The organism is Actinoplanes sichuanensis (genome assembly GCF_033097365.1).
Taxonomy (GTDB): domain Bacteria; phylum Actinomycetota; class Actinomycetes; order Mycobacteriales; family Micromonosporaceae; genus Actinoplanes; species Actinoplanes sichuanensis.
In genome coordinates this window covers 8,089,558-8,145,748 of record NZ_AP028461.1, presented here as the reverse complement: position 1 = coordinate 8,145,748, position 56,191 = coordinate 8,089,558, and the positions used below count along the sequence as shown (strand labels likewise).

At 69.9% G+C, this 56,191-nt stretch carries 55 protein-coding genes and 2 tRNA genes (2 of these 57 running past the window's edge); 38 read left to right on the top strand and 19 right to left on the bottom strand.

Going from position 1 to position 56,191, the window contains the following annotated elements; translation table 11 throughout:
- The 5 genes from Q0Z83_RS37315 to Q0Z83_RS37295 form a co-directional block, all read right to left on the bottom strand.
- Positions 1-350: the beginning of a family 43 glycosylhydrolase gene (locus Q0Z83_RS37315; RefSeq protein WP_317788012.1), read on the bottom strand. Its footprint begins 1,270 nt before the window's first position; only the first 350 of its 1,620 coding nucleotides appear in the window; its start codon is at positions 348-350; its stop codon lies beyond the left edge, outside the window.
- A gap of 200 nt (positions 351-550) precedes the next feature.
- Positions 551-922 (bottom strand): hypothetical protein, encoded by a 372-nt coding sequence (locus tag Q0Z83_RS37310; protein WP_109591698.1) that lies wholly within the window; start codon positions 920-922, stop codon positions 551-553.
- Positions 923-955: 33 nt separating this feature from the next.
- On the bottom strand, positions 956-1,444 hold the full coding sequence (locus Q0Z83_RS37305) for a roadblock/LC7 domain-containing protein (RefSeq protein ID WP_317788011.1): 489 nt from the start codon (positions 1,442-1,444) through the stop codon (positions 956-958).
- Between the two features lie 40 nt (positions 1,445-1,484).
- The gene (locus Q0Z83_RS37300) at positions 1,485-2,489 is read right to left on the bottom strand and encodes a DUF4388 domain-containing protein (RefSeq protein ID WP_317788010.1); all 1,005 of its coding nucleotides are present in this window, start codon (positions 2,487-2,489) and stop codon (positions 1,485-1,487) included.
- 29 nt (positions 2,490-2,518) lie between these two features.
- The gene (locus Q0Z83_RS37295; RefSeq protein ID WP_317788009.1) at positions 2,519-2,869 is read right to left on the bottom strand and encodes a roadblock/LC7 domain-containing protein; all 351 of its coding nucleotides are present in this window, start codon (positions 2,867-2,869) and stop codon (positions 2,519-2,521) included.
- 218 nt (positions 2,870-3,087) lie between these two features.
- Between Q0Z83_RS37295 and Q0Z83_RS37290 the strand changes: the two genes are divergently transcribed.
- A complete protein-coding gene (locus Q0Z83_RS37290) occupies positions 3,088-3,435 on the top strand; it encodes a VOC family protein (protein WP_317788007.1) in 348 nt (115 codons plus the stop codon).
- Here Q0Z83_RS37290 and Q0Z83_RS37285 read toward each other — a convergent pair.
- Positions 3,432-4,997, bottom strand: a complete 1,566-nt coding sequence (locus Q0Z83_RS37285; protein WP_317788005.1) for a methyl-accepting chemotaxis protein — start codon at positions 4,995-4,997, stop codon at positions 3,432-3,434. The two genes, Q0Z83_RS37290 and Q0Z83_RS37285, sit on opposite strands and share 4 nt — an antisense overlap.
- A 45-nt stretch (positions 4,998-5,042) precedes the next feature.
- Here Q0Z83_RS37285 and Q0Z83_RS37280 point away from each other — a divergent pair, with 45 nt between their 5' ends.
- The 8 genes from Q0Z83_RS37280 (at position 5,043) to Q0Z83_RS37245 (ending at position 14,440) form a co-directional block, all read left to right on the top strand.
- Complete coding sequence (locus tag Q0Z83_RS37280) at positions 5,043-6,272, top strand: deoxyguanosinetriphosphate triphosphohydrolase (protein WP_317788004.1); 1,230 nt, start codon at positions 5,043-5,045, stop codon at positions 6,270-6,272.
- Between the two features lie 18 nt (positions 6,273-6,290).
- Entirely contained in the window at positions 6,291-8,156 is a 1,866-nt protein-coding gene (gene dnaG, locus Q0Z83_RS37275; RefSeq protein ID WP_317788003.1) for a DNA primase, read from the top strand.
- The gene (locus tag Q0Z83_RS37270; protein ID WP_317788002.1) at positions 8,153-8,683 is read left to right on the top strand and encodes a hypothetical protein; all 531 of its coding nucleotides are present in this window, start codon (positions 8,153-8,155) and stop codon (positions 8,681-8,683) included. Before dnaG ends, Q0Z83_RS37270 begins: the two co-directional genes overlap by 4 nt.
- Positions 8,684-8,715: 32 nt before the next feature.
- Positions 8,716-9,639, top strand: coding sequence for an ABC transporter ATP-binding protein (locus Q0Z83_RS37265; RefSeq protein WP_317788001.1), 924 nt, complete (start codon positions 8,716-8,718; stop codon positions 9,637-9,639).
- A complete protein-coding gene (locus Q0Z83_RS37260) occupies positions 9,639-10,397 on the top strand; it encodes an ABC transporter permease (protein ID WP_317788000.1) in 759 nt (252 codons plus the stop codon). Before Q0Z83_RS37265 ends, Q0Z83_RS37260 begins: the two co-directional genes overlap by 1 nt.
- 1 nt (position 10,398) lies before the next feature.
- Complete coding sequence (locus tag Q0Z83_RS37255) at positions 10,399-11,211, top strand: ABC transporter permease (RefSeq protein ID WP_317787999.1); 813 nt, start codon at positions 10,399-10,401, stop codon at positions 11,209-11,211.
- A gap of 371 nt (positions 11,212-11,582) precedes the next feature.
- Complete coding sequence (locus tag Q0Z83_RS37250; protein WP_317787998.1) at positions 11,583-12,704, top strand: YihY/virulence factor BrkB family protein; 1,122 nt, start codon at positions 11,583-11,585, stop codon at positions 12,702-12,704.
- A gap of 836 nt (positions 12,705-13,540) precedes the next feature.
- Positions 13,541-14,440 (top strand): apurinic/apyrimidinic endonuclease family protein, encoded by a 900-nt coding sequence (locus Q0Z83_RS37245; RefSeq protein WP_317787997.1) that lies wholly within the window; start codon positions 13,541-13,543, stop codon positions 14,438-14,440.
- Between the two features lie 317 nt (positions 14,441-14,757).
- Here Q0Z83_RS37245 and Q0Z83_RS37240 read toward each other — a convergent pair whose 3' ends face one another.
- Positions 14,758-15,090, bottom strand: a complete 333-nt coding sequence (locus Q0Z83_RS37240; protein ID WP_317787996.1) for a hypothetical protein — start codon at positions 15,088-15,090, stop codon at positions 14,758-14,760.
- Positions 15,091-15,296: 206 nt separating this feature from the next.
- Here Q0Z83_RS37240 and Q0Z83_RS37235 point away from each other — a divergent pair.
- A tRNA-Asn gene (locus tag Q0Z83_RS37235) sits at positions 15,297-15,372 on the top strand.
- 201 nt (positions 15,373-15,573) lie between these two features.
- On the opposite strand, the gene Q0Z83_RS37230 is transcribed toward Q0Z83_RS37235, so the two are convergent.
- Positions 15,574-16,542: a helix-turn-helix transcriptional regulator gene (locus Q0Z83_RS37230; RefSeq protein ID WP_317787995.1), complete on the bottom strand. Its 969-nt coding sequence runs from the start codon at positions 16,540-16,542 to the stop codon at positions 15,574-15,576.
- Between the two features lie 295 nt (positions 16,543-16,837).
- Here Q0Z83_RS37230 and Q0Z83_RS37225 point away from each other — a divergent pair, with 295 nt between their 5' ends.
- From Q0Z83_RS37225 to Q0Z83_RS37160, 14 genes are all read left to right on the top strand, one after another.
- On the top strand, positions 16,838-17,005 hold the full coding sequence (locus Q0Z83_RS37225) for a hypothetical protein (protein WP_317787994.1): 168 nt from the start codon (positions 16,838-16,840) through the stop codon (positions 17,003-17,005).
- 6 nt (positions 17,006-17,011) lie between these two features.
- On the top strand, positions 17,012-17,305 hold the full coding sequence (locus Q0Z83_RS37220) for a hypothetical protein (protein WP_317787993.1): 294 nt from the start codon (positions 17,012-17,014) through the stop codon (positions 17,303-17,305).
- 69 nt (positions 17,306-17,374) lie between these two features.
- Positions 17,375-18,880 carry an FG-GAP repeat domain-containing protein gene (locus tag Q0Z83_RS37215; protein WP_317787991.1) on the top strand — a complete coding sequence of 502 codons (1,506 nt, stop codon included), beginning with the start codon at positions 17,375-17,377 and terminating at the stop codon, positions 18,878-18,880.
- Positions 18,881-18,973: 93 nt separating this feature from the next.
- The gene (locus tag Q0Z83_RS37210; protein WP_317787989.1) at positions 18,974-20,458 is read left to right on the top strand and encodes an FG-GAP repeat domain-containing protein; all 1,485 of its coding nucleotides are present in this window, start codon (positions 18,974-18,976) and stop codon (positions 20,456-20,458) included.
- A gap of 201 nt (positions 20,459-20,659) precedes the next feature.
- Positions 20,660-21,925, top strand: coding sequence for an NAD(P)/FAD-dependent oxidoreductase (locus Q0Z83_RS37205; protein ID WP_317787988.1), 1,266 nt, complete (start codon positions 20,660-20,662; stop codon positions 21,923-21,925).
- Positions 21,926-21,947: 22 nt separating this feature from the next.
- Positions 21,948-22,118 carry a hypothetical protein gene (locus Q0Z83_RS37200; protein ID WP_317787987.1) on the top strand — a complete coding sequence of 57 codons (171 nt, stop codon included), beginning with the start codon at positions 21,948-21,950 and terminating at the stop codon, positions 22,116-22,118.
- Positions 22,119-22,168: 50 nt separating this feature from the next.
- Positions 22,169-22,242: transfer RNA gene (locus Q0Z83_RS37195), tRNA-Ile, on the top strand.
- Between the two features lie 135 nt (positions 22,243-22,377).
- Positions 22,378-22,725 carry a type II toxin-antitoxin system RelE/ParE family toxin gene (locus Q0Z83_RS37190; RefSeq protein WP_317787986.1) on the top strand — a complete coding sequence of 116 codons (348 nt, stop codon included), beginning with the start codon at positions 22,378-22,380 and terminating at the stop codon, positions 22,723-22,725.
- On the top strand, positions 22,722-23,036 hold the full coding sequence (locus tag Q0Z83_RS37185) for a transcriptional regulator (protein ID WP_317787984.1): 315 nt from the start codon (positions 22,722-22,724) through the stop codon (positions 23,034-23,036). The genes Q0Z83_RS37190 and Q0Z83_RS37185 overlap by 4 nt, the downstream gene beginning before the upstream one ends.
- 236 nt (positions 23,037-23,272) lie before the next feature.
- Positions 23,273-23,587: a calcium-binding protein gene (locus tag Q0Z83_RS37180; RefSeq protein ID WP_317787983.1), complete on the top strand. Its 315-nt coding sequence runs from the start codon at positions 23,273-23,275 to the stop codon at positions 23,585-23,587.
- Complete coding sequence (locus tag Q0Z83_RS37175) at positions 23,584-24,723, top strand: hypothetical protein (protein ID WP_317787982.1); 1,140 nt, start codon at positions 23,584-23,586, stop codon at positions 24,721-24,723. Before Q0Z83_RS37180 ends, Q0Z83_RS37175 begins: the two co-directional genes overlap by 4 nt.
- A 62-nt stretch (positions 24,724-24,785) precedes the next feature.
- Positions 24,786-25,052 carry a hypothetical protein gene (locus Q0Z83_RS37170; protein ID WP_317787980.1) on the top strand — a complete coding sequence of 89 codons (267 nt, stop codon included), beginning with the start codon at positions 24,786-24,788 and terminating at the stop codon, positions 25,050-25,052.
- Positions 25,053-25,269: 217 nt separating this feature from the next.
- Positions 25,270-25,719, top strand: a complete 450-nt coding sequence (locus Q0Z83_RS37165; protein WP_317787978.1) for a hypothetical protein — start codon at positions 25,270-25,272, stop codon at positions 25,717-25,719.
- Entirely contained in the window at positions 25,667-26,254 is a 588-nt protein-coding gene (locus Q0Z83_RS37160; protein ID WP_317787976.1) for a hypothetical protein, read from the top strand. Before Q0Z83_RS37165 ends, Q0Z83_RS37160 begins: the two co-directional genes overlap by 53 nt.
- A 22-nt stretch (positions 26,255-26,276) precedes the next feature.
- Here the strand turns inward: Q0Z83_RS37160 and Q0Z83_RS37155 are convergent, their stop codons facing one another.
- Both Q0Z83_RS37155 and Q0Z83_RS37150 read right to left on the bottom strand, forming a co-directional pair.
- Positions 26,277-26,537, bottom strand: coding sequence for a Txe/YoeB family addiction module toxin (locus Q0Z83_RS37155; RefSeq protein ID WP_317787975.1), 261 nt, complete (start codon positions 26,535-26,537; stop codon positions 26,277-26,279).
- Positions 26,534-26,791, bottom strand: a complete 258-nt coding sequence (locus tag Q0Z83_RS37150) for a type II toxin-antitoxin system Phd/YefM family antitoxin (RefSeq protein WP_285556111.1) — start codon at positions 26,789-26,791, stop codon at positions 26,534-26,536. Before Q0Z83_RS37150 ends, Q0Z83_RS37155 begins: the two co-directional genes overlap by 4 nt.
- 345 nt (positions 26,792-27,136) lie before the next feature.
- Here Q0Z83_RS37150 and Q0Z83_RS37145 point away from each other — a divergent pair, with 345 nt between their 5' ends.
- From Q0Z83_RS37145 to Q0Z83_RS37125, 5 genes are all read left to right on the top strand, one after another.
- Positions 27,137-27,658, top strand: a complete 522-nt coding sequence (locus Q0Z83_RS37145) for a hypothetical protein (RefSeq protein ID WP_317797223.1) — start codon at positions 27,137-27,139, stop codon at positions 27,656-27,658.
- 2 nt (positions 27,659-27,660) lie between these two features.
- On the top strand, positions 27,661-28,230 hold the full coding sequence (locus Q0Z83_RS37140; protein ID WP_317787973.1) for an ImmA/IrrE family metallo-endopeptidase: 570 nt from the start codon (positions 27,661-27,663) through the stop codon (positions 28,228-28,230).
- A gap of 9 nt (positions 28,231-28,239) precedes the next feature.
- Positions 28,240-29,433 (top strand): MAB_1171c family putative transporter, encoded by a 1,194-nt coding sequence (locus Q0Z83_RS37135; RefSeq protein ID WP_317787971.1) that lies wholly within the window; start codon positions 28,240-28,242, stop codon positions 29,431-29,433.
- 19 nt (positions 29,434-29,452) lie between these two features.
- A complete protein-coding gene (locus Q0Z83_RS37130; RefSeq protein ID WP_317787970.1) occupies positions 29,453-30,367 on the top strand; it encodes an oxygenase MpaB family protein in 915 nt (304 codons plus the stop codon).
- A 75-nt stretch (positions 30,368-30,442) separates the two neighbouring features.
- Positions 30,443-31,189, top strand: a complete 747-nt coding sequence (locus Q0Z83_RS37125; RefSeq protein ID WP_317787969.1) for a glycosyltransferase family 2 protein — start codon at positions 30,443-30,445, stop codon at positions 31,187-31,189.
- A 278-nt stretch (positions 31,190-31,467) separates the two neighbouring features.
- Here the strand turns inward: Q0Z83_RS37125 and Q0Z83_RS37120 are convergent, their stop codons facing one another.
- Positions 31,468-32,643 carry a cytochrome P450 gene (locus Q0Z83_RS37120; protein WP_317787968.1) on the bottom strand — a complete coding sequence of 392 codons (1,176 nt, stop codon included), beginning with the start codon at positions 32,641-32,643 and terminating at the stop codon, positions 31,468-31,470.
- A gap of 119 nt (positions 32,644-32,762) precedes the next feature.
- Here Q0Z83_RS37120 and Q0Z83_RS37115 point away from each other — a divergent pair, with 119 nt between their 5' ends.
- From Q0Z83_RS37115 to Q0Z83_RS37105, 3 genes are read left to right on the top strand one after another with little or no spacing between them, the layout of a single operon-like run.
- Positions 32,763-35,117, top strand: coding sequence for a putative bifunctional diguanylate cyclase/phosphodiesterase (locus Q0Z83_RS37115; protein ID WP_317787967.1), 2,355 nt, complete (start codon positions 32,763-32,765; stop codon positions 35,115-35,117).
- A gap of 60 nt (positions 35,118-35,177) precedes the next feature.
- Positions 35,178-37,265, top strand: coding sequence for a helicase-associated domain-containing protein (locus Q0Z83_RS37110; protein WP_317787966.1), 2,088 nt, complete (start codon positions 35,178-35,180; stop codon positions 37,263-37,265).
- 39 nt (positions 37,266-37,304) lie between these two features.
- The gene (locus Q0Z83_RS37105) at positions 37,305-37,868 is read left to right on the top strand and encodes a Uma2 family endonuclease (protein ID WP_317787965.1); all 564 of its coding nucleotides are present in this window, start codon (positions 37,305-37,307) and stop codon (positions 37,866-37,868) included.
- Here the strand turns inward: Q0Z83_RS37105 and Q0Z83_RS37100 are convergent.
- Genes Q0Z83_RS37100 through Q0Z83_RS37090 form a run of 3 tightly spaced genes read right to left on the bottom strand, consistent with a single transcriptional unit; the run spans position 37,825 to position 40,223 of the window.
- A complete protein-coding gene (locus tag Q0Z83_RS37100; RefSeq protein WP_317787964.1) occupies positions 37,825-38,922 on the bottom strand; it encodes a DUF2293 domain-containing protein in 1,098 nt (365 codons plus the stop codon). The genes Q0Z83_RS37105 and Q0Z83_RS37100 overlap by 44 nt on opposite strands.
- A gap of 9 nt (positions 38,923-38,931) precedes the next feature.
- Positions 38,932-39,855, bottom strand: coding sequence for a nucleoside hydrolase (locus Q0Z83_RS37095; RefSeq protein WP_317787963.1), 924 nt, complete (start codon positions 39,853-39,855; stop codon positions 38,932-38,934).
- Positions 39,852-40,223, bottom strand: a complete 372-nt coding sequence (locus Q0Z83_RS37090; RefSeq protein WP_317787962.1) for a VOC family protein — start codon at positions 40,221-40,223, stop codon at positions 39,852-39,854. The genes Q0Z83_RS37095 and Q0Z83_RS37090 overlap by 4 nt, the downstream gene beginning before the upstream one ends.
- Before the next feature lie 45 nt (positions 40,224-40,268).
- Between Q0Z83_RS37090 and Q0Z83_RS37085 the strand changes: the two genes are divergently transcribed.
- Positions 40,269-43,448, top strand: a complete 3,180-nt coding sequence (locus Q0Z83_RS37085; protein WP_317787960.1) for a DUF4132 domain-containing protein — start codon at positions 40,269-40,271, stop codon at positions 43,446-43,448.
- Here the strand turns inward: Q0Z83_RS37085 and Q0Z83_RS37080 are convergent.
- A complete protein-coding gene (locus tag Q0Z83_RS37080; protein WP_317787958.1) occupies positions 43,381-44,694 on the bottom strand; it encodes a squalene monooxygenase in 1,314 nt (437 codons plus the stop codon). The genes Q0Z83_RS37085 and Q0Z83_RS37080 overlap by 68 nt on opposite strands.
- 170 nt (positions 44,695-44,864) lie before the next feature.
- Between Q0Z83_RS37080 and Q0Z83_RS37075 the strand changes: the two genes are divergently transcribed.
- From Q0Z83_RS37075 to Q0Z83_RS37060, 4 genes are read left to right on the top strand one after another with little or no spacing between them, the layout of a single operon-like run.
- Complete coding sequence (locus Q0Z83_RS37075) at positions 44,865-46,445, top strand: SPFH domain-containing protein (protein ID WP_317787957.1); 1,581 nt, start codon at positions 44,865-44,867, stop codon at positions 46,443-46,445.
- On the top strand, positions 46,442-47,731 hold the full coding sequence (locus tag Q0Z83_RS37070) for an SPFH domain-containing protein (RefSeq protein WP_317787956.1): 1,290 nt from the start codon (positions 46,442-46,444) through the stop codon (positions 47,729-47,731). The genes Q0Z83_RS37075 and Q0Z83_RS37070 overlap by 4 nt, the downstream gene beginning before the upstream one ends.
- A 15-nt stretch (positions 47,732-47,746) precedes the next feature.
- On the top strand, positions 47,747-49,738 hold the full coding sequence (locus Q0Z83_RS37065) for a prolyl oligopeptidase family serine peptidase (RefSeq protein WP_317787955.1): 1,992 nt from the start codon (positions 47,747-47,749) through the stop codon (positions 49,736-49,738).
- A gap of 2 nt (positions 49,739-49,740) precedes the next feature.
- Positions 49,741-50,472, top strand: coding sequence for an endonuclease/exonuclease/phosphatase family protein (locus Q0Z83_RS37060; protein ID WP_317787953.1), 732 nt, complete (start codon positions 49,741-49,743; stop codon positions 50,470-50,472).
- Here the strand turns inward: Q0Z83_RS37060 and Q0Z83_RS37055 are convergent.
- The gene (locus Q0Z83_RS37055; protein ID WP_317787952.1) at positions 50,462-51,250 is read right to left on the bottom strand and encodes a metallophosphoesterase family protein; all 789 of its coding nucleotides are present in this window, start codon (positions 51,248-51,250) and stop codon (positions 50,462-50,464) included. The genes Q0Z83_RS37060 and Q0Z83_RS37055 overlap by 11 nt on opposite strands.
- 329 nt (positions 51,251-51,579) lie before the next feature.
- Here Q0Z83_RS37055 and Q0Z83_RS37050 point away from each other — a divergent pair, with 329 nt between their 5' ends.
- Complete coding sequence (locus Q0Z83_RS37050; protein ID WP_317787951.1) at positions 51,580-52,938, top strand: glycoside hydrolase 5 family protein; 1,359 nt, start codon at positions 51,580-51,582, stop codon at positions 52,936-52,938.
- Between the two features lie 58 nt (positions 52,939-52,996).
- Here Q0Z83_RS37050 and Q0Z83_RS37045 read toward each other — a convergent pair whose 3' ends face one another.
- From Q0Z83_RS37045 to Q0Z83_RS37035, 3 genes are all read right to left on the bottom strand, one after another.
- A complete protein-coding gene (locus Q0Z83_RS37045; RefSeq protein WP_317787949.1) occupies positions 52,997-54,223 on the bottom strand; it encodes a hypothetical protein in 1,227 nt (408 codons plus the stop codon).
- A gap of 6 nt (positions 54,224-54,229) precedes the next feature.
- Positions 54,230-54,745: a SigE family RNA polymerase sigma factor gene (locus Q0Z83_RS37040; protein WP_317787948.1), complete on the bottom strand. Its 516-nt coding sequence runs from the start codon at positions 54,743-54,745 to the stop codon at positions 54,230-54,232.
- 141 nt (positions 54,746-54,886) lie between these two features.
- Positions 54,887-56,191: the 3' portion of a putative bifunctional diguanylate cyclase/phosphodiesterase gene (locus Q0Z83_RS37035; RefSeq protein ID WP_317787947.1), read on the bottom strand. Its footprint extends 636 nt past the window's final position; only the last 1,305 of its 1,941 coding nucleotides appear in the window; its start codon lies beyond the right edge, outside the window — the gene reads right to left on this strand; the stop codon is at positions 54,887-54,889.

The window sequence follows — 56,191 nt, the reverse complement described above, 5'->3', positions numbered from 1 at the left end:
GACGAGGCCGCGTAGTACAGGTGGTACTCGCCGTCGAAGAAGTTGATGTCCGGCGCCCAGAAGTCGGCCGGGGTGACCCCGAGCTCTTCGACCACCCAGGCCGGCGGGGTGTCGAAGACGGTGCCGGTGTACGTCCAGTGGATCAGGTCGGTGGACCGGCGGATCGGCAGGTAGGTGCGGGTGCCGCTGTCCCCGGTGATGATCTCGTAGTACCAGCGGCCCTGCCTGATCAGCGTCGGATCGTGGGCCACCGGGTCGGGGTCGGCGGTCACCGGCGGCGCGGCCGATGCCGGCACCACGGGTACCGCGGTCAGAAGGATGGCGGCGAGCAGTGCGCCGAGAATTCTCACAAGGCCCTCACAGACGGATGTGGCGCGGCGCCCGGTGCTGGCACACCTCTTTGCAGCGCTGCAAAGACAGGATGCACGGGCCTCGATCCGACAGCAAGGGAAACAACCCGGAAACCTTGATTACGGTCGCCGGGGGCGGGGAGGGCGGTGCGGGCCCTCCCCGCCAGGGGTGGCGATCACGTCTCGGACACGCCTCGAGGTCAGACGTCGAGATCGTTCTCGATGCGGCGCAGTTGGTGTCGGGACATCGCGAGATTCGCACGGTCCCGCCGCAGCGCCACGTAGAGGAAGAGGCCCTTCCCCGATCTGCTCGTCAGCGGCCGGATCATGTGGTACTGCGTATCCAGCGTGATCAGGATGTCCTCGATCTTCTCGGAGAGGTTGAGCATCTCCATCGCCCGCAGCTTGGCCCGGACCACGTCGGTGTTGCCGGCCGCCGCGACCGTCAGGTCGAGTTCCTTGCCGCCGCCGAGGGTGCCCAGGGCCATACCACTGGTGTGGTCCACGAGCGCGACGCCGATGCAGCCGTCGATCTCCATGATTTCCTTGAGTGCGGTGTCCATGTCGGGCATGGGAATCGTTCCTCCGTTGTGGTGGGTGGTGGGTCAGCCGGTCGCCTGGCGGCGACGGGCCATGTTCGGCAGGGTTGCCATCGGGGTCCGCCGGGCGAGCGGGGTCGGTGGTCCCGCCTGTGTGGGGATCTCCGGGCGCAGCTGAGGAGCCGTCTCCAGGGCCATGATCCGGATCAGCCGGCGTACGCACCGGCGTGCTTCCAGGTGCACCATGGCGAGGTTCGCGTCGCCCGACGTCACCACGGTGAGCAGCGCGTTCGGGCCCGCGGTGTACGACGTGATGTAGCCGCCGTCGCACTCGACCACGGACTCCCGCAGGTCACCGTGGTTCACCGCGTGGGCGAACCGCCGGGCCAGGGCCAGATGGGCCGCGGCCAGCGCGGCCAGGGTGTCCGGCTCGATGCCGTGCGAGTCGTGCGCCACGACCAGCCCGTCGGCGGTGGCGAGGACGCTGCCGGACAGTTCCGGCAACCTGCTGCGCAGGCGCCCGAGTTCCTCGAGTACCGCCGGATCCACCGTCATTCCGCTTCCTCGCTCCTTCGGCTGGTCGGGGGTGCGCGCGTCACCGCAGTGCCCTCAGTGCGGTGCGGATGCGCTTGAGCAGGACCTCGTCGGTGCCCTGGTGCACCGGTGGGCTTTCGCCCGCGAACTCCTTGGGCAGCTTCGCGCCGGGTTTTCGGCGGGCCAGCCGCGGCGGCCGGATCGGGCCGGAATCGTGCTCACCGGGCGGCGCCGGCGCAGGCGTCGGGTCACCGTGCGACGGCGGGTGCCGCGCCGCGGGTTCCGGCCCGGGCATCACGGGTACGGCCACCGCAGCCGCCCCGCCCAGCGGAACCGAGGCCCCCCGTGGCTGGGGGAGGCGGACGAACTCACGCGTGTCGGCGTGCGACTGGGGTGGCTCGATCAGTCCCGCAGCGGCCATCCGGCGCAGTTCCTGGATGATCGCGTAACCCGCCCGCCCCAGCAGTTGGGCCAGGTCGGCCGGGGTGCGCTGGCCGTCCGCCTGGACCAGCAGCTCCCACTGCGGCGCGGTGATCGTGACCCGTTCCCGGGGTGGCCGGGCCGCCGGGATCACCGGCGCCACGTCGATCAGCGGGTTCGGGAAGATCCCGTCGAGGAGCCCGATCCGGCGGGCGACCTCCCGGTCCACCGCGGCCGCGTCGATGTGCACGACGGGCCCCAGCCAGTGTGTCGCGCCGGGCCGGAACTCGGCTGGTGCCGCCCGGTCGGCGAGCACGAAGTACGCCGCGTCATAGGTGGCGCCGAGCACACACAGCTCGAGCTCGCCCTGGGTGAGATGGCCCTGCTCGACCAGCAGCCGGCCGACCCGGGCCGTGGACGCACCCAGATCGAACGCGCTCTGCCAGGTCCGCCCGGCCAGCCGCCCGGACGAGGTGAGCAGCTCGCCCACCCCCGGAGCGGACGTCGACTCGGCGTAGATGACCCGGCCCTCGAACACGTAGACCGCACCGCCCGGATGGCCGCCGACCAGCAGCGCTCCGGTCTGCCGCTCGCCGGCGACCCGCGTCAGCAGGTCCCCGGGCGCTGCGGTCCTCGTGCGGGCCACCGATCGCTCCTTAATGGTCAGTGGGTGTGTCATTGCTGGGCGACCAGCTCGTCGACCAGGCGATGCATCTTGCGACGGGCCACGGCGAGATTGCCGCGAACCCGGTCCAGCCACACGTAGAGCACCAGGCGGCTGTCGAACTCGGTCTGGACCAGCCGTAGGAGGTGATAGCCCCCGGCGGTGGTGATGATCAGGTCTTCGAGCAGGTCGTGCGGTATCGCCGAGACGAACAGCGAGCGGCTGTTCGCGGCCTGGACCACCTCGGCAGTTCCGGCCGCCGCGGCCTCGTGGTCCTCATTGGGCGCTGCACCGGTCGTGGCGACCGGGAAGCCCGTCGTGTAGTCGACGATGCTGGCCCCGACAGCGCCGGGGATCGTCATGGCCTCCTGTAGACAGTGGTCGACGCCGGGCACTTCACTCCTCAGCGCTTCGGTCTCGTTCGGACGTCTCTTGTCCGCCACCGTGGGCCATCCTCCGGTGACCCTGAGACCACAAGTCGCACGTTCTGTGCGTCACCGTGAGCCGGTTGCCGCGTTCGCCATGACCGGCACCCCGAGGTCACGTAACCTGATCGTCATATGTCGATCAGGGAGGTTTTGTGCCCAGTCGGTGGGAACAGGTCGTGGTGGACGCCGAGGACCCGGCGCGGCTCGCCCGATGGTGGGCCGAGGCGCTCGGCTACGTGATCGTCAACGAGGCGCCAGACGAGGTGGAGATCCGCCGCACCCCGGCCGAGATGCCCGGTCTGCTGTTCACCCCGGTCACCGATCCCAAGAAGGGCAAGAACCGCCTGCACATCGACCTGCGTCCGGACGACCAGGAGGCCGAGGTGAAACGCCTGGTCGGGATGGGTGCCCGATCCGTCGACATCGGCCAGGGCGACGTGCCCTGGGTCGTCCTGGCCGACCCCGAGGGCAACGAGTTCTGCGTGCTCGCCGGCCGCTAGTACTTGAACTGGCTGATCAGGCCGCGGATGTCGTCGGCCGCGGTGCTGACCAGACCGGCCGAGTGCCGGGTGGTGTTCGCGCCCTCCGCGGTGAACGCGCTCGACGACGTGATGTGCGAGACCGTACCGCTGATGTCCGACGCCGCCGTCTGCACCGCGCCCACGTTCCGGGCCAGCACGTCGGTCGTCGCCGACTGCTGCTCGACGGCCGCCGCGATCGTCCGCTGACCGTCGTCGATCCGCCCGATGACCGCCGTGATCGCCTCGATTGCCTGCGCCGTGCTCTCGGTCATCTCCTGAATCGCGTGGATCTTCGCGGTGATCTCCCCGGTCGCCCGCGCCGTCTCCCCGGCCAGGTCCTTGACCTCGGTCGCCACCACCGCGAACCCCTTGCCGGCATGCCCGGCCCGGGCCGCCTCGATGCTCGCGTTCAGCGCCAGCAGGTTCGTCTGTTCGGCGATGTTCGTGATCATCCGCACGATGTCGCCCACCTCCCGGCTCGCGTCACTGAGCCGGCCCACCGCCTCCGCCGTCCGGTTCGCGCTGGTCGTCGCCTCGTGCGTGGTCGACGAGGCGGTCGCGGTCTGCCGGGCGATCTCCCGGATCGACGCGGACAGTTCGTCGGTGGCCGCCATCATGTCGCCCACCGACCCCGACACGTGCACCGCCGACTCGTCGGCACTCCGCGCCTGCTTCGACGTCTCCTCGGCCGAACCGTCCAACTCCCCGGAGAGCATCTGCAGCTCGTCACTCGCCTCGCTCAGCGTGTTCACCCGCTCCGCGGTCGCCGCCACGGTGGTCTGCAACGCCGACATCGCCTCGTTCAGGGCCTGCGCCATCTCGCCGAACTCGTCCCGGTTGACGATCGGTGCCCGTACCGTCAGGTCCCGCTGCGCCAGCGTCCGCAACGTCTCCCGCATGCCCCGTAACGGCTTCCGTAACGCCCGCACCGTCAGCACACACACGACCAGTGTCAGCAGGATCGCCACACCGGCCGCCAGCTGGATGAACGTCGAGCTCGTCCGGCCGGCCTCCCGGCCCCGCGCACTGGCGGCGTCGACCTCCTGCAGCACCGCGTCGTCGAGCCCGCCCAGACTCTCCTCCAGAGCGCTGAACTGCTCCAGGAACGCCGCCAGCGACTGCTGCGCGGCGGCCCGGTCGGTCGCCGCGGTGGCCACCGCCGACTTCGCCAGGTCGCCGTACTTGATGATCTCCGGGCGGGTGGTCTCGTACTCTCCCCGCAACGACTCCGGCACCAGCTTCGACGCCTCGTCGAACTTGTCGAGCATCGTCTGCGCGTGCTCGGACACCGCGTCGACCTCGTACTCTTCCCGCTGCTGTGGTGTGGTCGCGAACATCGCCGACATCACGTCGGCCCGTAACGCGTCGTGCATCATGTCCGCGTTCCACTGACTGCTCATCGCCGAGCTGACCCTGGCTATCTCCTCGTTCGCCGCATTCTGGTCCTCGGAGTTGCGCACGGCGAAACCCGTGACCAGCGCGACCGCGAACAGTCCGGCGCCACCCAGCAGCACCAGGCGGCCGACGATGGAGATCCCCACGGTTGACCCATCGGCAACCCGGACATTCGGCTTAGGGTGGGGATCATGACGGCCGCCGACGCCCAGAGATGGGCAGCCGAGCCCGCCAAGGACAGCGGGTACGGACGTACCCCCTACCAGCGCGACCGGGCCCGGGTACTCCACTCCGCCGGGTTCCGCCGCCTGGCCGCCAAGACCCAGGTGCACACCGCCGGGTCCGACGACTTCCTGCGGACCCGGCTCACCCACTCCCTCGAAGTCGCCCAGATCTCCCGCGAGATGGGCGCTCGTCTCGGCTGCGACCCCGACATCGTCGACGTCGCCGGTCTCGCCCACGATCTGGGCCACCCGCCCTTCGGTCACAACGGCGAGGCCGCCCTCGACCTGGCCGCCGAACCCTGCGGCGGCTTCGAGGGCAACGCGCAGACCCTGCGGGTGATCACCAGGCTGGAGGCGAAGGTCCCCGGCGCCGGACTCAACCTGACCCGCGCCACCCTCGACGCCTGCTCCAAGTACCCGTGGTTCCGCCGGCCCGGCTACCGCAAGTTCGGTGTCTACGCCGACGACCGGCCGGTCTTCGAGTGGCTCCGCGACGGCCGCGACGACGACCGCCGGTGCCTCGAAGCCCAGGTGATGGACTGGGCCGACGACGTCGCCTACTCGGTGCACGACGTCGAGGACGGCGTGCACGGCGGCTACCTCAACCTGCGTGAGCTGATCGACGATCCGGCCGAACGGGCCGCGCTCTGCACCGACGTGGCCGCCACCTACTCCGACGAGAGCCTCGACGACCTGGGCGCCGCACTCGACCTGCTGCTCGCCGATCCGGCCGTCGCCGGGGTCGCCGGATACGACGGCGGGTACGACGCGCTGATCGCCCTCAAACGCATGACCAGCGTGCTCACCGGTCGGTTCGTGGCCTCCGCGGTCGGCGCCACCCAGAGCCGCTTCGGCACCGAGCCGCTGCGCCGCTACGCCGCAGACCTGATCGTCCCGCGTACCGTCCGCAACCAGTGCGCGCTGCTCAAGGGCATGGCGCTGCGCTACGTGATGCGGTCCCGGGCGGCCGAGCAGTGGTATGCGCAACAGCGCACCATCCTGGCCGAGCTGGTGGAGGCGCTCACCCGTACCCCGCAGCGGTTGGATCCGCTCTTCCGACCCCTGCACGAGGCCGCCGCCGACGATGACGCCGCCCTGCGGGTGGTGATCGACCAGGTCGCGTCGCTGACCGACCACGCGGCCGTGGCCTGGCATTCCGCAATCGTCGGGACACGACGGGACCCTGCTGGCGGCTGACCCGCCGGGCGAGGCAGGATGTATGCCGTGGCGGGACGGGTCAAGGACGAGGACATCGCACTGGTCCGCGACCGGACCTCGATCGTCGACGTGATCAGCGAGACGGTCACGCTGCGGTCGGCGGGTGGCGGCAACCTGAAGGGGCTGTGCCCCTTCCACGACGAGAAGACACCGTCCTTCAACGTCTCTCCTGCCCGGAATGTCTATTTCTGCCATGGCTGCGGCCAGGGTGGCGACGCGATCAAGTTCCTGATGGACGCGGAGCACCTGTCGTTCATCGAGTCGGTCGAGCGGCTGGCCGGCAAGGCCGGGCTGCAGCTGCGCTACGACACCGAGACCGGTGCCGCGCCCGCCCCGCGCCCGCAGGCCGGGCAGAAACTGCGGCTCATCGCGGCGCACACCGCCGCCGTCGACTTCTACCGGGAGCAGCTCGGGTCGCCGGGCGCGCGCAAGGCCCGTGAGTTCCTCGCCGAGCGCGGGTTCGGGCGCGACGCCGCCGAGAAGTACGGGTGTGGTTTCGCCCCGGACAGTTGGGATGCGCTGAGCAAGCACCTGCGGCTGAAGGGGTTCACCGCGGAGGAGCTGACCGCGGCCGGACTGTCCAAACCGGCCCGGTCCGGCTCGCTGATCGACCGGTTCCGGCGGCGGCTGCTCTGGCCGATCCGTGATCTGAGCGGTGATGTGATCGGGTTCGGCGCGCGGAAGCTGTTCGACGACGACGACGGCCCGAAATACCTGAACACGCCGGAGACGCCGATCTACAAGAAGTCGCATGTGCTCTATGGCATCGACCACGCGAAACGAGAGATCGCCAAGCGCGGGCGGGCGGTTATCGTCGAGGGCTACACCGACGTGATGGCCTGTCACGAGGCGGGCGAGCCGACCGCGGTGGCGACCTGCGGCACGGCCTTCGGCGTCGACCACATCCAGGTGCTGCGGCGGCTGCTGATGGACAGCGACAGCTTCACCGGCGAGATCATCTACACCTTCGACGGGGACGCGGCCGGGCAGAAGGCGGCGCTGCGGGCCTTCGAGGAGGACCAGCGCTTCGTGGGGCGTACCTTCATCGCCGTCTCGCCGGACAACATGGACCCGTGTGAGCTGCGGCTGGCCCGCGGTGATCTGGCGGTCCGCGACATGATCGCGGGCCGTGAGCCGCTCGTCGACTTCGCCCTGCGGCAGACCATCTCGCGCTTCGACCTGGACACGGTGGAGGGCCGGGTCGAGGCGATGCGGCGGGCCGCGCCTCTGGTCGCCAAGATCAAGGACCGGGAGAAGCGTCCGGAGTACGCGCGGAAGCTCGCCGGAGACCTCGGCATGGACCTCGACCCCGTGCAGCGGGCGGTGAACAACGCTCTGCGCGGTGAGGCCGCCGAGCAGCAGCGCGCGCCCCGGTCACCGGCGACCGCCGATTCGCCGCAGCGGTTGGTCGAGCGCGAGGCGTTGAAGCTGGCCCTGCAGGAACCGGTGCTGGCCGGTCCGATGTTCGACGCGGTCGGCTCGGAGAACTACGGCGACCAGGTGCTCCAGTCGGTGCGTGAGGCGGTCGTCCAGGCCGGTGGGGTGTCCTCGGCGACCGGCGGCGTGGTGTGGATCGAGAAGGTCCGTGACGCGTGCGCCGACATGGGCGGGCAGATGCTGGTCGGTGAGCTGGCGGTGGAGCCGCTCTACGTCGACGGGCCGGTCGATCCGCGGTATGTGCAGATCACCCTGGCCCGGTTGCAGGGCGGCGCCCTGGCGACCCGGATCCGGGATCTGAAATCGAAGGTCCAGCGGCTGAACCCGGTGGCCAACAAGGATCAGTACCTGGCTCTGGCCGGGGAGCTCTTCTCACTCGAACAGCAGGCTCGGGCCCTGCGCGAGCAGGCGGCAGGTGAACTGTGAAACTCTTCCGACGGCGTCCCTCGTTGCCCGCCGCGTCCCGGCCTCCGCTCGCGGCGGAGGAGCGGGTGGTGGCCTGGTGCCAGGTCGCCGAGTCGGCGGAGGACGTGGTGGTCGCCACCAATCACGGGATCTGGCTGCCGTCGGCGGTCGACCGGTTGGGCTGGCACGAGATCCACAAGGCCGCCTGGTCCGGGCGTGAGCTGCGGATCACGCCGTCCGAGGTGGCCGTCGAGCGGGACGGCTACACCGTGCTGGTGGACGGTCCGGTGGTGTCGTTCCTGCTGCTGGAGCCGGGGGAGCTGCCCGATCAGGTGCGGGCCCGGGTGACCCGGTCGGTGGCGTACACGTCGTATCACTCGCTGCCGGAGGGCGCGGTCCGGGTGGTGGGCCGCCGGGTGAGCGGGCGGGACGGGCTCAGCTGGGCGGTCCGCTACGACTCGGGCACGCCGGTCGAGGCCGGCGAGGTGGTCGAGGCGACCGACGAGTTGGTCGGGGCGGCACGGTCGGCGACCGAGGCCGCGGACTGAAAACTGTCGTACCCCTTCCGTAGGGTCGGGGCGTGAACTCCCTCATCCATGCGCGCGGGCTGATCAAGCGGTTCGGTGACTTCACCGCGGTCGACGGGATCGACGTCGACGTGCGGGCCGGGGAGGCGTTCGGCTTCCTCGGGCCCAACGGCGCGGGCAAGAGCTCCACCATGCGCATGATCGGCTGTGTCTCCCCACCCACCGACGGGGTGTTGCGCATCCTCGGCATGGATCCGCGGCGCGACGGCCCGGCCATCCGGGCCCGCCTCGGGGTGTGCCCACAGCTCGACAATCTCGATCCCGAGCTGACCGTTCTGGAAAATCTGGTCACCTATGCCAGGTTCTTCGGCATCCCGCGTCGGGTGGCCCGGGCTCGTGCCGCCGAGCTGCTCGATTTCGTGCAGTTGGGGGAGCGGGCCGACAGCCGGGTGGAGCCGCTGTCCGGTGGCATGAAACGGCGGCTCACCATCGCCCGGGCCATGGTCAACGAGCCCGACCTGGTGCTCCTCGACGAGCCGACCACCGGCCTCGATCCACAGGCGCGGCATCTGGTGTGGGAGCGGTTGTTCCGGCTCAAGCAGCAGGGCGTGACGCTGGTGCTGACCACCCACTACATGGATGAGGCCGAGCAGCTCTGCGACCGGCTCGTGGTGATGGACGGTGGCCGGATCGTGGCCGAGGGCTCGCCACGTGAGCTGATCGAGGCGCACTCCACCCGTGAGGTGGTCGAGTTGCGGTTCCCGACCGATGATCAGGGGACCTATGCCGGCAAGTTGGAGGGGATCGGCGAGCGGACCGAGGTGCTGCCCGACCGGGTGCTGCTCTACGTGGCCGACGGCGACGGCGCGCTGGCCGAGGTGCACCGGCGCTCGCTGAGCCCGTCCAGCTCGCTGGTGCGCCGCAGCAGCCTGGAGGACGTGTTCCTCCGCCTCACCGGCCGGACCCTGGTGGACTGATGCCCCCGTCGACCTATGTCCTGGAATATCACCTGGTCAACTACCGGCGGACCTGGCGGGCGAGCGTGTTCTCGTCGCTGGTGCTGCCACTGCTCACGATGCTGGGGTTCGGCCTCGGCGTCGGGGGCTTCGTCACCGGCGGGGTCGAGGGCGTCTCCTACCTGGAGTGGATGGTGCCGGGCCTGATCGCCAGCACCGCCGCACAGGTGGCCGTCGCCGAGTCCACATGGCCGGTGATGAGCTGCTTCACCTGGGTGAAGACGTATTTCGCGCAGGCCGCCGCCCCGCTGCGGATCGGTGACATCCTCGGCGGTCACCTGGCTTTCATGCTGTTCCGGGTGCTGGTCAGCACGGCGGCGTTCCTACTGGTGGCGCTCTGTTTCGGCGCGCTGCGGTCGGCTTGGGCGGTGGCGGTGCTGCCGATCTCGCTGCTGCTCGGCGCGGCGCTCGCGGCCCCGGTGGCGGCGTATACGGCGTCCGTGTCCAGCGACAGTTACCTGGCCATCCTGTTCCGCTTCGCGGTGCTGCCGATGTCGCTGTTCTCCGGGGTGTTCTTCCCGATCGAGTCGCTGCCCACGGTGTTGCGCTGGGTGGCGTGGGCGCTGCCGCTGTGGCACGGCGTCGATCTGAGCCGCGCCGCGACCCTCGGGCTCGATCCGGGGCCGGGCCTCGTCTGGCGGGTGCTCTATCTGCTGGCCTGGGGCGTGGCCGGCTGGTTCCTGGCCACATGGCGCTACCGGCGACGGCTGGTGGTCTGACGTGTTGACCCTTGTGCTTCCGCGGCGGTTGATGGCCGTTCAGGCGATGGGTCGGCGCTCGGCCGCCGTCGCCGGGCGCAACGCCGCCGCCCTGCGGACCGCCTACCTACTCGTGATGATCGGCGGGCTGCTGGAGCCGGTGCTCTACCTCTTCTCGATCGGTGTCGGCGTGGGCGCCCTGGTCGGGGAGATCCCCCTGTCGGACGGCCGGGTGGTCGGCTATCCCGAGTTCGTGGCGCCGGCGATGCTCGCGTCGTCGGCGATGAGCGGGGCGTTGTCCGAGACCACCTTCAATTTCTTCGGAAAGATGAAATTCATGCGGCTGTACGAGGGGATGCTCGCCACTCCCGTTCGGCCGATCGAGATCGCCCTGGGGGAACTGTCGTGGGCGATGCTCCGGGGCAGCCTGTACTCTGCGGCCTTCTTGGTGATCATGGTCGCGATGGACCTGACGACGCCGGTGCGGGCGCTGGTGGCGTTCCCGGCGAGCATCCTGATCGGGTTCGCTTTCGGGGCGCTCGGCATGACCATCTCCACGGTGATCCGCGGCTGGCAGGACTTCGACATGATCGGTGCCGGCATGTTCGTGCTGTTTCTGTTCTCCGGCACGTTCGTCCCGGCCACCGCGTACCCCGACGTGCTGCGCTGGATCGTCGAGATCACCCCGCTCTACCGCTCGGTCGACCTGATCCGTGGCATCAGCCTGGGCTCGGCCGGTCTGGTGCAGGCGCTCGACGTCCTCTACCTGCTGGCGCTGCTGGTCGGCGGCCTGTTCGTGGCCGGCCGCCGAATGGAACGCCTGCTGTGCCGATGACCGGCCCGACCTTCGGGGCGGGGTCGGCCGGTCCTCCGCCCCGCCGCCTGGTGCTGGTTCGTCGTGCCGGTGCCTTTCCCGTGAGGCCGTTCTCGTCTGGGTGACCGGCACTGGCCCGGACGGGACGTAGCGGCCGGAACGGGTTAGGAAAGCGACTCGGAGGGGCAACAAAACCGCAGGTCGTCAGCTCACGCAGGCCCTGGTGGTCGACCGATTCGCGGGCTCCTGCCGCGCTTCGCCGGTCGCGGGCCGACGTGGCCGGCTGCTCGGCGGACCACTGCTCCGGTTTTCGTGGCTCGGTCCGCCGCCGCGGCTCGTGGCTGTGGCTTGGTCTGTCGGCCTGGTCTGTCGCTTCTGCCCGGAGGAAACCCATGAGACTTCGACACAAGGCTGACGAGCAGCCCACGGGCGCGGCCGGCACCGATCGGGCCGCTGACGAGGCACGCCGTCAGGGCGAATCCGACTACGACCTGGCGGCGGCGGCCACCGCGCGTACCGGCGAGGACCGTGACGTCGATCTGGCCGCGCCGAGTCCCGACGCCGGGCCGGACAGCCCCACCCAGTTGAAGGGCAGAGGCATCGTCGCGGCGATCAAGCGGACCGTCAAGCAGTTCTCCGAGGACAACATCTCCGACTGGGCGGCGGCGCTCACCTACTACGGCGTCCTGTCGATCTTCCCGGCCGCCGTGGTGCTGGTGTCACTGTTGGGCCTGCTCGGCAACGACGGGCAGAAGACGGTGACCGACGCGGTCAACGACCTCACCCCGAACGCCCAGCTCCGCGACCTCGTCGACACGGTGCTCACCCAGGTGGGTGATTCCGGGGCGGCCGGCTTCGCCGCGATCATCGGTCTCGTCGTCGCGTTCTGGTCGGCGTCCGGCTACGTGGCAGCGTTCATGCGCGCCTCCAACGCCGTCTACGACGTGCCGGAGGGCCGTCCGATCTGGAAGACCCTGCCGATCCGGGTCGGGGTCACCGCCGTCATCGGCATCATGCTGATCGCCTCCGCCGCCATCGTGATCTTCACCGGCGAGCTGTCCCGGGTCGTCGGCGAGCGGCTGGGCTTCGGCGGCGTGGCCGTCACCACCTGGAACATCGTCAAGTGGCCGGTCCTGGTCGTGCTCGTCAGCCTGATGTTCGCCCTGCTCTACTGGGCCTCGCCGAACGCCAAGACCGGCGGCTTCCGCTGGATCACCCCGGGTGGGATCTTCGCGGTCGTGCTGTGGGTGGCGGCGTCCGGCGCGTTCGCGTTCTACCTGGCCAACTTCGCCAGTTATGACAAGACGTACGGCACGCTGGCCGGCGTGATCGCCTTCCTGGTCTGGCTGTGGATCTCCAACATGGCGATCCTGCTCGGCGCCGAACTCGACGCCGAACTCGAACGCGGCCGGGCCATCGCGGCCGGCCACCCCGCCGACGACGAGCCGTTCCTGGAACTGCGCGACACCCGCAAGATCAAGAGGGGTAGCGAGAACGGCCTCAGCCAGCACTGAGGCGGTCAGATCACGGAGGTCCGGCGCTGAGCCGGGCCTCCGTCGCGTTTCCCCGCAGGACCGCCCGCGGCCCGCTCCTCGTCACCGTTCGGCTTCCGGCGCCGATCGAGTTCATGCTGCCCAGGTATCCCCGCCGTGTCTGTTGTAGGGGTCTGTCACCTCGCGCTCTCCGGTGCGGCGGGATGGATGGCGCGCGGTGGTTTGGGCGGCGCTGGTCGAGAAGCCGGAGGGCGGCGGGTTGAGGTGGCCGCGGTGGAGCGGGGTGCGGTGGTGCGGCGGGCTCGATGGAGCGGGGGAGATGGCCGGGGACGAGGCCGAGTGAGTGGCGGCGGGGAGGGGCGTTGAGACGGCTCAAGTGAGGGGGTGTGGGCCGGTCTGGTGGGAATTTGGGGGTGCGGATGCGCGGGGCGTGTTCACGTGCATCCGCACTGTTGGGCAGCGGCACGCGGCGGACGCACGCGCAGCCGAACATTGCATGTCCGTTTGAGCGGTATCTGAATAACCGGGCTGTCCGACTATGCCTCTCAGTGACCGTCCGCAGAACGCTACTCGCTGGTCACCCCCGGCGAACTCATCTGCGTGCTTCAATGAATGCGGCTGCTTTCGATCATGTTCGCGCTGGTCGCCGCGTCGCACGGGGAGTGTGCCGATGATCCGGTGCGCGGCTCACGCTCGTACCCGAGGGCAGGCATTCCACGGATGGAGGCGTCGATGACAACCCGGCGGCACGAGATCAGCCGATCAGGAACGGACTCCGACATGGTCCATACTGGAGTCGTAAGCGCGTGCGAATGCACGTGCACCTGCACGGGTGAACTCGTCCGGGGAGGATTCTGATGCGGCTTCGACATCCCTCCGGCCGGATCGTGCACCTCAGTTGCGGCATCAGCCTAGACCACGCGGAGGACGTCTCCACCGCGATCGATCGGCTCGACGCGGCCAATTCGGCCCTGCGCGGGCACTTCGGCACCGGCGCCCTCACCGTTGCGCTCCGGTTGCCGTACCGGCTGGCTGCCGCCCTCGCCGACGACGGGCGTGCCCGCACCCGGCTGCGTGCCGAACTCGACGCCCGTGGGCTCGAGGTCGTCACGTTGAGCGGAGCGCCCGGTCCCGAGGGCGGCGCCGCCGATCCGACCGACTGGAGTGACCCGGCCCGCGTCCGGCACACCCTTGATCTGGCTCGCATCCTCGTCGACCTGTTGCCGTTCGAGGAGGTCCGCGGGGCGATAGACACCTGCGGGCTGGGGCGCTCCGACGACTGGGACGAGGGGCACCGGAAAGCCGGCGCCCGGCACCTGTCCCGGCTCTCCGGCGGGCTCGCCGACCTGGCCTGGCGGGTCGGGCGCGCGGTCCGGGCCGGATTCCAGCCCGGGCCCGGCAAGGTACTCGACAGTCCCGAGCAGACCGTCGCCGCGCTCAGCCGCATCGACAAGGACCGGCTCGGCATATGCCTCGACCTGGTCACCGTGCTCCGTGACTGGCCTGGTCCGGAGGCGGGCATCGACCGGATCACCGACGCCGGTCTCTCCGTCATCACCGCCCGGATCAGCGACCCGGCCGCCGCCTGGCAGCCCGTCCTGCGGCACCTGCTGGCCGCCGACACCGCGCGCACCGAGTACGTCGACGTCGACGTCACCGGCACCGACGAACAGCGGGGGACGGCTCTCGCGTACGTCCTCGATGAACTGACCACTCTCGGTCTGGTGCCCGAACAGCAACCCTGCACCGCGCCCTGACCATGGCCGGGCGGCTTCGCCGCCGGAGGGCTCGCGCCACGTGGCGTTGCGATGGCGGTGGCCCGCAGCCCGCGGAGGATGTGATGGCCCGCAGCCCGCGGAGGATGTGATGGCCCGCAGCCCGCGGAAGAGGCGGTGGCCCGCCGCCTGCGGAAGAGGGTGATGGGCCGCAGCCGTAGAAGCGTGCGATGCCCCGCGGCTGTGAGAACCGGGCGGTCCGATCGCGGCGGCTCGCGGCTTGTGGGGATGGGCGGTCCTGAACCGGACACGCTGCGGCGCCGCTCCCGGGTCGGGGGCGGCGCCGCGGGCGGCCGGCGTCAGTAGGTGGTGCCGGTGCTGCTGGTGCTCTTGGGGGCGGCGGTCAGGGAGTCGCTCGGGGCAAGCAGCTCGTCAGTGGTGTCGGTGCTCGCGCCGGTCGTCCCGGTCGTGTGGAGCTTCTCACCGAGCTTGGACGACTGCAGCTTGTCCTTGCCCTCGGTGTAGAGCTTGTTGGCCTGCGCCTGGGCGACGCCGGCGGCCTCCTGCACCGTCGGGTGCTCCCAGAGCTTCTGTGCGTTGGCCCGGATCTCTTCGTACTTCTCCCGGCCGGCCCGGCTGCCCAGGACGAAGCCCGCCGCGAGACCGGTGAGGAACATCAGCTTTCCGCGCATGGTGGCGGCTCCTTCCGTAGTTCGACGCGCATGCGTCTGCGGGGGTGCATACCCATCCTGCCGGGGCGATACTCCCCGCATCCTGATTTCTGCCCGCCTGTCGAGCCGCCGTGCGAACCGGGGGTATCCCGTTCGCACGGCGGCTGGGCGGTCATGTAGTCTGTTGTCCGTCGCCAGGGAAACCGGGCGACAAGCAGGAAGAACTATCCCCGATAGCTCAATTGGCAGAGCAGCCGGCTGTTAACCGGCAGGTTATAGGTTCGAGTCCTATTCGGGGAGCCATCAACCAGGCCGGTGCGGCCTGGTTTTTGTGTTTCCAGGCCGTGCGGATCGCACGGCCTTTCGTTATTTCCAGCTCACCGCATCTTCGCCTGCTCTGCCTCACCCGCGGAGGATGAGGCAGGCGAGAGCGGAGGCCGTTCCGCGCTCGCCCTGTGTTTTGCGGGAGGCGAGCACGGAGATCGTTCCGCGCTCGCCCTGTGCTTACAGCCAGCCGCGCTGGGCGGCCTTCAGGCCGGCCTCGAAGCGGCTGCGGGCGTTGAGGCGTTCCATCAGGTCGGCCATGATCCGTCGGGCGGTTCGGTGCGAGACGCCGAGCCGGGTGGCGGCGGCCTCGTCGGTGAGCCCCTGGGCCAGGAGTTTCAGCAGTGCCCGCTCCTGTGGGGTGAGGCCCTGACGATCCGGGTCGGTGGCCGCGCCCAGCGGGGTCGCGATCTCCCAGACCTGCTCGAACAGGGCGATCATCGGCGCGAGGATGGCGGCGCCGGACACCAGGAGGGCGCCGCGGCGGGTGTCGCTCGGGTCGATCGGGATCAGAGCGGCCTTGCGGTCGACGACGACCATGCGGGGCGGCAGGATCGCGGAGGTACGGAACTCGGCGCCACTGTCGGTGAGGAAGCGGGCGTGCGTCATCGTGTCCGGGGAATGGCGGATGCTGTCCAGCCCGACGGTTCGCATCCGGACGTTGCGGGCGAGGATGTGCGCGTCGTTGCGGCGGGCGTGTTCCAGGGCGACCGGCGACTGGGCACCCCCGGGCATGAAGGTCATCACCTCGTCGTGGGCCTCCTGGGCGAGCAGTTGCAGCTGGTCGCGGACCGCGTCCATGCCGAGCAGCTCGCTGGCCACCGGGCCGGACGCCCGTTCGGTCCGGCTCAGGTCGTCGATGAGGCGGGCGATCGCGGCCTGATTCTCGGCCACCTCCTGCTGCCGGCGGGCCAGGTCGGCCTGCTGGCGGGCCAGCGCCGATCGCAGGCCGATCTCGGGGGCCACGACGTGGATGCCCTGTGGCGCGTCCGCCGACTCGCGCAGGAGTGCCAGGTCGAACAGTGCGTCCAGGGCGGTGCGGACCTGTTCCTCGGTGACGTCGAGATGCTCGACCAGCTCGGCGACTCCCCGGCCGGGCTCCTCCAGTAGCGAGCGATAGACCGACTCCGTCGTCGTGGGCAATCCCAAGGCAGCCAACACTAGATCTGCTCCCCCCGCAGAAAGACAGTTTGATCTTGGATCGAGATGGTTACACACGTGCGCACCAGTATCAATGAACTCCGGGGCTCCGTGTTGCCGGTCGGTGGCGCAGCGTGCTTGTGGCCGCAACCGGCCATGGCCGTTTCCGGCCAGGCCTCATCTCTTCCGTAGGCGGTCCGTCATTGGCGAAGATATTTCCAGAACGCCAGCCGCCACCCGGGAAACGGCGAGCGATTCGAATCGAGCATTGATTTTCCGCTGCTATTTCGAACGGGGTCGTCTCATGTCTGCACGTATTGGTTACGCCGGTGTCGCTCTCTCTTTCCTCGTCGGTGTCCTGGCGTTCGCCGGACTGCTCGACGGTAACGGGAGCGTCGGCGCCCCGGCGGCGTCGGAACCGGCGGCCGTGCAGATCGCCGACGGCCCGTCCGGAAGCCTGATCTGGGACTGATGCCTGATGCGGCTGGCCATGGTTTCCATCCTTCCCGCCGGTGACCTCGTGCTTCCTGTCAGCGAGGCCGTCGTGCTGGATACGGTCTGGGCGGCCGTTCTTCCCGAAGATGCTGTCGAACACCTGTCGGTGCGGGTCCTGCAGTGCGAGATCGTCGTCGGTGTCTTCGCCGTGACGGTGGATGCGGAATGGTTGCGGGCCGTCGCGCTGAACCTCGTGACGCGGGCCTGTCGGATGTCGCCGCTGCTGCGCGACGGAATCGTCGGCCGGCATCGGAACGTCGCGAATCTCAATCTTTAGAAACACCCCTCTTTTCTGACTTCGACTTCGACTGCCGGATACGGCTGTCTGAAAACAATGGAGCTTTTCATGCGGGCACGATTCTCTTCCAAGACATCGAAGAACATCGATCAAAACAGGGATGGGGTACGCCCCAGGGGTGGCCGGCTGCTCGCCGGAGCGCTCGGCCTGCTGATGGCCACCGGCCTCGGCGCGGTGGTCGGCGCGACCGCCACGGCTGTCGCCACCCCGGTCGCGGCGTCCGCGGCCTCCTCGGTGGGCGGCCAGATCAGCCGCCAGGAGGTCATCGACCGTGCTGACCACTGGGCGGACCTGGGGCAGCCCTACAGTCAGACCACCTGGTCCGACGATCCGCAGGGCAGGTCCTATCGCAACGACTGCTCCGGACTGGTGTCGATGGCCTGGCACATCGACCACAGCTTCACCACCGCCACCTTCCCGGGCAGCGGCCTGGCCACCAAGCTCGGCAGCATCAACGACCTGAAGCGCGGCGACGCCATCCACCGGACCGGGCACATGGAGTTGTTCGCGTACTGGAAGAACGAGCGTGACCACACCCAGGGCGCCTACGTGTACTCCTTCAACAAGGAGGGACAGCCCGTCCGGTCACCCAACGACGAGGGCCGCAAGGGCGAGATCGGCTTCAACAACTGGTCCGACATGCTGACGTACGACGCCTGGCGTTACAAGAACATCGTCGACAACGTCCGCCCGTTCGACAGCTTCACCGGTGACGCCAAGACCGACCTGGTGATCCACAACGGCACTGATGTCGGCGTTCGTAAGGGCACCGGTTCCGGTTTCTCGGATCTGGGTGTGGTGACCTCGGGCTGGGGCCGGTTCCACGGCATGCAGGTGACCGACGGGATGGGCCGGCTGTACTACGGCGACTTCAACGGTGACCACTACACCGACATGATCGTGCACTCCGGTACCGAGGTGTCGGTGCGGTTGAACAGTAGGAACAACTCGTTCGGCAGTGGCACCGTGGTCAGCTCCGGGTGGGGCCGGTTCCACGGCATGGACGTGACCGACGGCCTCGGACGCCTCTACTTCGCCGACTACAACGCCGACGGGTTCACCGACATGATCGTCCACCAGGGCACCGACGTATCGGTTCGCCTGAACAACCAGGACGGTGCGTTCGGCAGCGGCAAGGTGGTCAGCTCGGGCTGGGGCCGCTTCCACGGCATGAACGTCCCGAACGGCATGGGCCGGCTCTACTTCGCCGACTACAACGCCGACGGTTTCGACGACATGATCGTGCACTCCGGCACCGACGTCTCGGTGCGGCTCAACAACAACGGCAAGGGCTTCACCCCGGCCGGGACGGTCAGCTCGGGCTGGGGCCGCTTCCACGGCATGGACGTGACCGACGGGATGGGCCGGCTCTACTTCGCCGACTACGACGGTGACGGCTACGACGACATGGTCGTCCACCAGGGCACCGACGTCTTCGTCCGGCTGAACAACACGGCCAGTGGGTTCGACGGTGGCCGCCTCGTCACCACGGGCTGGGGCCGCTTCCACGGCATGCAGGTGACCAACGGCATGGGCCGCCTCTACTTCGCCTGATCCAGCCGCTCGCCCCTTCCCGACCGCAGTCGTCCGGGTCTGCTGGGCCGACCCCCTCGCCCAGCAGACCCGGCACCCCCCCTTGGAGACGTCATGACCTTCGGCACCTCGATCAAGCGCGGCATCACCGCGGCCCTGGCCGGCGGACTCCTGGTCACCGGGATGTCCACGTCGGCGCATGCCGCCGAGGAACCGGCCCAGGCCGCCGACTACGGAACCCTGGCCATCTCGAACGCCCCCTGCGACGCCGACGGCGCGACCGGCACCGACGCCGGCCTGGCCGATGCCCTGAACGGCGTGCTCACCGACAAGCTCGACGGCTACATGACCGGTTACCGAGTGTCCTGTGCACGGGAGATCGTCGAGGCGGTTCGGGAACGGGGCCTGGCTCGCCGGGCGGCCGTCATCGCGGTCGACACGTCGATCGTCGAGACGGGACTGCAGAACCACGACGTCGAGGTCGACCACGACAGCCTCGGGCTCTTCCAGCAGCGTGCCTCCTGGGGCAGCGTCGCCAACCGGCTCGACCCGGCATGGGCGACCAACGCCTTCCTGAACAAGATGGTCAAGGAGTATCCGAACGACGGGTGGCAGACCGCGCCGATCGGTGAGGTCGCCCAGAAGGTCCAGGTGTCCGCCTACCCGGACCGCTACGCCGTCGAGGCCGCCGACGCCGCCCGGATCGTGGACGCCGTCTGGGACCACGCCGTCGACCGGCCGTTCGACAGCTTCACCGGTGACGCCAAGACCGACATGGTGGTGCACACCGGCACCGATGTCGGCGTCCGTAAGGGCACCGGTTCCGGTTTCTCGGATCTGGGTGTGGTGACCTCGGGCTGGGGCCGGTTCCACGGCATGCAGGTGACCGACGGGATGGGCCGGCTGTACTACGGCGACTTCAACGGTGACCACTACACCGACATGATCGTGCACTCCGGTACCGAGGTGTCGGTGCGGTTGAACAGTAGGAACAACTCGTTCGGCAGTGGCACCGTGGTCAGCTCCGGGTGGGGCCGGTTCCACGGCATGGACGTGACCGACGGGATGGGCCGGCTCTACTTCGCCGACTACAACGGCGACGGGTTCACCGACATGATCGTGCACTCCGGCACCGAGATCTCGGTTCGGCTGAACACCCGTAACGGCGGGTTCGACGGTGGCCGGGTCGTGACCAGCGGCTGGGGGCGGTTCCACGGGATGAACGTGACCGACGGGATGGGCCGACTCTACTTCGCCGACTACGACGGTGACGGTTTCGACGACATGATCGTGCACTCCGGCACGGAGGTGTCGGTACGGCTCAACACCGGCAGCGGGTTCGACGGCGGCCGCGTGGTGACGACCGGCTGGGGGCGGTTCCACGGGATGAACGTGACCGACGGGCTCGGGCGACTGTACTTCGCCGACTACGACGGAGACGGTTTCGACGACATGATCGTGCACCAGGGCAGCGACGTGTCGGTGCGGCTCAACACCCGCGGTGGCGGCTTCGACGGCGGGCGGGTCGTGACCACCGGCTGGGGTCGCTACCACGGACTGAACGTGACGAACGGGCTCGGGCGGCTCTACCTGGCCTGATCCCGTACCGGGTGCCCCCATCGGCTGCGGCCGGTGGGGGCTTCGGCATGAGGGTCGCCGAGCGCGCAACGGTGATCCTTCTGGATCGGGTTCGGGTGGGCGTACCGCCGATGGGGTTTGATCGCCTGTCGCTTTTGCCTTCTCCGCGACAGTTGCCCGGGTACGCTGAGTATCGCGTTGATTGCAGCCAGTGAGGTGGACATGTCGCAGCCGGTAGAGGTGGACGTCGTCATCATCGGCGGCGGGCTCGCCGGGCTGTCCGCTGCCCGCCGGCTGGATCGCGCCGGCGTCGAATGGCTGCTGGTGGAGGGGTCTGACCGGCTCGGCGGGCGGGTCGCCACCGATGTGATCGACGGCTGGCGGATGGACCGCGGATTCCAGACGCTCAACACCGCCTATCCGCGGCTCCCGGCGCTCGTCGACGTCGATGCCCTCGACATGCGGTATTTCACGTCGGGGGTGCTCGTGCGTCGCGGCGGTGAGCTGCACCGCCTGGAGAATCCGCTGCGTGAGCCGCTGATGACCCCGCAGACCCTGATCTCCGGCATCGGCACCCTCACCGACCGGCTCAAGTTCGCCGCGCTCGCCACCCGCTGCGCGACCATGCCGGTCGGTCGCATCTTCGATACGCCGGAGACCACCACGCAGGAGATGCTGCGTGCCGCCGGGCTGTCGCACCGGATCATCGAGGAGGCGCTACGGCCGTTCTTCTCCGGTGTCTTCGCCGAACGCACCCTCGACACGTCGAGCCACGTCGCCGCGATGGTGCTGCGGTCGTTCACCCGTGGCCGGATCGGGGTGCCCGCCGCCGGCATGGCCGCGCTGCCCGCCGCGATCGCCGGTCCGCTGCCGTTCCCGCAGCTCCTGATCGGTGCCCGGGCTCTCGCCATCGGGCCCGGCATGGTCGTCACCGAGGGCGGCGAGATCCGCTGCCGGGCCGTGATCGTCGCCACCGACCCGATCGGCGCGGCCGCCCTGCTGCCCGACCGGCTGCCCCGGCCCGATGTGCAGAGCCTCACCACGTTCTACTTCGGCGCCGACCACGCCCCCGTCGACGAGCCGATCCTGCTTCTCGACGGCGACCGGCGGGAGATCATCGCGAACACCGTGGTGATGAGTAACGCCGCACCCGAATACGCCCCCGGCGGCAAGAGCCTCATCGCGGCCACCGTCGTCGGCATCTCGGCGCCCTCCGGCGCCTCCGAGACGGTGATCCGGGTCGAATTGTCGAGGATGTACGGGGTGCCGGCCGACGACTGGGAACTGCTCAGCGTCGTGTCCGTGCCGCAGGCACTTCCCGCGGCACGTCCCCCACAGACCCGCCTCCGCAAACCGGTCCACCTGGGCGACGGCCTCTTCGTCGCCGGCGACCACCGGGACAGCCCGTCGATTCAGGGTGCGATGGCCGGCGGCTGGCGCACCGCAGGAGCAGTCCTGGCGTCACTCGGCGCCCGGGTCGGGGTTTAATGCCCGTTTTCAGGGAGTTTCAATGAGCGACATCAACCCGGAGAACTACGCTGAGTTCACCACCCAGGACGGTCCTGAATGTCCCAGTTGCTGTGACGAGGAGACGCCCCGGGTGGTGGATCTCCAGCCACCGGACATGGTCGAAGATCCTCGGCGACAGATCGTTCTTCTGCCGAAATCCCTGGTGCGGTGATAGATCGCTAGGCTCGGGGGCAGGGCACGGGATAGGATCGCCGCCGGTACGGGGCGGTAGCTCAGTGGGTTAGAGCAGTCGACTCATAATCGATCGGTCACGGGTTCGAGTCCCGTCCGCCCCACAACTCGTTGACCTGCAACTCCGTGTAGGCCAACTGGTGCATTGCGCAAATTGCGTGCCGGTGTTTAGTTCGAGCTATAGTCAGGTCCTGCCTGAAGGTTCACCACGTCGATGGTCGATCAAGACCACCGGTGACGTGCGGGACTGGCTGCGAGCACTACGGCAGTCCGACCCGGACGTCTACCGTTCGGTGAACGTCGCTATCGACATGCTCGCCGAGATAGGTCCCGGCCTCGGTCGGCCGCTGGTCGACACGTTGCAGGGATCGAGTATCGCCAACCTCAAGGAACTTCGTCCAAGGTCCGGCCGGGACGTCGCGATCCGGGTGTTGTTCGTGTTCGATCCCTGGTCGCAGGCGGTGCTGCTGGTGGCCGGGAACAAGGCTGGCGATTGGACTCGGTGGTATCGGACGGCGATTCCGATCGCCGAGACCGCGAACGACGGTTGGCTCGCTGCGGAGAGAAAGCGGAGGGAGAACTCATGAGCGAGTTCCACGACTGGGAGGACCTCCGTGCGGAGTTGCACGACGGGGACGACGAAGCCATCGAGCGGGAGCGGGCTCGGACCGAGGCCTGGGTCGGCGCGTTTCATCTGGCCGAGGAGCGCAAGCGCCTGGGGTTGACGCAAAAGCAGGTGGCGGAGCTCATGGGTGTCTCGCCGGGACGCGTGAGCCAGATCGAGAACGGCGATCTGGACGTCAACGAGGTGGCGACCCTGAGCCGGTACGCACGGGCGCTGGGTGCCCGCATGCGGATCATCTTCGACTACGGCAGCGACCTTCGGCAGATCGCCTGAGGCTCCGGCAGACTCGGGTTTCGAGCGCTCGATCGGCGGCTAGTTGGCCGTCGTCGGTGCTCATGCTGGACTTTGACGGCCGCGTGAGCTGGTCAAACGTCCCGGTAGTGGGTTGCCGGGGATGGTGGTGGCGTGGTTCGCATGGTGCAACGTCCGCCCCACGTTTATCTTGCATGCGAACCACTGCCCGGTGGTTCGCTGTCGTCGGCTCCCAGCGAGTTCTCTATTCTGCGCGGGTGTCTTCGCTCAGTAATGCCGAGCTCGATGCCTTGGTCGCCGAAGCGGTCGTGGACTGTTACGACGAACATGAGCAGCTCAGTGGCTTCTTTGCCATGATCGAGAGCGATCTGACGGTGCCGTTCGAGACCGAGGTGCTTGGTGTGCCGGTGGTCGTTCGGAAGGTGGATCTGCGTTCGTCGGGGATCGTGGCGATCTGTCACCGTGGACGGCTGCGGCAGGCGATCGGGATTTTGGATCTGCCGTTGCCGGATCCCGTGCCTGATGGTGCGCAGTGGATCGAGGCCTACCGGTGGTGGGCGAGGGCGCAGTGAGCGAGTACCAGTATTACGAGTTCATGGCGCTTGATCAGGCGTTGACGGCGAAGCAGCAGGGCGAGTTGCGGGCGGTGTCGTCGCGGGGCCGGATCACGTCGTCGGGTTTCGTCAACGACTATCAGTGGGGCGATCTGAAGGCCGATCCGGCCAAGTGGATGGAGCGGTACTTCGACGCGCACCTGTATCTGGCGAACTGGGGCACCCGGCGGATCATGCTGCGGTTGCCGAAGGCGGCGCTGCCGCCGGAGACGGTGCAGCGTTTCTGTGTCGGTGAGTCGGCCGGCTCGTGGGCGACTCGTACCCAGGTGATCCTCGATCTTCGTAGTGAGGATGAGGACGGTGACGAGGAGTGGTGGGACGAGGAGGGGCGGCTCGCGGCGATCGTTCCGGTCCGGGCGGAGTTGGCCGGCGGCGATCGGCGGCTGCTGTATCTGGCCTGGCTGCTGTGTGTGCAGAACCGGGAACTGGACGATGACGTGCCGGAGCCGCCGGTCCCGGCCGGGCTGGCGAAACTGAGTGGGCCGTTGCAGGCCCTGGCCGATTTCCTTCGCCTGGATCCCGATCTGCTGGATGCGGCGGCGGCGGTGAGCCGGCCGCTGGCCGAGAAGAAGCCCTCCGCCGCCGAGCTGCGCCGCTGGGTGGCGGGTCTGCCGGTGCCGGACAAGGACGAGATGCTGGTGCGGGTGCTGCGTGGCGACGCCGGGTCGCTGCGGTCGGAGTTGCTGCGGCAGTTTCACGGTGTGACGGAGGAGCCGCCTGCCGGCGAGGGGCGGACCGCCGGGGACCTGCTCGTTGCCGCTGAGAAACGCTGGGCTGCACGGCAGCAGCAGAAGCGGGAGCGAGAGGCGGCCGAGCGTCAGCGTCGTGAGGAAGCGGCTGCCGCGGCTCGCGAGCAGCGCTTGGACAAGCTGGCACGAAACCCGGTCCGAGCTTGGAACCAGGTGGACGAGTTGATCGCGACGAAGCGTCCGAAGGACTATGACGCGGCGGTGACTCTGCTTTTGGATCTTCAGGCGCTGGCGGTACGGGAGGGCGAGATCTTCGAGTTCACTGAGCAGATGACGCGGCTGCGGGAGCGTCATGCCCGTAAGCCGAGCCTGATCGACCGTTTCGACCGGGCTCGGCTTGACTGAGTCGGCTGTCGGGCTTGCGGCTGCCCGCGTGTGAAGACTGGCCGGTGGTGTCCGTTGACGCGGTGACTGACGACGAGGTTGCTCGGCTGCGTCGTGAGCTGGAGCGGTTACGGACAGAGAACCATCGGCTGTCGCGTCTGCTGGAGCTCCGGGGCCAGGACACCACTCCGGCTCCGGAGCAGCTCGCCGCGATGGCCACGCCGGGACCGGTCACGATGGCGTCGCCGGTGCCGGAGAAGCTGACGGCCCGTGGTGTCGATCTGCTGACTCGGAAGCCGTCGAGGACGCGATGCGGGGACTCAACGCCGAACGCCTCGCTCGCCATCTGACCGACTGATCACCCGAACGGGCACCCCGTGCCGGTCTGACTCTGGCAGCTCATAGGTTGGTGGCCCTGTCGATGTCTGATGCCGCGCTGCTACGCCGGGCTGGTGACCTCAAAGGCGAGCTGGTGGCGTTTTCCCAACAGTCCGCTACGACCGGGCTGCGTCGGATTTTCTGGCCGAGTACGACAATGGCCTGGAAGACGCCGATGAGCAGCGGTGGATGCTGCTCTGGGACTGTTTCGTGCTGGAGCACCGGCTGGCGAACGGCCGGACGGTGCTGGAGCAGTTCGTGGAGGCCCGGCCGGACCTGCCGGAGGTCGAGCGCGAGATGGTGCTCGGCTGGCGTGATGTGGTGCAGGGCCCGTTCGATGTGCAGCGCAAGGAGGGGCCCGCGCTCCTGGTGGAGAGCCTGGTCGACGACTTGACCTATCGGGTCCGATCGAACATGGGCCCGGCCGTGTTCAAGCAGATGCCCCGCCACTCGTTCATCATCGCCCGGCTGGTCGCCGTCGGTGACGAATGGATGCTGAGCGGGGCCGGTACAGATCCTGCGCGGGAGCGAGCGGGACATCGCCTATCGGCTCGCGCTGGACATGTCTCTGCGTACGCCGGAAGCGGTGTTCCGGAATCCGGACAAGACGGCACTGGCATGGGAACACCAGCGTTCTGACCGGGCACGGTTCGTCGAGTTCTTCGACACCGATCTGCTGGTGGTTTCGGGGGAACAGACGCAGGATCGGCTCGACGGCTACTACACGTACTGCCGTGACGCGGTTCTCGGGCCGGATCCGAAGGACGTTCCTCCTGTGGTGTCGATGTCGTTGCCGCCGGACCTGACCGACGCGGAGACGGTGGCGCTGATCTACGACGAGAGGGACGGGCTCGGCTTCTACCCGGAGTTCGGCCTCGTGGAGGAGGCGTTTGCGAACCCCGACCTGCTGCGGCGCCGCCGGTGGCGCGAGCAGACGCTGTCCTATCTCGAGGACGACAGCGTGGAGCCGATGGTCCTGCGCCGGCTGGCCGCTCGAGATCTGGAGAAGGCGAGTGTCGTGTTCCGGCGGCTGCTGAAACGGCCACGGTTCGACTGGAGCCGGGACGGTGAGGCGCTGCTGCGCGAGGTCAAGCCGGAATATTTCGATCGGTCGCCGCGCCCGCGGGTGAGCCCGCTCAACGAGCGCTTGGCACAGTTCGCCAGACGCCGCTGATCAGCAACGACAGGGGCTGGCGTTACTCGTAGTGGTACCGGCAGGACAGGATCGTGATCTCGCTGGGTTCGACGGCGTACACCATGCGGTGTTCGTCGTCGATGCGCCGGGACCGGAGTCCTGCGAGGTTGTTTCGGAGGATCTCCGGTTTGCCGATGCCCTGGCCGTCCGAGTCGCGCTTGATGTCGGCGATCAGTGCGTTGATGCGTTTGAGGGTTTTACGGTCCTGGGTCTGCCAGTACAGGTAGTCGTCCCAGGCGTGGTCGGTCCAGCTGAGTTTCACTCCTCGGGCCCGAAATCGCGCTCGGTGGCTCGGCCGGCTCGCCACTGCTCGACGCTCTCGACGAGGCGTTTGGCGTTGGCAGGAGATCGGAGCAGGTAGTTGGTCTCCATGATCGAGTCCCAGTCCTCCTTGCTCACCAGGACGGCGTTACCCCGCTTGGAGACGATCTCGATCGGGGTGTGGTCCTCGTTGACGCGCTCGATGAGCGGAAAGAGGGACTTGCGCGCCTCGCTGGCACTGATCGCGGACGTCATGATGCCTCCCGAAGTGGTACTGGATACGGTACCACTGTCGCCGTGGAGATCCCTCGTCACGCTCGGTGCTCGGTGACGCGATGGTGCCGGGCTGCGCGAATGTGTTCGTCGACAGGTACGGGGCTCGTGCGCCACGTGGTGCGGGCCGGCCCCCGTGAACCGGCCCGCACCGGCGGATTTGCACCTAACCTTCCAAACGCCTGTTTAGCGAGAGGTGCTTGCTCTTAACGGGCGTTTCTTGGCGGGAGCGAGCATACCCCTGCTCTGAGTAATCATGTCAACTATGCTCGTGAATGTGTTGCGGCGGCGATGGTGCCGTACCGCGGGCAGGGGAAGGGGCAGGCAATGGTCTCGGATGGGCCGAGTGAGCACGATCTACCGCCGCTCGGCACGCTCGCGGCCAGGCTGGAATACCTGTTCGACCATATCCGGCCGACGCCGGACGAGCTCGGCGACGGCGACGAGCCGGGCCGTAGGTACACCAACAAGGAGATCGCCGACAAGATCAACGCATTGTCGGCACAGACCGGCGTCTCGATCAGCGCCGCCTACATCGGCGAGCTGCGCCGCGGTGTGGCCGGCGATCCCCGTACCTCCCATGTGCGCGCTCTCGCGCGGGCCTTCGACGTCAACACCGGATACTTCGTGGAGGACGACGCCGCGAGCCGGGTGATGGAGCAGATCGCCATCCTGAGTGAGCTTCGTCGCATCGATGTCAAACAGGTCGCGTTGCGCCAGGTGCTCGCCGACACCGGCTTGTCCGCCACCGACACCCTGCTTGTGGAGCAGATGGTTCTCCGGCTACGCGAGGTGAGCGAGTCGAGGGCCCGCGAGGAAGCGGAAACCCCACCGCACGGTCCCATTTAGAGATGCCGGCTCTGCGCCGGCAGCATGCAGGACAGGGGGGCGATGGCGTGAATGATGATCAGTTGCGGCGACGGTGCGAACAGCTCGTTGCCGAGATCGATGTCCCTGAGCCGTTCGACATCCATGAGCTGTGCCGAATCCTCGGTGACGAGCGTCAGGGCCGTCCCATCGTGCTGATTCCGATCGCCCTGCCGGCCCACACGGTGTGTGGGATGTATGTGCCGACCGGGAAATTCGACGCGATCTTCTACGAGCAGGACACGTCACCGCTGCATCAGATGCTGATCATCGGGCACGAGATCGGTCATCTGCTGGCCGGCCACCGAGCCTCCGCGTCGCTCGACCCGGACACGTTCCGACTGTTGCTGCCCGACCTGGACCCTCGACTCGTGCAGCGCTTCCTCGGCCGCAGCAACTATGACGCGGCCGAGGAGCGTGAGGCGGAGATGATCGGCTCGTTGCTGCTGCGCCGCGCGCGTCGTGGGGGTGAGGAACCGACCGTGCCGTTCGATGACCGCCAGGCGGAGCTGCATCAGCGGCTGCGGCTGGCACTCGAAGATCCCACCGGTTGAGGGCTCTTGGTGGATACCGTCCTTTATGCAGCGTGCGCGGCCACCGGGTGGCTGACCTTCGGATACATTCTTCGCCTTCAGCGTCGTCGTCCCAGCCCGGCCCGTCGCGCGGTCACGGTGACCTTCGGGGCGTTCGCCGCCGGCATCACGCTCGCCATCCCGCCGCTGGCGGTCGCCGTCGACGACCTGACCGGCATGCCCAATCTGGCGAAAGTCTTCTCCCACGGCTGCGTGATGGCCATCGTCGTCGGCTCGGAGAGCTGGCTGCTGTATCTCGCGCTACCGCCGGAACAGGCGGCCCGGCGGACCCTTCGATGGATCCTGGTCACTACCGGGGCATACCTGGCGATGTTGGGATTGTTCGGCTACACCCTGGTCGGCGACTCACCGGTGCGGCTGACGGTGGAGTATGCCCGGGACCCGATCGTGACCGCCTACCTGCTGCTCTTCCTCGGGGTCGGCTTCTTCGCGTCCTTCATCGACATCGCCCGCCTCTGCTGGCAGTACGCCAGGGCGTGCGGTCGCACCTGGCTACGGCGCGGGCTCCGCACCACTGCCGTCGGTGCGACCTTCGCTCTGCTCTACGCCCTCAACAAGATCATCTACCTGCTGGCGTACTGGTCCGGATCGCAGCCCGAGGGTGAGCGTCAGATCGCCGCGGTCCTGGTGACCCTCAGCGCGTTGCTCATGTCGATCGGCCTGACCATGCCGGCGTGGGGCCCTCGGCTGCCGCGCTGGGGTGACCTGCGCTCCTACCGGCGTCTCACGCCACTGTGGCACGATCTCGTCACCGAGCTGCCCTACGTCGAGCTGGACCCGACACTGCGACGCGCCCGTACGGCGATCCGCGACATCGACTACGCCCTGATCCGGCGGCTAGCCGAGATCCGGGACGCCCGCCTCACCTTGCGACCTTTCATGGATGCCCGGGTGACCGCCGTCGCCGAGCATCACGCCGACCTCGCCGGGCTGACCGGCGAGGCCCGCCAGGCCACCGTCGAAGCGGCCCAGTTGGCATATGCCATCCGGATGCACCGCGCCGGTAACGTCGCCGACGACCCGCAGCCGGCCGACACTCTGCACCTGCCCGGCGACGGCTACGGCGGCGAAGTCGCCTGGCTGGTGGAGGTCGCCGACGCCTACGCCAGGTCGGAGGTGGTGGTCCGCACTCTCGCCTCCGTCATGGTGCCCACCCATCCCTGACCCCGGGAGAAAACCGTCAATGACCGCCCGATACGACAACCTCACCCGGACTCGTTCGCTGGACCCGGAGCGCGACTATCTGTCCATCTACCAGACGATGTTGCGCTACGAGTTCCCGTGGGACATGAAGCTCGGGCTGAACCTGGCGTTCAACCGGTCCTTCTCGCTGCCGGAGATCGCCGCCGTGCACACCGCGACCGGCGAGCTGACCGAGCGCACCCAGAAGCGAATCGACGACACCGGCCTGCTGATGTACGAGATGGTGCTCAACGGCTTCGACCAGTTCCGCGGCCGTGAGGCGCTGCGGCGGATCAACCAGATCCACCGGCCCTACGGCATCTCCAACGACCACTACCTGTACGTCCTGGCCTGCCTCGTGATCATTCCGACCCGATGGCTGGACCGCTACGCCTGGCGGCGGATCTGCTGCCATGAGCGCCGCGCCACCTACCTGTTCTACCGGGAGCTGGGCCGGCGCATGGCCATCACCGACATCCCCGACTCGTACGATGAGCTGGAGGAGTGGTTCGACGCCTACGACGCCGCCCACCTGCAGCCCAACGACGACGCCGCGGCCATCGAACGCGCCACCCGCCAGCTGATGCTCAACCGCATCCCGCCCGTGCTCGCCCCGCTGGGGAACACGCTCGTCAGCGCCATGTACGACGACACGCTCAGGGCCGCGACCCGGGCGACTCCGGCAGCGTGGCCGGTGCGCGCCGGACTGCACGCCGGGCTCCGGACGAGAGCCCACCTCCTGCGCTGGTTCGGCAAGCCCAGGGCCACCGCGATGTTCAGCGACGGGCTCAAGGCCAAGACCTACCCCGACGGCTACGAGATCGGCAAGCTCGGCCCCGAGCCGGGCGACGTGCCCGGTCACCCGGACCCGGACACCGTGTCACCCGATTCGCATGGTGCGAGCGGCGGCCGCTGAGTACGCCGGCAGCGCGACGACTCGCCACGACAGCGGACACCGGGACCACCGAGTTCGCCGTACGAAAGGTGTCTCATGCCGTTGATCTCTGTTCTCACGCCTGTCCATGCGGAGCGGGCGGAGTTTCTCGCCGCGGCGGGGGAGAGTCTCGCCGGGCAGAAGCTGCCTGAGGGGTGGGATCTGGAATGGCTCGTCCAGGAAGACGGACCCGACTCGGCCGTCGCTGAGATCGCGGGGCGGTTCCCGTTCGCCCGATACCAGGACAACGGGGAGACGCTCGGGGTCAACATCGCCCGTAACGTCGCGCTCTGCCGGGCCGGTGGCTCGCTGGTGCACGTGCTCGACTCCGATGATCTGCTGCTGCCCGACGCGTTGCGGACCGCGGTCGAGGCGTTCGACGCCCATCCGCGGATTCACTGGGTCACCGGGCAGGCGCACGATCTGCTGCCGGACTCGACTCGTCTGTCGTTCGCCGCGCCTCTCGAACCCGGGCTGATCGAGCCGGGGGTGCTGACCCAGCTGATCCTGGACAGCGGCCGGCCCGCCGTGCCGTGCGCCGGGCTCACCGCCCGGACCGAGACCGTCCGTGCGTTCGGTGGGTGGGTGGCCACGCCTCGCGGTGGTGATCTGGCGCTGGTGGTGGCGTTGGCCGAGACCACGCCCGGGTTCCTGCCGCCCGAGGTCACCTGGCTCTACCGGCGGCATCCCGGTCAGATCACCGGGCAGGCCGGCTGGACCCGGCTGCAGGCCGAGTCGATGGCGCTGATCCGGCAGCGCATCGCGGCGTTGCGCGGGCTCGGGGTCCGCGTCGGCGCGGCCTGACGTCGATCGTCCGACGATCGGCCGTCGGTCGCCGCGGGGTGGCCGGAGACCGATGCCGGCACCCGGTCGAGGGCACCACGTCGAAGGTCCTGCCAGCCGTCACCGATTCGTTCGAGACCAGGTTTCCGGCGCCGGACGCACGATGAACCTCTGATTCCCACCCGAGGCGGTACGGCAGCACGCGAACACGGTCGGTGTGGAACGCGGCCTGCTCCGCGAGGGCGACGGCATCGTCCACAACGGCCGGAAGCTCGAACCCCCGAGTCGGTCCGGTGTGGTCAGGGGTGGAAGGTCAGGGGTAGGGCGTCTGGGCCGTGGGTGCCGATCGCCGGGCGCCAGGTCACCTCGCCGGTGATCGTCGGCGGGCCGAAGCGGCGGGTCAGGATCGGGAGGGCCTCCTCCAACTGGGCGTGGGCCAGCGCCGCACCCAGGCAATAGTGCGGTCCCGCGCCGAACTGGAGCAGCGGCGCCTCCCGTACCGCCGTGATGTCGAACGACCGCCCACCCGGATAGGCCCGCGGGTCGCGCTGTGCCGTCTGCACCGCCACCGTGACGAAGGTGCCCGCGGTGATCGGCAGATCCCGGTAGTCGAAATCCGCGATGGCCCGCCGGAAGACGCTGGCCGCCGACGGCCGCCAGCGCATCGTCTCGGTGACCGCGCGGGCGGCCAGTTCCGGCCGGTCCCGGAGCAGCGTCCACTGGTCGGGATGTTCGGCGAACGAGACGAGCGCGTTCGAGATCTGATGCCTGGTGTTGTCGTGTGCGCCGAAGACGAGCGTGACCAGCAGATTGCGCAGTTCGGCGCGGCTGACCGTGGCGTCGTCACGCCACGCGGCGACCATCCGCGAGATCAGGTCGTCGGCCGGATGCGCGGCCTTGGCGTCGATCAGTGTGTCGATGTAGCCGTCCAGGCCGGCGACCGCCCGTTCCACCCGTTGCGCGGTGGAGGTGTCCGCGGCCAGGGCGAAGACCAGACCGATGTCACTGGACCAGACGCTGAAGACGTCGTGGTCGGCGGCCGGCACCCCGAGCAGTTCGCTCATCACGGCGAGCGGCAGCCGGTTGGCGAAGGCCTCGACGAACTCCGTCTCGTCGGTGATCCGGTCCGCCAGCTTCTCGGTGGTCGACCGGATGAACGGCCGCAGCAGGTCGACGGTCCGCGGGGTGAAGGAACGCCCGACCAGGCCACGGAGCCGCCGGTGGTCGGCGCCGTCCTGGTTGACGATCATCGGCACCCACCAGTCGTGGATCGGACCGGAGGTGACTCCGCTGCGTCGCAGATAGTCGTCGCCGCCGTGGTCCAACCGGCGGTCGCGGAGAAGTTCCTGCGCCTCCGCGTGGCGCAGCACGAGTGGCCCGAGTGGACTGTCGGCGAACCATCCGGCGTCCTGGGCCGCGAACACTTCCGGCGCGGTGAAGGAGAAAGCCCCGTCGATGACATCGAGGTACGGCATTCACTGAGTGTGCCGTGCCGGTCACCAAGAGCGGAATGCCCGACGGGTCCGGTACATATCGGTGAACGTGAACGTTCGGAGGAGATCCGGTGCACATCGGGACCGCTAGTGTCTGGCCCGTGACGCGGAGCGCGATCGGTTCGACCACCTACGTACGGGCCACCGCCGCGGTCGCCGCGCTCGGCACCGTCTGGTGTGTGGCCTTCCTGACCGTCGGCGCCGGCCTCGAAGCGATCGCGTATGTCTTCGTACCGATAGGCGGCGCGCTGGCGACCGCGTCGATCCGTCCTTTGGCGACGGTCGCCGACCCGGTGGCCAGACGATTCTGGCGGGCCGTCCTGATCGCCGTCGCCCTGATCACCGTAGGGTACGGCTGGCTGGCCGTGGACATGCTCACCCATGCCGACCAGGCCCGGACCCGCAGCATGCCGGCCCCGGCGGCGGCTCTCACGGCGATCGGTTTCCTGGTCGCGTTCGTGGCACTGGCCCGGGTGCCGGTCGCCGCGTCGGGTGGCGCGGAGCGGTGGCGGATGGCCCTGGACCGGATGATCGCGTTCCTCGGCTGCGCCGCGGCGCTCTGGTACGTCGGCCTGGCCCCGATGCTGTCCGCCCGCGAACCGTGGAGCCGGCAGGCGATGCTGCTGGTCGGGCTGGGGCTGCTGGTCGCGGTGGGTGCGGCGACGAAGGTGTCGTACATCGCCGGCGGCCCGGTCGACCGGGTGGCGATGCGGCTGGTGGCGGCCGGTGGTGGCGTCCCGGCCGGTGCGGTGTCGGTGCTGGCCGTGCAGTTCGGTTACATCGCGAGCGTCCCGGCGCAGGCGATCGTGATGCCACTGGCTCCGGTGCTGGTCACCCTCGGTGTCGCGGCGCAGGACCGGGCTGATCGGGGGCGGCGTCGTGATCCGGCCCGGCACGGGGTGCTGCTGCCGTACCTCGCCATGGTCCTGGTCGATGTGCCGCTCGTGGCGGTCGCCTTCGGCGCGCCGCTGCGCTGGCCGGTGCGGGTGGTCCTGATCGCCGCGGTGGTGGTGACCGCGCTGGTGATGATCCGGCAGTACCTCGCCTCGCGGGAGAACACCCGCCTGCTGCGAATCGCGCGTGACCAGGAGGAACGCCTCCAACGCGAGGTCAGCCACGACGGCCTGACCGGGCTGGCGAACCGGGCGCTGTTCCGCGACCGGCTCACCGCCGCCTTGGCCGCGGACCGGCCCGCAGCGGTGCTGTTGATCGACCTCGATGACTTCAAAACCGTCAACGACCTGCTCGGTCACGGCGTCGGTGACAGGCTTCTGGTCGCGGTGGCGGATCGGCTGCGGGCCGCGGTGGGCGACGAGCATCTGGCGGTACGGGTGGGCGGCGACGAGTTCGCGGTGCTCCTGACCGGGGCCGCCCCGGTACCCGAGGAACTCGCCCGTCGCCTGCTGGACGTGTTCGCCGAGCCGATCAGCGAGCACCGCCTGCTCGTGCAGGCCAGCATCGGCGCCGTGGTGGCCGCGCCGGGTTCGACTGTGGACTCGGTGCTGCGGGACGCCGACGTCGCCGTGTTCACGGCCAAACAGCGGGGTAAGGCCGGGTTCGTGCGCTATGTGGACGGGATGGGCGAGCCGGTCCTGGCGCACATGCAGCTCGGCGGCGAGCTGCGGCGGGCGCTGGACGAGAACGAGTTCCGAGTGGTCTATCAGCCGATCGTGCGGCTGGACTGCAACCGGGTGATCGGTGTCGAGGCGCTGGTCCGCTGGCACCATCCGACCCGTGGGCTGGTCAGTCCGGCCGATTTCATCCCGGCCGCCGAGCGGACCGGCCTGATCGTGCCGCTGGGCCGGTTCGTGCTGCGCGAGACGTGCCGGCAGGCGGCCGCGTGGCTCGCCGAGTTCGGCCCGGACGGGCTGGCCGAGACCGGTCTGAACGTGTCGGCCCACCAACTGCACGACCCCGACTTCGTGGCCGACGTGGCGGCCGCGCTCGCCGACACCGGACTGCCCTGTGAGCGGCTGGTCCTGGAGGTGACCGAGTCGGCGGTGCTGCGTGGCCAACAGGTGTCCCGGGCCCTGTACGAGCTCGACCGGATGGGTATCCGCCTGGCCCTCGACGACTTCGGCACCGGTGAGTCGTCGTTGAGCCTGCTGCGGGCGTTCCCGGCGGCGATCGTCAAGCTGGACAAGTCGTTCGTGGACGGTATCGAGATCGACGACGGCCATCCGGCGGCGGCCGACGCCCGGCAGGCGGTGGCCCGCGCGGTGATCCAGCTCGCGCACGCGCTCGGCCTGGACACCGTCGCCGAGGGGATCGAGAGCCCGGAGCAGGTGGCCGCCCTCCTCGATCTCGGCTACACCGTCGGCCAGGGCTACTACCTGGGCCAGCCGATGACCGCCGACGGAGTGTCGAGGCTCCTGGCGAACCAGGCACGGGCGGCCGAGGAGGCGCGGGAGGTCAGCCGCGTCCGGGACGTCCGAGCGGCCCGGCCGGCCGGTTGACGGTCATCCGAACGAGGTGGCGGGGGGATTCGGTGCCCCCGGACCTTCTAGATTTGCGGCGTGCAGCCTGTCGATTCCCTCGCCGCCCATCTGCGGACCCTCGGCCAGGATCAGCTCACCGCGCTGGTCGCGATCCGGCGGGACGTGACACTCGATCCGCCACCGAAGACCGCCGAGGAGGTGGCCGGCCGGCTGCTGCAACCGTCGTCGCTGGCCGTCGCCTGCTCGTTGCTGACGTTGCCGCAGCTACAGGTGGCCGAGGCCGCGGCGGCACTGGACCAGTCGTGTGACACCGCTCGAATCGCGGTGCTCCTGGGCGTACCGAAAGATGATCTTGATCTTGGTGCGGCGCTGGACCGACTCACCGAGCTGGCCCTGCTGTGGCCGGAAGCCGGCGGCCTCGCCGCCGGGCATCTCTCGGAGATCTTCCCGACGCCGCTGGATCTCGGGCCCGGCGCCGCGCCGCTGTACGGCTCGCTCACTCTGGCCGAGCTGCGGCGACTCGCCCAGCTCCACGGCCTTCCGGCGACCAACCGGGGCAAGGTCGACCTGGCCGCCATGCTGGCCCACTCGCTGGCGGATCCGGAGACCGTCCGGCGGATCGCGGCGCCCGCGCCGCCCGGCGTCCGGAACCGGCTCACCGAGCTGGCCCGGCAGCCGACCTCGCACCTGGACCATGCCGGAATCAGGTTCGGCGTGCCCGGCCCGCCCGTCCCGTGGGCGATCGAGCGCGGTCTGGTCGTCCCGTCGATGTGGGGTGGCAGCCAGATGCCGCGGGAGGTGGCGCTCGCGCTGCGCGGCGACGGCTCGGCCCCGTTCGACATCGTGCCACCCGGCCTGGTGCTCACCCCGATCGCCACGGAGATCGTCGAACGGGAGGCGACGGCCGCCGCGGCGGAGACCCTGGCCGCGGCCGTCGCGGTCGTCGACTGTCTGAGCAGCGCCCCGGTCCCGCTGCTCAAGACCGGTGGCATGGGGGTACGCGAGGTGCGCCGGGTCGCCCGGACGGCCGGGCAGGACGAGGACCGGACCCGCCTCACTCTCGAAATGCTCACCGCCGGCGGACTCGTCGAAGCCTCCGAGGCCGGGCTCACGCCGAGCGCCGTCTACGACGAGTACGCCGCCGGGGACCCCGCCGACCAGTTGCTCGGACTGGTCGACGACTGGCTGACCATGCCGGCCGGCCCGCTCGCCCCACCCGAGGGGTCCGTCCTGCCGGGGCGGCTCCTCTACTGGAGCGAGCAGGAGGAGTTCATCCTGGTGCCGTTGCGGGGGCTGTTCCTGCGGACCGTCGTCGAGGCCGTGCCCGCCGGGCAGGCGACCACCCTCGACGGGCTCGTCGAACGGATCGCCTGGCAGGGGCCGTTCATCAGCGCCGAGGCCGAGGACCAGCTGGAACGGTACGTCACCGGGATCTGGCGGGAGGCGCACCGGCTCGGCCTGCTCGCCCACGGCGCCCCCTCGGCCCTGTGCCGGACCAGGCTGTCCGCCGGTGCCGACGCCGCCCGCCCGCAGGCCGAGGCCATGCTGCCCCGGGCCCTGGAGTCGGTCCTGCTGCAGAACGACCTGACCGCCGTCGTCACCGGCACACCGTCGGCGGCCCTCCTCGCCCTGCTCGACGGCGTCGCCACACCGGAATCCCGCAGTGGAGCCTGGACCTGGCGGTTCTCCCCGGGCAGCGTGCGGGCGGCCTTCGACGCCGGGCACAGCGCGGAGGGCATCCGCGCCCGCCTCGTCGAAGTGGCCGAGGGTGGCCGGTTGCCGCAGACCCTCGACTACCTGCTCGACGACGTGGCCCGCCGGTACGGACAGGTCCAGGTCCGGCCGGCCGGGTGCTGCCTGTGCAGCGAGGACGAGACGCTGCTCACCGAGATCCTCCACACCCGCGCACTGAAGACGCTCGAACTGGTCCGGCTCGCACCGACCGTGCTCGTCAGCGCGAAACCACCGGCCGAGACGCTGGCCGCGCTGCGGGCCGCCGGATACGCGCCGGTCGGTCTCCGGGCCGACGGGAGCCCGGCCGTCGAGATCCGCCGGCGCCGCCGGGCCGCTCCGGCTCCGGACGACTTCGATGACGGCTTCCCGGCCCTGCACGACCCGGCGGCCATCGCCCGTGCCCTGCTCGGCGGCGGTCCGGCAGCCAGCTGATGTCGCACGGATGAGTCTTCCGGGAGGTGAATCGGTCCGATGAGCATCGCGTTGCTGGACCACCCCGAGCCCTGGAACGAGGAAGAATATTTCGGGCTCGGCGAGACCTCGAATCGGATCGAACTGATCGATGGAAGTCTGTGGGTGAGTCCGGCGCCCTCCAAGCGGCATCAACGCATCGCGTTCCTGCTGGCCAGGGACCTCTATGCGGCCGCTGATGAGGTCGGTTGGCTGGTGTTGCAGGACGTCAACCTCAGGCTGGCCACCGGACGCATCGTTCAACCGGACGTGGTCGTCGCCGATACCGATGACCTCGGCACAACGGTCGAAGCCGTCGAGGCCAAGCTGGTGGTCGAGGTGGTGTCGCCGAGTGATGCCGGGACGGATCGGCTACTCAAAACGCAGTTGTATGCGGCGGCGGGCATCGACTGGCATTTGCGGGTCGAGCAGCCCGGGGACTCGGTGGAACTGCATCTTCAGCGCCTCGTCGGTGACCGATATGTGCCGGTTGCGGGCGCCCAGCCCGGTCAGGAGCTGATCTCGGCCGAGCCGTTCCCGTTCACGCTGGATGTGACGCCTCTCCTGGGGCGCCGTCGCGGTTGAGTGGCGTCCGCCAGCGGGCCAGGACTCGGTCGATGGCCGGTCGGATCCGGGTGCGGGCCTCGTCCCGTGGGACGCCGGACATCAGCAGGTCGTCGTAGTCGGTGTCCTCGTGCCGGATCGAGGCGACCACCGCGCGGGTCACCGCGTCCGGATCGAAGCGGCGTCCGGCCGCGCTGCGGCCGACCCGGCCGCTGCCCCGGATGCTGGTGTGGCGGCTGATCTCGTCGGCGCGGGCCACCGGACAGCCGGGGAACATCTCGGCGATCTGCCCGGCCAGTCTCTGCTGGAACTCCTCGTCGGCGGCCTCGCGCCGCTCCCGGTCACGTTCCCGGCGGCGGACCCGGACCTCCTCGTCGGACAGACACTGCTGCTCGGCCTGTTCGACGGCGGGCCGCTCGACCAGTAGGCCCTGACGCTCGTGCCGACGGCGGGATCGGTTGAACCTGACCACCACGGCGGACAGCCGACTGGCCTGCTTGGCGCGCCTGGTGAGGGCCGCGTCACCGGACGGCAGGAACACCAGGTGGTCGAGGTCGGCACAGGTCAGGCAGTGCGGCCCGGCATCCTCCATGATCAGCATGCCGTCGTCGGTGGCGGTGCAGCCGACGCAGGTGAACGGCTTGGTCGGGATCACCACGACCAGGTCCGGGGGTCGGCTCTGTCGGGTGGTCAGTCGTTCCCGCCGGCTGTCGGTGAGGTCGGCGGCCAGCCAGTGGGTGCGGTACGCCGTCTCCCGCTCCGGGTCGCCGCCCGCGGTGAACCGGAGCGGCCGCCGGTCGCGGGTGGCCGACACGTAGTCGATCTCGCCGGGTCGCAGGCCACGGCTGTCCACCCAGCGGCGGAACACCTCCAGCACGTCGGCGATCCGATCGGGCGTGACCACCGCGACCGACTCCAGGTCCGGCGCGCGGCCCTGCCGCCACTCGGTGACCCGGCCCGGAGGCAGCCAGCCCATCCCGGTCAGCACGTCGAGCACGCTGACCTGACGCTGCCTGGTCAGCGCCTCCTCGGCGGCGGCGACCACCCGTCGCTCCAGTTTGGTGACGACCTGCATGGCCGGATGCTATCGGCCCAGCGCGCGCACCGCGGCGAGCAGCAGGCGCCAGAAGGCGTCCACGTCCAGGCCGACCGCGACGTCCACATTCGACGGCCGGCCGGTGCGGTGGTGCAGGTCGACGACCGTCGCACCTCTGGTGAACGCCCCGGCCAGCTCGATCGAGACGGGCGCGGCGACGGTCCGCACGATCGACGGGTCGAGCACCCGGGCCACCGCGATCGGGTCGTGCACCGGCGGATGCTCGAACCCGAACACCCGGTGATACGTGGCGGCGAAGAACATCATCAGCTCCGCGCAGATCGCGCCGAGCCGGGTGCCCATCCCGCGGAACTCGTCGATGATCTCGCCGGTGGCCGGCGCCTGATGGGTGACGTTCAGGCCGATCATGGTGAGCGGCAGCCCGGACCGGAGCACGATGTCGGCCGCCTCCGGGTCGGTGACGATGTTGAACTCGCCGTACGGCGTGGTGTTGCCCCGCTCGGTGGAGCCGCCCATGAAGACGATCCGGCCGATCCCCGGCATGACCTCGGGATGGCGGCGCAGCAGCAGTGCCACGTTTGTCAGCGGTCCGGTGGCGACCACGGTGACCGGCTCGGCGGCGTCGGTGATCAGCCGCCGCATCAGCTCGACCGCGTGCACCCCGACCACCTCGGCGACCGGTACGTCCAGATCGGGTCCATCCAGACCGGAGGCGCCGTGGATGTCCTCGGCCACGGTCAGCTCACCGACCAGCGGCCGGTCACACCCGGCGGCGACCGGCACGTCGCGGACCCCGGCCAGGGCCAGGACCCGCAGCGCGTTGCGGGTGGTCTTGTCCAGCGTCTGATTGCCGGCGACCGTGGTGACGCCGAGCAGCCGGGCGCGCGGGTCGCCGGCGGCCAGCAGCAGCGCCAGCGCGTCGTCGTGCCCCGGGTCGCAGTCGACGATCATCGGGTCGTCCGGTGCTCGACCAGCCCGACCAGGTTGCCCTCGGTGTCCCGGACGAAAGCCTGCACCTCCTCGGTGCCGGCCGGACCGAGCCGGTCGTCCTGATGCGCGAAGATCACATGCGGTTCGCTCTCGATCGTCGTACCGCCGGACCGCAGCCGCTCGACCGTGGCCGCGACGTCGTCGACCAGGTAGTAGTGCAGGGCCGGGGGAGCGCCGCGATCGAGCAGCAGGCGCAACCCGTCCAGGTCGAAGAAGACCAGCCCCGGCGGGTCGAACGACGCGACCGGCGGCGTGCCGAGGAGATCGGTGTAGAAGGCGGTGGCCCGTGGCAGGTCGGCGGCGTGCTGGGCGATCTGTACGGCTCGCACGATCGGATGACTCCCTCGTCGGACGGCGGTGGCTAGGGTGGCGCGGTGACGTCTTGGAGCGCACCACCAGCCTCGCACGCACCGCAGGAATGGACACCTGACGACGCCGGATTCGATGATCGCCGGGACGGTCTGATCGTCACCGGATGGCTGCGCTCGGTGATGCCTCCGCGGCGTGGTGGGCTGCGTACCGCGATCCGGCCGCTGCCGGGCCTCGACGAGGCGTGGGCCGGGCTGCGGTACGCGATCTGGGCGCAGGACCGGGCGATCCGTGACAAGTCGAACGAGCCGTCCCGGGTGTGGGAGTTCGTCACCTCCAGTACCGCGGGAGACCGGGCGCTCGGCGGTCGGCTGCTCGACCCGGCCGCCCGGATCGGGTCCGAGGCCGACGACATCGCGCTGGTCCGGGCGGTGCGCGAGCGGTTCCAGTATCTCGACGAGAGCATCGACGACCGGCTGGCCGACTTCCTGGTCGCCGCGCACGGGCTGCCCGAGGCGTGCCGCCGGGCCGTCCTCGGGTTCCACACCGATCTGCCGTACGTCGGGGCCGGGCTCTTCGGACGACTCCGGGAGCTGCTGGTGGCGACCGACGACGCGACCTACGCGCAGGCGAGGGAGGTGCTGCCGGTCGTCCGGGACCGGATGGCCGAGCAGCTCAGCGGCAACACCCGGGCCGACCTGTTCTGGGCGGTCAGCTTCCTGCTGCCGGTCGGACCGCAGTCCGGCGACGTCGAGCGTGCCGCCCACGCCGAGGCGATGCGGCACGTCGGCGAGTTCGGCAACTTCAACGTGCACGCCTCCGGGCTGGCCTCCGGCGGTCTGGACACCCTGGACCGGTTCCTGCACACCAACCGGAAGGTGCGGCATGAGTTCTTCGGCGCCACCGGCCCGCGGCTCTACCTGGCCGGGATGCTGGACATGGCGGGCGCCGAGGTGGGGCCGGTGCTGAGCCGGATGCGGCCGGCCTATCCGTTCCACGACGACGAGTACTACAACGGGCTGTGGTGCACCCTGCTCGCCCACGTCGACCACGACGCGGCCCGGGCCGCCCTGGCCGAGGAGCGGGCCGCCGGTCATCCGTGGGCGACCGGATTCACCCAGGTCAAGGAACGGCAGTCGGAAGGCGTACCGGATGGGTCGCCCTGTGCTTATCAGCCGCCGGAGGCGGTGCGGCCGACGTTGCTGGACGTGGCCGTGCCGGTCGAGCCGGTCCTGCGTTTCCGGGACGCCGAGCGCGAGGCCGCCGAGCAGGCCGGGATCTACCAGGACGCGATGCAGTGGGACGGCGTGCCGATCAGCCGCTGCGACACCGCCGCCGTGACGGCCTGGCTGGAGCACCGCGAGCACTTCGCGATCCCGACGTCGCTGCCCGCGCTCGCTCTCGCCCCGGCCTGGACGCACGAGCGGCTGATGGCGCTCGGCTTCTCGAACTTCTACTACTGGGTGTCCTCGCTGACCCCGATGCTGCTGCTCCGGCACGGGATGAGCCACATCGGCCCGCTGCTGGCCGCGTTCGAGGACCGCCGCAGCGCCGAATCGGCACTGGAGGCCGCGCAACCGGTCGGGCATCCGTCGCTGGCCGTGCCGATGACCCGTGCCTTCGCCGCCAAGAAACAGCGCCGCCTCGCCCGGTCCTGGCTGCTGCGGCACCCGGAGCAGGCGGCCGCCGGAACCGTCGCGATGTGGGCCGCCGACCCGGCCGACGACGCGACCGGCCGGGTGCTGCGCTACCTCGACACGCAGGGTCACCGCGCGCTGCTGCTCACCCAGGCCGGCGACCGGGCCGCCGACCTGACCGCGTTCCTCGACCGGGACCCGCTCGACGCCCCACGGGCGAAGAAGCCGAAGATCCCCGGATACCTCACCGCCCAGCCGCTGCCGCCGCTGATCACCGCCTCCGGCGGGCCGGCCACCCCCGACGATCAAGACCATCTTCTGGTACGGCTGGCAACCTGCAACACCGACGAGGTCCATCCGGCCGTACTCGCCGCACGGGACCGCTGGACGGCGTCGTCGCGGGCCGCGTTCGCCGACGCGCTGTTCGACCGCTGGGTCGCCGCCGGTGCACCCGCCGCCGAGGGCTGGTGCATGCAGGCCGTCGGACTGATCGGCGACGACGCCGGCGCCCGCCGCGTCGCCACCCACGCCCGCCAGTGGGCCGGCACCCCGGCCGCCGCCCGCGCCCAGGCCGCTCTCGACGCACTGCGGCACCGCGGCACCGACGCCGCCCTCATCGAGTTGAGCCTGCTCGCCGAACGGTCCCGGTTCCCGGTGTTCAAGAGTGTCGCCAGGGGCCACATCGAGGCCATCGCCGACCTGCGCGGCCTCACCTCGGACGAGCTCGCCGACCGGCTGGTGCCGCTGCTCGGCCTCGACGACGAGGGCGGCGACCGGGTCGAGGTCGACGCCGGGACGTTCCGGATCGCCTTCGACGAACGCCTGATGCCGGTTCTCCGCGACGAGACCGGCCGGATCCTCGCCGACCTGCCCAAACCGGGCCGTGGCGCGGGCAAGGTCAAGCAGAAGGCGGCCAAGGACCGGCTCACCGCACTGCGTAAGGAGGCCCGCTCGTCGGCGTCCCTGCACGTGGCCCGCCTGGAACGGGCGATGTGCGCGCAACGGCGGATCCCGGCCGGCATCTTCCTCGACCGGTTCGCCCGCCACCCGTGGATGACCCACCTGGGCCAGCGCCTGGTCTGGGGTGTCCACGACGCCTCCGGCGGGCTGCTCACCACCGTCCGGGTGGCCGAGGACGGCACTCTCGCCGACACCGCCGACGAGCCGGTCGCGCTCGCCGACGGCACGAGCGCCGGCGTTCTGCACCCACTGGACTTCCCGGCCGGCGCGCTCGCCGAGTGGGCCGAGGTGTTCGCCGACTACCAGCTGCTCCAGCCGTTCGCGCAGCTCGACCGCCCGGTCTACCGGGACGTCACCGACCTGGACCGGTTCGAGGGACGCAAGACCACCTACGCGGTGCTGCGCGGCCTGGAACGGCACGGCTGGACCCGGTGGTACGACGCGGCCGTGCAGATGGCGAAACCACTCGGCGGCGGCGCGTGGGCGGTCCTCGACACCGACCCCGGCTGGCACGCCTCCGACACCGTCGACTCGGCGCTGCCCCAGACCGTCACCGGCGTCAGCCTGTTCCGCTCCGGGGTCACCCTCGGCGGCCTGCCGCCTGTGGTCTTCTCCGAACTGGTCCACGACCTGCGCGTGCTGGACTGAGCAGGACCCGCAGCAGCCGGCCCGGCGCCAGCAGGTGCCCGGGCGCGGCCAGCATGTTCGACACCCGCAGGAACGCCGCCCCGAGATCCGGATCGTGGGCTGCGGCGGCCCGGTAGCGCTGGAGATAGGCGTTCATCGGCCGATCGAGGGCCCGGCGTGGGCCCTCGACCTGCGGAAACCGGAGGTCGGTGGCGGTCGCCATCGACCACGGGACGTCCACCAGCCGGGCCGCGCGGGTGTGCCAGCGGCCGGCGCCGGCGGTCCGGGCCAGCGCGAGCGCCTGCAACGCGGCGACCGTGATGCCCTGGCCGTAGATCGGGTTGAAGCTGCACATCGCGTCACCGATCGTGACCAGCCCGTCCGGGAGCCGGGGCATCCGCTCGTAGTGCCGTCGCACACTGGCCGGGAACCGCATCCGCACCGGATCGTCGAGCGGTTCCGCGGTACGCAGGAAGTCCCGGATCTCCGGCCCCGGTAGCGACTCGGCGAACGTCGTCACCCCGGCGTCGTCCACCGGCGGCTCGGCGCCGAGGATCCCGCCGAGGAACAGCACCACCCGGTCACCCTCCTGCCGGATCGTCACGCCGGTTCGCGGCATCCCCGGGTACGGCGCGTTGATCACGGCGAACGGGAGGCGATCCGGCTCGTACCGGAAGTGGCGGGTCGTGTAGACCACGTCGGTGCGCACCGAGGTGACCGGCACCCGGCCGTACCCCAGGTCCCGCAGCCAGAACGGCAGGCGGCTGGCCCGGCCCCCGGCGTCGACGACCAGACCGGCCCCGATCGTGTCGTCGCCGGCCCGGACCCCGCACACCCGCCCGCCGCGCAACGTCAGCCCGGTCACCTCGGCCACGCTCGTCAGCGTCACGTTGGGCAGCGCCCGTACCCGCTCCCGGACCAGGTGCTCCAACAGCGGCCGGGTCACCCCGTAGACGGGCAACGACGACGGCGCCCGGCGCATCAGACGCCCGTCCAGATACCAGTGACAGTCGGCCTGCAGATCACCGGCCGGCACCCCGGCCCGCAGCATCTCCGCCACGAACCCGGGGAACAGCTCGTCGAGGACCATGCTGCCGCGCGCGAGCAGCGCATGCGCCTGCCGGCTCTGCGGCACCCCGCGCCGAGCCGCCACACCATCCGGGAGCCGATCCCGCTCAAGTACGGTGACCTGCTCGAACGCCCCACTGAGAGCCCGCGCCGCAAGCAGCCCGCCGACGCTTCCCCCGATGACCACCGCATGCTCCACCCCACGGATGATCCCGGTGGCACGCGGCGGAGGTGCCGTTTCCACCGCCTGTCAGGCTCCCGGGGAATCCTCCCCCGGACGGCGAAGTGTCGCTTTGCGTGCAGCAACCCCCCGTTCTTGATGGGGCTCGATAGCATCTCTGGTTCTACGGCAACGGATGAGGGGGGACCGTGGCGCGTCTCCAGCAGGGATTACGCAAGGCGGCCAGTGCTGTCGCGGAGGGGGTGGATCCCCGGGCGGTGGCGGTCGAGGAGGCACGCCGGCTCGGGAAGGCGGTGGCCTCCGGGCAGCTGGATCTGGGGGTGGATCCGGTCGACTTCCCGGCGGCCCGGGATCTCGGCGGCAGCATCGACACCGTCATGGAGCAGCGGATGGTTCCGCTCGACGAGGCGGGGGAGGTGCTGAACCGCAGCGAGCTGCGCCGGCAGGACGGCGAGCAGGTGCACGTCATCTGCCCGATGGTGATCCCGCGCGGACGGTCGCTGGTGACCATGCTGCCGGTGCTGCTGCTGCCGGTGATCGGGGTGGCGGCGGCCACCGCGATCGGGGTGGCCGGCGGCGACGTGCTGACCAACCCCTACTTCGGCGTGCACTACTGGGTGCTGTCGCTGCTGGCGGTGGGCTTCGTCTGGTGGCGCCAGGGCATGGTGATGGTGCCGGACGGTTGTGCCGCGCTGATCACCCGGTTCGGCAAGCTGGAGCAGGTGGTCGGCCCGGGGCGGATCATCCTGCTGAACCCGTGGAAGCGGGTGTCGTACATCCTGAACACCACCCGGGAGTATCCGTTCAACGCCCCGGTCCGGGAGGCGCCGACGAAGGGCGGGGTGAAGGCGTCGATCGACCTGTTCATCCAGTTCCGGATCAGCGACCCGGTGGAGTTCGTCTACACGCTCGGCGCGGTCCGCGGTTTCGAGGAGAAGCTCGGCAACGCGGTGAGTGAGACGATCCGCAGCCTGATCTACGAGCAGTCGGCGGCGGACATCTACAACATGGTCGGTGAGGAGACCGGTCGGCTGCTGGACCAGCTGAACCAGCAGTTCCGCCCGGCCGTGGAGCTGACGAACGCGAACATCACGCACGCCGAACCGTCCGACCGCAAGTACCGGATGGACCTGGCCGCGCCGGAGATGGTGCGGGTGGCGAAGGACGCCTACACCCACGAGTACGCGTTGCAGCTGCGCAAGGAGCAGGACGAGGGCGACCTGATCAAGGAGCTGGCCAGCCTGCAGGAGACGCTGTCGGCGATCCAGGCGGACATCGCGCAGTACCAGGCGCAGATGGACACCGCCCTGGAACGGGAGACGAACCGGGCCGAGGCGGTGGCCCGGCAGCGCTACATCCTGGCCGAGTCGGAGGCGAAGGCCAACGCGGCGCTGCTGGAGGCGCAGGCCCTGGACATCCGCGCGGTGACCGTGGCCGAGGCGCCGGAGATCCTGGAGTACCGCTACCAGCGGGAGGTCCTCGACCGGCTGGAGGAGGTGGCCGGGCACCTGCCGCGGTTGGTCCGGATCGGCGGTTCGGCCGATCCGAACGGCGCGGTCGGCATCGATCTGCTGCAGCTGGCCCGGGAGATGGTCGGCGAGCGGGGCAGCGAGCTGTTCACCGAGGCCGACATGGCGGCCATGCGCACCCGGCTGGCCGAGGTCGCGCAGCGGATCGCCGACCGCGAGGAGGAGATCAACGCGTTGCGGCACACCGATCAGCCGGCCGTCCCGGTGGTCACGGTGCAAGACCAGGAGGACGAGGCATGAGTACGCCTACCAAGGGCCGCAGTTCGACGATCTCCGAGGTGGTCGCCCCGTGGAGCGACGTGGCCCGGCTGCTGCGCGGCGGCGAGGCCGGCACCCTGGTCCCGGTCGTCATCCCGAAGCATCGCCGCCGCCTCGGCTGGCTGGCCCCACTCTGGCTCGGCCTGCTCGCCCTGCTCTCCGGGGTGATGTTCTCGATCCGCGGTGACGCCGGTTTCTTCGGTGTCCTCGCGTACCTCTCCGGTGCCTTCTTCCTGCTGGTCGGCGCGCTGTGGTGGTGGCGGAGCTCGATCGTCGAGATCGAGCAGGGCACGAACGGCGTGCTGACCAGGTACGGCGCGGTGTCCCGCACCCTGGACCCGGGCCGGCACTACCTGTGGCACCCGTGGTCGCGGGTCGCGTTCGTGGTGGACGTCGCCACCGAGATCCCGTATTCGGCGCCGGTGATGGCCTGCCCGACCCGGGAGAACGTGCCGCTGCGCTCGATCGAGTTCTTCCTGAAGCTGCGGATCACCGACGCCGTGCTGTTCGTGCGGACGATCGGCGCCGGCAACTTCGACCTGGTGCTGTCCAGCGCCGTGCAGGACGCGATCCGGCAGCGGGCCCGGATGGTGCAGACCGAGCGGGCGTACGACCTGCGCGGCTCGGACGTGGCCGACATGCAGGATCTGCTGAACCGGCAGCTGGACCGGTACGGCGTACGGATCACCGGTTGCAACATCCCGGACGTGCAGCTGCCCGCCCAGTACCAGCAGCACCTGGCCACCCGGGAGCGGGTCGCCAAGGAGAGCACCGCCTACGAGCAGGAGTGGGGTCTGACCCGCAAGCGCCGGATCGACCAGTTGCAGATGGACATCGAGCGGGCGAAGAAGGTGCGCGACGCCCGGATCGTCGAGGTCAAGGCGTCCCTGAACAAGGCCCGGGAGCAGGTCGCCCAGCTGCTGGAGGAGCAGGAGACGAACGCGCAGCGGGTGAAGTTCGAGATCGAGACCAGGGGCCGTAGCGGCCTGATCGCGGCCGAGAACGAGGCGAAGGCCCAGCGTCGACTGGCCCAGGCCTACCGGGACAACCGGGCCGTCCTGCAGTACGAGCTGGCGCTGCGCCGCCTCGAGGTGGGCGCCGAACTGGCCGGGCAGGCGCCGCAGCCGGTGGTGGTGCGCACCGACGGCGACGGCGGTGCGGACACGTCGGCGCTGGCCACCCTGCTGGCCGCCCAGCTGTTGCCGCGGGCGGTCGCTCTGCCCGCGGCGGAACGCCCGTCCGGAGCGGTTGGCAACGACGCGGCTTGATGCGATTGTCGACCGATGATCGACGATGCGTATCTCTGGCTGGAATCGCTCGACGAGCCCGAGGCGGCCCGATGGGTCGCGGAGCGCAACGACGAAACGCTGGCGGCCTTCGCCGACGAGGAGTTCGCGCGTACCCGGGACGAGATCCGGGAGGTCCTGGACAGCCGGGACCGGATCTCGTTCCCGGGGTGGCGCGGGGACGGCTTCTACTACTCGTTCTGGCAGGACGCCGACCACCCGCGCGGCCTGTGGCGACGGACCACCGCGGAGCAGTACCGGCTGGCCGAGCCGGAGTGGGACGTCCTGCTCGACGTCGACGCCCTGAACGAGGCGGAGGGCGAGAACTGGACGTGGAGCGACGTCACGGTGCTCCGGCCCGGGAACGAGCGCTGCCTGATCAGCCTGGCCCGGGGCGGCGCGGACGCCTCGGTGGTCCGCGAGTTCGACATGGTCCGCCGGGTCTTCGTCACGGATGGGTTCACCCTGCCGGAGGCGAAGAGCGACGTCGACTGGATCGACGCCGACCACATCTTCGTCGGCACCGATTTCGGACCGGGGTCGCTGACGTCGTCGGGTTATCCGCGGATCGTGAAGCGGTGGCGGCGCGGCACCCCGCTGTCCGAGGCGGAGACGGTCTTCGAGGGGGCGGCCGACGACATCCTGGTGCGGGCCTACCACGACACGACCGAGGGGTTCGAGCGTGACCTGGTGATCCGGTGGCCGACCTTCTTCACCCGCGAGTACCACGTCCGGGTGCCCGGGGGTGAGCTGGAGCGGATCGACGTGCCCGAGGACGCCGACTGCGAAGTGCACCGGGAGTGGATGCTGGTCCGGGTCCGGTCGCCGTGGACGGTCGGCGGCGTGACCCATCCGGCCGGGGCGCTGCTGGCCACCCGGTTCGGCCGGCGGGACTTCACCGTGCTGTTCCGGCCGGACGAGCGCACCTCGCTGAACGGCTGGTCGTGGACCCGAAATCACCTGTTGCTGGTCACCATGACCGATGTGCGGACCGAGGCGCACGTGCTCACCCCGGGTGATCCGGAGTGGACCCGGCAGGCGCTGCCGGCGGCCGGTGAGTTCGCCCAGACGTGGATCGTCGAGACCGATCCGGATCGCGACGACTCGTACCTGATCGCGGCCGAGGGTTTTCTGCTGCCGACGACGCTGAGCCTCGGCACGGTCGGCGGGCCGGTCGAGGTCCTGAAGCGGCAGCCGGACTTCTTCGACCCGGCCGGGCTGGAGGTGCGGCAGTTCTTCGCGGTGTCCGCCGACGGCACGCGGGTGCCGTACTTCGTGGTCGGCGGGGAGAAACCGGGCCCGGCGCTGCTCAGCGGCTACGGCGGTTTCGAGGTGGCGCTGACGCCCGGCTACGACGCGGTGATCGGCCGGGGCTGGCTGGCCCGGGGTGGCGCCTACGCGGTCGCCAACATCCGTGGCGGCGGTGAGTACGGCCCGGCCTGGCACCGGGCCGCGTTGCGGGAGAACCGGCTGCGGGCCTACGAGGACTTCGCCGCGGTCGCCGCCGACCTGGTGGCGCGCGGGATCACCACCCCGGCGCAGCTGGGCATCAAGGGCGGCAGCAACGGCGGCCTGCTGATGGGGGTGATGCTGACCCGCTATCCGGAGCTGTTCGGCGCGGTGGTGGCCACCGTGCCGCTGCTCGACATGCGGCGCTACACCAGGCTGTTGGCCGGGAAATCCTGGATCGCGGAGTACGGGGATCCGGACGTCGCCGCCGACTGGGAGTTTCTGCGTGAGTACTCGCCGTACCAGAACGTCCGGCCCGATCGGGTGTACCCGCCGGTGCTGTTCTCCACCTCGACCCGTGACGACCGGGTGCATCCCGGGCACGCCCGCAAGATGGCGGCCCTGATGCGCGAGCAGGGGCACGAGGTCGCCTACCACGAGAATGTGGAGGGTGGGCATGCCGGCGCGGCCGACAATGATCAGGCCGCGACGATCCGGGCGCTGATGCTGGAGTTCCTCTGGCGGAGACTGGCCCGCTGACCGTGCGGCTGCTGACCTTCAACACGCTGTTCCGCGGTGACGTCCGGCCCCGGCTGCGGGTGCTCGGCCCGCTGCTGGAGCGGGGCGGCTACGACGTGGTCTGCCTGCAGGAGCTGATGTATCGGCGGAACGCGAACCTGATCCGTGCCCTGGCTCCGGGGCTGCGGCATCCCGCGTACACCGGATCGGTCCTGCTCAAGGGTGGTCTGGTGGTTCTGTCCAGGTGGCCGATCGTGGCCCGGGAGTTCCTGCCCTACCCGCGGACCGGTCCGGCCCGCCCGGAGTTCCTGATGCGCAAGGGCGCGTTGATCACCACGATCGCCACCGGCGACGGCGAGGTCGTGGTGGTGGACACGCATCTGTCGGCGCGCCTGGACGACCGCTTCACCGCCGTGCTCAGGTCCGAGTTCGATCATCTGGCCGGGCGGCTCGCGGGGTTCGATCCGGCGATCCCGCTGGTGGTGGCCGGTGACCTGAACGTGTCCCGGACGTCGTCGCTGCTCAGCGGTTTCCGGGCGGCGGCCGGGCTGCGTGACGTGCTGGCCGGCGACACCCGGCCGACCTATCGGCCGACGCCCGACTGGCCGTCGCCGACGGCGCTCGACCACATCCTGATCCGGGCGGTGCCGCGGGCCGAGGCCCGGCTGGTCTTCGACGAGGAGGTACGCCTGGCGGACGGCCGCGCCGCGTATCTCTCCGACCACTACGCGGTCGAGGCGGACCTCACGTGGTGAACAGCACCGCCCGGGCGTCCACGTTGACGATGTGACCGCCGCCGAGCGGCGCGACCGGGCGGTTCCAGTGCACGTGCCCGCACAGGGTGAGCGCCGGTGGGCGGCGTTCCAGCAGGTCGCGTAGCGCGGGCCGGCCGGGCTGGTCGGGGCCGGTGCCGCGGGGGCCCTCGTGCAGGAGCAGTACGTCGGGTGGGGGCGAGGTGACCGCCTCCACCGTGGTCAGGAACGCTTCCTCCGTACGGCGGAAGGGTCGTGAAGGGTCTCCGATGACCCCGCTGACGCCCGCGACGGTGAGGTCGCCGTGATCGCGCCGGGCGCCGTCGAGCAGGGCGACGCCGGGGCCGAGCCCGTTCACGCCGCCGGTGACCAGATCGTGGTTTCCGGCGATGCCGAGGACCGCCGGGCTGCCGGCGGCGAAGGCCGCCCACACCTCGTGCACGTCGCCGGACGCGCCGCGCAGGTCGGCGTTCGGCGCCGAGTAGAGATCGCCGGTGAGTAGCACGGTCAGGTCGCCGGGCGCGGGCAGCAGGCCACTGCCGGCCCATAACCGCAGGTAGGCGGCGAGGGCGACGCCGAGCAGCACCGGCTTGCCGTGGTCCGGCGAGACCGCGATGCCCTGGAGGTCACCGGTGGCGAGCAACCCCGTGCAGCCGGTGGGCAGAGCGTCGACGCGGAGACTCTCGACGGCGAGTTGAAGGGTCCGGGTGGTCCCGCCCGGGCCGGCCGCCCGGTAGGGGATCGTCGCGAGCCGCTTCAGCGGGTCGTCCAGCAGGTGCATGTCGCTCTTTCCGTCGGCTGACCAGGTCGATAGTCATCGAATCGTGGTTTGTGGATCACTGCAACCGATCTATCCCGTCCCGAGCCTCCGCGGAGTGAAAAACGTCCGAAGTGGGTGCACCTCGTTTGCAACCACCTTGCCATCAGCCGGAAGCTGCTGGAACCGACGCCGGCGCCGAATGAGAGGTCACCCCCGAAAAGCAACCTTGCGAGAGGCACCGACCCCCTATGAGCAGCTTCCGTGTTCGCGCCGCAGTCTTTGCCTCCTCCGTTCTGATGAGCCTCGGTCTTGCCGAAGCGCCCGCGCTCGCGGCGGGCGAGACTCCCACCATGACGGACCGGATGGCGGCGGTGCAGAGCGCGAGGTCGCTCAACTACTACCCCTCGGACGCCGGCTGGTCGGCGATGTGGACCGGCTTCGACGCCGTGAAGATCGACGCGGACCTGGCCAAGGTCGCCGCGCTGGGCGCCGACACCGTCCGGGTGATCGTCTTCCCGCAGGCGTTCGGCTGGCCCACCCCGAAACCGGAGTACGCCGAGAAGCTCCGCAAGTTCGTCAGCATCGCCGACGCGCACGGCCTCACCGTCAAGGTCACCCTGTTCGACTGGTGGTCCGGCTACAACGAGGTCGGCAACAGCGTCAACTGGGCCAAGTCGGTTCTCGCGCCGTACGTGGACGACCGCCGGGTGATCGCCGTCGAACTGAAGAACGAGTTCCAGCCCGCTGACACCGCCGCGGTCACCTGGGTCAAGCAGGTCATCCCGGCGATCCGCTCGTGGGCGCCGAACCTGCCGCTCACCCTGTCGGTCGACGGCGGCACCGGCGCGACGGGCATGGCGCAGATCAAGTCGTCGCTGACCGCCACCCCGCTCGACTACTACGACTTCCACTTCTACGGCTCGTCGGAGCGGGCGCTCGCCGAGATCCGCAAGGCGCAGGCCGCCGTCGCTCCATCACCCGTCGTGATCGGTGAGACAGGTGTCAGCAGCGCCGTGGTCAGCGAGGGCGAGCAGGGCGCCTACCTGGCCCGGGTGTTCCGGGCCGCGGCCACCGCCGGGGTCGGCTCGGTGTCGCCGTGGACGCTCAACGACTTCGCGAGCGGTGCCATCCCGCCCAACTCGCAGGTCTCGACGATGCCGGCGCAGTACAAGTTCGGCCTCTACCGCGCCGACGGCACCGCGAAGTTCGCCGCCACCGTGGTGAGCAGCTGGTGGAACACCGGTGTCCTCCCGAACAGCCTGCTCAACCTCGGGTTCGAGGCGGCCGCGAGCGACTCGCCGTGGCGGCTCGCCAACACCGACGCCGGCGCCCCGGTGATCGTCTCCGACCTCGCCCGCTCCGGCACCAGGTCGGCCCGCTTCGCCGGCACCACCCGTACCGCGGCCGGCCTGCCGTCGATGGTCACCTCGCCGATCACGCCCGTGCAGGCCGGCTACCGTTGGCGCGCCGAGGCGTACGCTCGCGGCGCCAACGCCACCGGTGTCACCGAGATCGCGCTGAGCTGGTTCGACGTCAACGGCAAGTGGATCAGCCAGAACACCTCGAACCGCCTGCCCGCCGGCAACTCGTCCTGGACCAAGCTGGTCGTCGAGGCGGTCGCCCCGGCCGGTGCCACGAGCGTCCAGCTGCACCTCAAGTCGGGTGACAACACCGGCACCGTCTGGTTCGACGACGTGGCCGTCTCCTGACACGTCACCGGGAAGGGATCGGAGCGGGCGTCGCGACTGCGGCGCCCGCTCCGTCATGTCACCGGCAGGTCCACAGCAGCGGCTCGTTGCCGACCTGGTCGGCCTCCGAGTCGGTGCTGTGCCCGGCGACCCGGCGGCCGTCCGCGCTGTAGTAGGTGATCTGGTACTCCTTCAGCGTCCGGTACCGGGGCAGCTCGACCACCTCTGATCCGGCCAGGATCAGCGGCGGCCCGGCCTCCCCGGCGACCCAGCCGTTCTCGGCGATCAGTGCCGGGAAGACGGTTTGCGGCAGCCGGTGGTAGGTGCCGTCGGCGATGCGGTACCGCATCGAGGTGAACGACCGGCTGCCGTCCGCGCTGTCGTCGACGGCCCGCCCGGCCACCCATCCGTTGCTGATCGATTCCGGCCAGAAGTAGTCGGCCACATCCCCCTCGATGCGGGGCGGGTCCATCTTCCGGCCGGTGCCGTCCGGCAGCCACAGATAGCCGCTCCCGGTGGCCCGGCTGTCGGTCGCGACCGTGCCGACCACGGTGCCGTCCTCGGCGATCGAATCGGCGGTGCCGGACCGCAGGTCGGCCGGCATCGGCAGCGGTGTCGCCGCACCGTCGGGCGAGTCCCACCGGACCGGCATCTCCTCGAGCACCTCGCCGATGCTGCCGACGATCACACCGGCGTCGTTGATCGCCGCCGGCACCGCCTCCTGCCCGTCCAGCCTGCTCACCCGGCCGTCCCGGTACACGTACCCCTGCTGCCGTTCGCCGATGAACGCCGACCCGACCGCGATGCCGGAGCTGTTGATGTCGGCGAACCGGGGGTCGTCACCGGTCAGCCGGGGACGGTCCAGGATCTTCCCGTCCTTCCAGAGGATCGGACCGGGTGACGGCTGGTAGGTCCGCCCGGCCAGGTAGCGCCCGGTCGGGTCGCCGGCGGTGACCACCGCCTTGCGCACACCGTCGGTCGGCAGCCGGGTGACCCGGCAGCCGACCGGCCCGGCCGGTGCCGCGGCCACCGCACTCGGGCTTGCGGTCGCCGTGGCGGTGACCGTCGGCACCGGGACCGGGCTGTCGTCGCGCAGCGCCGCGACCGCCAGTGTGCCGCCACCGGCCGCCACCGAGGTCAGCGCGATCAGGGCCGCGCCGCCGGACCATCGGCGCAGGACCCGGCGCCGGCGGCCCTCCACCATGGTCCGGGGTACGTCGATCCGCGGCGGGCCGTCCGGTTCCTCCCGGAGTGGGAGCAGCAGCCGGACCGCGCGTTCGTCGGTCATCTGGTCCTCATCTTTCATCGTCACTCACCGTCGTTCCGGCGAGACGGCTGGTTCGAGATCGCGGACGCCGAGGAGGGCGCGCAGCCGGGTCAGCCCGTGCGCGGTCTGGCTCTTCACCGTGCCTTCCGAGCACCGGAGCAGCTCGGCCACCTCACGGACCGGCTTGTCGCACAGGTAGCGGAGCACCAGCACCGCCTGCTGACGCGGTGGCAGTTTCGCCAGCGCGGACCGGACCACCGGCCCGTCCTCCGGGTTCGGTTCGGCCGGCGGCGGCTCCGGTGGGCCGGTCAGCAACCGGACCTTCCACCAGCCTCGCCGCCTGTCGTCGAGGAAGACCCGGACCAGCATGGTGTGCACGTACGCGTCCACGTTCTCCACCCGCCCGATCCGCGGCCACCGGGCGTACAGCTTCGTCAGGGTCTCCTGGACGAAGTCGTCGGCCTGGTGGGAGTCGCCGCAGAGCAGAAAGGCGGTGCGCCGCAACCCGGCGACGCGCGCGTGCACGTACGCCAGATAGTCACGGTCGGATCGTTCCGGCATGGGGTCCCGCTCCCTGTCGCTGTCTCATCCTGTCCGACGGGGGCACGCACGGATCGGTTGTAGACGATTTCCAGGAAACTTCGAGAAAAGCGAAACCGCCCCCGGTACGGATCACCGGGGGCGGTTCGCAAGCGCGTGTGACTAGACGTGTTCCAGGGCGGGGCGGCCCAACCAGGACATCAGGTCGGCGGCGCGGACCGGGCGGCTGATGTAGTAGCCCTGCGCGTTCGTGCAGCCCATGTCGCCGAGCAGGATCAGGGTCTCCTCGTCCTCGACACCCTCGGCCACCACCTCCAGATCGAGGGCCCGGGCCAGTTCGAGCACGGCCCGGACGATCGCGGTGCCGCCGTGCGAGTCGGACAGCGTCTTGATGAAGCTGCGGTCGATCTTCAGCTCGTTCAGCGGCATGCTCTGCAGGTACGACATCGACGAGTAGCCGGTGCCGAAGTCGTCCACCGACAGGCGTACGCCCATCGCGCGCAGGTCGGTCAGGATCTTCGAGGCCCGTACCGGGTCGCTGATGATCGAGGTCTCGGTGATCTCCAGGGTGAGCGCACCGGGGTTGACGCCGGACGCGGCGAGCGCCTTCGCGACCCGGTCCGGGAACGTGTCGTCCAGCAGGCAGACGGTCGGCACGTTCACCGCGACCGGCAGCGGGGTGTCCTGGGCCCGCCAGATCCGGTGCTGGTTGAGCGCCATGGTCAGCACCCGGTCGGTGAGCGGCACGATGATCTCGTTCTCCTCGGCCTGCGGGATGAACTCGCCCGGCTGGAGCAGCCCGCGGACCGGGTGCTCCCAGCGGATCAGCGCCTCCACCCCGACCACCCGCCAGGTCTTGGTCGACACCTTCGGCTGGTAGTGCAGCACCAGCTCGTCCTCGTCGATGGCCCGGCGCAGTTCACCGATCAGGCTGAGCTGCTGCGAGTTGTGGTTGTCGGCGGACGGGTCGTAGACGGCGATCCCGAGCCGGTTGCGCTTGGCCGTGTACATGGCGATGTCGGCGTGCTGGAGCAACTCGGCTCCGGACGAGCTGTGCAGCGGGTAGACGGCGGCGCCGATGCTGCCGCTGATGTCGACCGTGACGCCCTCCAGGTCGGCCGGCCCTTCCAGCGACTCCAGCAGCCGGCGGGCTATCTCCGAGCAGTGTTCCGGAGAGTTGATCTCCGGCATCAGTACGGCGAACTCGTCACCACCGAGCCGGGCCACCGTGTCGCTGGTCCGGACCGCGGCGGTGAGCCGGTCGGCCACCTCCTTGAGCAGCAGGTCGCCGGCGTGATGGCCGAGAGTGTCGTTGACCTCCTTGAACTTGTTGAGGTCGAGGAGGAGCAGGCCGACCGACTCCTGTTGCTGTTTCGCCTCCCACAGGGCGGCGTCGATCGAGTCGGCCAGCAGCGCCCGGTTGGCCAGCCCGGTCAGCTCGTCGTGCAGCGCCCGGTAGCGGCTCTC

Excerpts from the sequence above, each read along its gene's own strand:
- Q0Z83_RS37100 (WP_317787964.1), bottom strand. The coding sequence starts at position 38,922 with ATGCAGGTCGTCACCAAACTGGAGCGACGGGTGGTCGCCGCCGCCGAG.
- Q0Z83_RS37040 (WP_317787948.1), bottom strand. The coding sequence starts at position 54,745 with ATGCCGGAACGATCCGACCGTGACTATCTGGCGTACGTGCACGCGCGC.
- Q0Z83_RS37050 (WP_317787951.1), top strand. The coding sequence starts at position 51,580 with ATGACGGACCGGATGGCGGCGGTGCAGAGCGCGAGGTCGCTCAACTAC.
- Q0Z83_RS37220 (WP_317787993.1), top strand. The coding sequence starts at position 17,012 with ATGCGGCTGGCCATGGTTTCCATCCTTCCCGCCGGTGACCTCGTGCTT.
- Q0Z83_RS37225 (WP_317787994.1), top strand. The coding sequence starts at position 16,838 with ATGTCTGCACGTATTGGTTACGCCGGTGTCGCTCTCTCTTTCCTCGTC.
- Q0Z83_RS37105 (WP_317787965.1), top strand. The coding sequence starts at position 37,305 with ATGAGCATCGCGTTGCTGGACCACCCCGAGCCCTGGAACGAGGAAGAA.
- Q0Z83_RS37150 (WP_285556111.1), bottom strand. The coding sequence starts at position 26,791 with ATGACGTCCGCGATCAGTGCCAGCGAGGCGCGCAAGTCCCTCTTTCCG.
- Q0Z83_RS37215 (WP_317787991.1), top strand. The coding sequence starts at position 17,375 with ATGCGGGCACGATTCTCTTCCAAGACATCGAAGAACATCGATCAAAAC.
- Q0Z83_RS37305 (WP_317788011.1), bottom strand. The coding sequence starts at position 1,444 with ATGACGGTGGATCCGGCGGTACTCGAGGAACTCGGGCGCCTGCGCAGC.
- dnaG (WP_317788003.1), top strand. The coding sequence starts at position 6,291 with ATGTATGCCGTGGCGGGACGGGTCAAGGACGAGGACATCGCACTGGTC.
- Q0Z83_RS37095 (WP_317787963.1), bottom strand. The coding sequence starts at position 39,855 with ATGATCGTCGACTGCGACCCGGGGCACGACGACGCGCTGGCGCTGCTG.
- Q0Z83_RS37240 (WP_317787996.1), bottom strand. The coding sequence starts at position 15,090 with ATGCGCGGAAAGCTGATGTTCCTCACCGGTCTCGCGGCGGGCTTCGTC.
- Q0Z83_RS37070 (WP_317787956.1), top strand. The coding sequence starts at position 46,442 with ATGAGTACGCCTACCAAGGGCCGCAGTTCGACGATCTCCGAGGTGGTC.
- Q0Z83_RS37140 (WP_317787973.1), top strand. The coding sequence starts at position 27,661 with ATGCCGGCTCTGCGCCGGCAGCATGCAGGACAGGGGGGCGATGGCGTG.
- Q0Z83_RS37125 (WP_317787969.1), top strand. The coding sequence starts at position 30,443 with ATGCCGTTGATCTCTGTTCTCACGCCTGTCCATGCGGAGCGGGCGGAG.
- Q0Z83_RS37145 (WP_317797223.1), top strand. The coding sequence starts at position 27,137 with ATGGTCTCGGATGGGCCGAGTGAGCACGATCTACCGCCGCTCGGCACG.
- Q0Z83_RS37260 (WP_317788000.1), top strand. The coding sequence starts at position 9,639 with ATGCCCCCGTCGACCTATGTCCTGGAATATCACCTGGTCAACTACCGG.
- Q0Z83_RS37295 (WP_317788009.1), bottom strand. The coding sequence starts at position 2,869 with ATGACGATCCCCGGCGCTGTCGGGGCCAGCATCGTCGACTACACGACG.
- Q0Z83_RS37310 (WP_109591698.1), bottom strand. The coding sequence starts at position 922 with ATGCCCGACATGGACACCGCACTCAAGGAAATCATGGAGATCGACGGC.
- Q0Z83_RS37250 (WP_317787998.1), top strand. The coding sequence starts at position 11,583 with ATGAGACTTCGACACAAGGCTGACGAGCAGCCCACGGGCGCGGCCGGC.
- Q0Z83_RS37120 (WP_317787968.1), bottom strand. The coding sequence starts at position 32,643 with ATGCCGTACCTCGATGTCATCGACGGGGCTTTCTCCTTCACCGCGCCG.
- Q0Z83_RS37045 (WP_317787949.1), bottom strand. The coding sequence starts at position 54,223 with ATGAAAGATGAGGACCAGATGACCGACGAACGCGCGGTCCGGCTGCTG.
- Q0Z83_RS37065 (WP_317787955.1), top strand. The coding sequence starts at position 47,747 with ATGATCGACGATGCGTATCTCTGGCTGGAATCGCTCGACGAGCCCGAG.
- Q0Z83_RS37055 (WP_317787952.1), bottom strand. The coding sequence starts at position 51,250 with ATGCACCTGCTGGACGACCCGCTGAAGCGGCTCGCGACGATCCCCTAC.
- Q0Z83_RS37280 (WP_317788004.1), top strand. The coding sequence starts at position 5,043 with ATGACGGCCGCCGACGCCCAGAGATGGGCAGCCGAGCCCGCCAAGGAC.
- Q0Z83_RS37130 (WP_317787970.1), top strand. The coding sequence starts at position 29,453 with ATGACCGCCCGATACGACAACCTCACCCGGACTCGTTCGCTGGACCCG.
- Q0Z83_RS37205 (WP_317787988.1), top strand. The coding sequence starts at position 20,660 with ATGTCGCAGCCGGTAGAGGTGGACGTCGTCATCATCGGCGGCGGGCTC.
- Q0Z83_RS37245 (WP_317787997.1), top strand. The coding sequence starts at position 13,541 with ATGCGGCTTCGACATCCCTCCGGCCGGATCGTGCACCTCAGTTGCGGC.
- Q0Z83_RS37200 (WP_317787987.1), top strand. The coding sequence starts at position 21,948 with ATGAGCGACATCAACCCGGAGAACTACGCTGAGTTCACCACCCAGGAC.
- Q0Z83_RS37185 (WP_317787984.1), top strand. The coding sequence starts at position 22,722 with ATGAGCGAGTTCCACGACTGGGAGGACCTCCGTGCGGAGTTGCACGAC.
- Q0Z83_RS37165 (WP_317787978.1), top strand. The coding sequence starts at position 25,270 with ATGCTGCTCTGGGACTGTTTCGTGCTGGAGCACCGGCTGGCGAACGGC.
- Q0Z83_RS37210 (WP_317787989.1), top strand. The coding sequence starts at position 18,974 with ATGACCTTCGGCACCTCGATCAAGCGCGGCATCACCGCGGCCCTGGCC.